The sequence below is a fragment of the Taklimakanibacter lacteus genome, from assembly GCA_003576695.1.
GTDB classification, from domain to species: Bacteria; Pseudomonadota; Alphaproteobacteria; order Rhizobiales; family Aestuariivirgaceae; genus Taklimakanibacter; species Taklimakanibacter lacteus.
Window position 1 is genome coordinate 394594 of sequence record QOZQ01000002.1, and the last position, 57186, is coordinate 451779.

The 57186-nt window shown below is 63.6% G+C and carries 54 protein-coding genes (2 of these 54 cut by a window edge); 32 read left to right on the forward strand and 22 right to left on the reverse strand.

What is annotated here, in order from left to right:
• The 5 genes from DT068_RS04960 to DT068_RS04980 form a co-directional block, all read left to right on the forward strand.
• A protein-coding gene (locus DT068_RS04960) for an aldehyde dehydrogenase family protein (RefSeq protein ID WP_119388666.1) crosses the window boundary here: on the forward strand, window positions 1–1903 show its 3' portion. It extends 476 nt beyond the left edge of the window; the window shows 1903 of its 2379 coding nt (coding positions 477–2379); its start codon lies beyond the left edge, outside the window; it ends in the stop codon at window positions 1901–1903.
• A 15-nt stretch (window positions 1904–1918) separates the two neighbouring features.
• Window positions 1919–2371 (forward strand): RbsD/FucU family protein, encoded by a 453-nt coding sequence (locus DT068_RS04965; RefSeq protein WP_119388667.1) that lies wholly within the window; start codon window positions 1919–1921, stop codon window positions 2369–2371.
• Between the two features lie 15 nt (window positions 2372–2386).
• Entirely contained in the window at window positions 2387–2992 is a 606-nt protein-coding gene (locus DT068_RS04970) for an SCO family protein (protein WP_119388668.1), read from the forward strand.
• A gap of 147 nt (window positions 2993–3139) precedes the next feature.
• Complete coding sequence (locus DT068_RS04975) at window positions 3140–4372, forward strand: polyhydroxyalkanoate depolymerase (protein WP_119388669.1); 1233 nt, start codon at window positions 3140–3142, stop codon at window positions 4370–4372.
• Between the two features lie 168 nt (window positions 4373–4540).
• On the forward strand, window positions 4541–5239 hold the full coding sequence (locus DT068_RS04980; protein ID WP_119388670.1) for a M48 family metallopeptidase: 699 nt from the start codon (window positions 4541–4543) through the stop codon (window positions 5237–5239).
• A 57-nt stretch (window positions 5240–5296) separates the two neighbouring features.
• On the opposite strand, the gene DT068_RS04985 is transcribed toward DT068_RS04980, so the two are convergent.
• Window positions 5297–7447, reverse strand: a complete 2151-nt coding sequence (locus DT068_RS04985; RefSeq protein WP_119388671.1) for a transglycosylase domain-containing protein — start codon at window positions 7445–7447, stop codon at window positions 5297–5299.
• A gap of 256 nt (window positions 7448–7703) precedes the next feature.
• Between DT068_RS04985 and DT068_RS04990 the strand changes: the two genes are divergently transcribed.
• A complete protein-coding gene (locus DT068_RS04990) occupies window positions 7704–8285 on the forward strand; it encodes a MarR family winged helix-turn-helix transcriptional regulator (RefSeq protein WP_368904439.1) in 582 nt (193 codons plus the stop codon).
• A 16-nt stretch (window positions 8286–8301) separates the two neighbouring features.
• Here DT068_RS04990 and DT068_RS04995 read toward each other — a convergent pair whose 3' ends face one another.
• Both DT068_RS04995 and DT068_RS05000 read right to left on the reverse strand, forming a co-directional pair.
• A complete protein-coding gene (locus DT068_RS04995; RefSeq protein WP_119388672.1) occupies window positions 8302–9903 on the reverse strand; it encodes a phosphoenolpyruvate carboxykinase in 1602 nt (533 codons plus the stop codon).
• Window positions 9904–10008: 105 nt separating this feature from the next.
• Window positions 10009–10758, reverse strand: a complete 750-nt coding sequence (locus DT068_RS05000; protein ID WP_119388673.1) for a HugZ family pyridoxamine 5'-phosphate oxidase — start codon at window positions 10756–10758, stop codon at window positions 10009–10011.
• A gap of 114 nt (window positions 10759–10872) precedes the next feature.
• On the opposite strand from DT068_RS05000, the gene DT068_RS05005 reads away from it, so the two are divergent.
• From DT068_RS05005 to trxA, 12 genes are all read left to right on the forward strand, one after another.
• Window positions 10873–11571 carry a response regulator transcription factor gene (locus tag DT068_RS05005; protein WP_119388674.1) on the forward strand — a complete coding sequence of 233 codons (699 nt, stop codon included), beginning with the start codon at window positions 10873–10875 and terminating at the stop codon, window positions 11569–11571.
• A 19-nt stretch (window positions 11572–11590) separates the two neighbouring features.
• Entirely contained in the window at window positions 11591–13399 is a 1809-nt protein-coding gene (locus tag DT068_RS05010; protein ID WP_119388675.1) for a sensor histidine kinase, read from the forward strand.
• Complete coding sequence (locus DT068_RS05015) at window positions 13392–13922, forward strand: HPr kinase/phosphorylase (RefSeq protein ID WP_119388676.1); 531 nt, start codon at window positions 13392–13394, stop codon at window positions 13920–13922. The genes DT068_RS05010 and DT068_RS05015 overlap by 8 nt, the downstream gene beginning before the upstream one ends.
• Window positions 13923–14095: 173 nt before the next feature.
• Window positions 14096–14494: a PTS sugar transporter subunit IIA gene (locus tag DT068_RS05020; protein ID WP_119388677.1), complete on the forward strand. Its 399-nt coding sequence runs from the start codon at window positions 14096–14098 to the stop codon at window positions 14492–14494.
• Entirely contained in the window at window positions 14495–14770 is a 276-nt protein-coding gene (locus tag DT068_RS05025) for an HPr family phosphocarrier protein (RefSeq protein WP_119388678.1), read from the forward strand.
• Window positions 14771–14891: 121 nt separating this feature from the next.
• Window positions 14892–16295 carry an adenosylhomocysteinase gene (gene ahcY, locus DT068_RS05030; protein ID WP_119388679.1) on the forward strand — a complete coding sequence of 468 codons (1404 nt, stop codon included), beginning with the start codon at window positions 14892–14894 and terminating at the stop codon, window positions 16293–16295.
• Between the two features lie 254 nt (window positions 16296–16549).
• Window positions 16550–18988 carry a PAS domain-containing sensor histidine kinase gene (locus DT068_RS05035; protein WP_162914005.1) on the forward strand — a complete coding sequence of 813 codons (2439 nt, stop codon included), beginning with the start codon at window positions 16550–16552 and terminating at the stop codon, window positions 18986–18988.
• 45 nt (window positions 18989–19033) lie between these two features.
• Window positions 19034–20530 carry a tRNA (adenosine(37)-N6)-threonylcarbamoyltransferase complex ATPase subunit type 1 TsaE gene (gene tsaE / locus DT068_RS05040; RefSeq protein ID WP_162914006.1) on the forward strand — a complete coding sequence of 499 codons (1497 nt, stop codon included), beginning with the start codon at window positions 19034–19036 and terminating at the stop codon, window positions 20528–20530.
• A complete protein-coding gene (locus DT068_RS05045) occupies window positions 20527–21258 on the forward strand; it encodes a nucleotidyltransferase family protein (protein ID WP_119388682.1) in 732 nt (243 codons plus the stop codon). The genes tsaE and DT068_RS05045 overlap by 4 nt, the downstream gene beginning before the upstream one ends.
• 3 nt (window positions 21259–21261) lie before the next feature.
• Window positions 21262–24267, forward strand: a complete 3006-nt coding sequence (addB, locus tag DT068_RS05050) for a double-strand break repair protein AddB (protein WP_119388683.1) — start codon at window positions 21262–21264, stop codon at window positions 24265–24267.
• The gene (addA, locus tag DT068_RS05055; RefSeq protein WP_162914007.1) at window positions 24264–27590 is read left to right on the forward strand and encodes a double-strand break repair helicase AddA; all 3327 of its coding nucleotides are present in this window, start codon (window positions 24264–24266) and stop codon (window positions 27588–27590) included. The genes addB and addA overlap by 4 nt, the downstream gene beginning before the upstream one ends.
• 183 nt (window positions 27591–27773) lie before the next feature.
• The gene (gene trxA / locus DT068_RS05060) at window positions 27774–28097 is read left to right on the forward strand and encodes a thioredoxin TrxA (protein WP_119388685.1); all 324 of its coding nucleotides are present in this window, start codon (window positions 27774–27776) and stop codon (window positions 28095–28097) included.
• Between the two features lie 163 nt (window positions 28098–28260).
• On the opposite strand, the gene DT068_RS05065 is transcribed toward trxA, so the two are convergent.
• From DT068_RS05065 to DT068_RS05075, 3 genes are all read right to left on the reverse strand, one after another.
• Entirely contained in the window at window positions 28261–28716 is a 456-nt protein-coding gene (locus DT068_RS05065; protein WP_119388686.1) for an addiction module antidote protein, read from the reverse strand.
• Window positions 28713–29012 (reverse strand): type II toxin-antitoxin system RelE/ParE family toxin, encoded by a 300-nt coding sequence (locus DT068_RS05070; RefSeq protein ID WP_119388687.1) that lies wholly within the window; start codon window positions 29010–29012, stop codon window positions 28713–28715. The genes DT068_RS05065 and DT068_RS05070 overlap by 4 nt, the downstream gene beginning before the upstream one ends.
• A gap of 108 nt (window positions 29013–29120) precedes the next feature.
• Entirely contained in the window at window positions 29121–29927 is an 807-nt protein-coding gene (locus DT068_RS05075) for an IclR family transcriptional regulator (protein WP_119388688.1), read from the reverse strand.
• A gap of 161 nt (window positions 29928–30088) precedes the next feature.
• Between DT068_RS05075 and DT068_RS05080 the strand changes: the two genes are divergently transcribed.
• The 6 genes from DT068_RS05080 to DT068_RS05105 all read left to right on the forward strand — a co-directional run bounded on the left by DT068_RS05080 (window position 30089) and on the right by DT068_RS05105 (window position 35114).
• Window positions 30089–30973 (forward strand): transporter substrate-binding domain-containing protein, encoded by an 885-nt coding sequence (locus DT068_RS05080; protein WP_119388689.1) that lies wholly within the window; start codon window positions 30089–30091, stop codon window positions 30971–30973.
• Window positions 30974–31319: 346 nt separating this feature from the next.
• Window positions 31320–31985 (forward strand): amino acid ABC transporter permease, encoded by a 666-nt coding sequence (locus tag DT068_RS05085; protein ID WP_119388690.1) that lies wholly within the window; start codon window positions 31320–31322, stop codon window positions 31983–31985.
• Between the two features lie 2 nt (window positions 31986–31987).
• Window positions 31988–32638 (forward strand): amino acid ABC transporter permease, encoded by a 651-nt coding sequence (locus tag DT068_RS05090; RefSeq protein WP_119388691.1) that lies wholly within the window; start codon window positions 31988–31990, stop codon window positions 32636–32638.
• Window positions 32639–32645: 7 nt separating this feature from the next.
• Complete coding sequence (locus tag DT068_RS05095; RefSeq protein ID WP_119388692.1) at window positions 32646–33443, forward strand: amino acid ABC transporter ATP-binding protein; 798 nt, start codon at window positions 32646–32648, stop codon at window positions 33441–33443.
• Window positions 33444–33450: 7 nt separating this feature from the next.
• Window positions 33451–33927: a RidA family protein gene (locus DT068_RS05100; RefSeq protein WP_162914008.1), complete on the forward strand. Its 477-nt coding sequence runs from the start codon at window positions 33451–33453 to the stop codon at window positions 33925–33927.
• The gene (locus DT068_RS05105) at window positions 33924–35114 is read left to right on the forward strand and encodes an aminotransferase class V-fold PLP-dependent enzyme (protein WP_119388694.1); all 1191 of its coding nucleotides are present in this window, start codon (window positions 33924–33926) and stop codon (window positions 35112–35114) included. Before DT068_RS05100 ends, DT068_RS05105 begins: the two co-directional genes overlap by 4 nt.
• A gap of 8 nt (window positions 35115–35122) precedes the next feature.
• On the opposite strand, the gene DT068_RS05110 is transcribed toward DT068_RS05105, so the two are convergent.
• From DT068_RS05110 to DT068_RS05130, 5 genes are all read right to left on the reverse strand, one after another.
• The gene (locus DT068_RS05110; RefSeq protein ID WP_119388695.1) at window positions 35123–36175 is read right to left on the reverse strand and encodes an L-idonate 5-dehydrogenase; all 1053 of its coding nucleotides are present in this window, start codon (window positions 36173–36175) and stop codon (window positions 35123–35125) included.
• A 22-nt stretch (window positions 36176–36197) separates the two neighbouring features.
• Window positions 36198–37604, reverse strand: coding sequence for a TRAP transporter large permease (locus DT068_RS05115; protein ID WP_119388696.1), 1407 nt, complete (start codon window positions 37602–37604; stop codon window positions 36198–36200).
• 4 nt (window positions 37605–37608) lie between these two features.
• Window positions 37609–38184, reverse strand: a complete 576-nt coding sequence (locus DT068_RS05120; protein ID WP_119388697.1) for a TRAP transporter small permease — start codon at window positions 38182–38184, stop codon at window positions 37609–37611.
• A gap of 103 nt (window positions 38185–38287) precedes the next feature.
• Window positions 38288–39268 (reverse strand): sialic acid TRAP transporter substrate-binding protein SiaP, encoded by a 981-nt coding sequence (locus tag DT068_RS05125; protein WP_438816411.1) that lies wholly within the window; start codon window positions 39266–39268, stop codon window positions 38288–38290.
• 16 nt (window positions 39269–39284) lie between these two features.
• Complete coding sequence (locus tag DT068_RS05130; protein WP_368904440.1) at window positions 39285–40001, reverse strand: GntR family transcriptional regulator; 717 nt, start codon at window positions 39999–40001, stop codon at window positions 39285–39287.
• Between the two features lie 114 nt (window positions 40002–40115).
• On the opposite strand from DT068_RS05130, the gene DT068_RS05135 reads away from it, so the two are divergent.
• Both DT068_RS05135 and uxuA read left to right on the forward strand, forming a co-directional pair.
• Entirely contained in the window at window positions 40116–41591 is a 1476-nt protein-coding gene (locus DT068_RS05135) for a mannitol dehydrogenase family protein (protein WP_119388699.1), read from the forward strand.
• The gene (gene uxuA, locus DT068_RS05140) at window positions 41588–42775 is read left to right on the forward strand and encodes a mannonate dehydratase (protein WP_119388700.1); all 1188 of its coding nucleotides are present in this window, start codon (window positions 41588–41590) and stop codon (window positions 42773–42775) included. Before DT068_RS05135 ends, uxuA begins: the two co-directional genes overlap by 4 nt.
• A 67-nt stretch (window positions 42776–42842) precedes the next feature.
• On the opposite strand, the gene DT068_RS05145 is transcribed toward uxuA, so the two are convergent.
• The 7 genes from DT068_RS05145 to DT068_RS05175 are packed head-to-tail and all read right to left on the reverse strand — an operon-like array spanning window position 42843 to window position 49238.
• Window positions 42843–44183, reverse strand: a complete 1341-nt coding sequence (locus DT068_RS05145) for a bifunctional folylpolyglutamate synthase/dihydrofolate synthase (RefSeq protein WP_119388701.1) — start codon at window positions 44181–44183, stop codon at window positions 42843–42845.
• Window position 44184: 1 nt separating this feature from the next.
• Complete coding sequence (gene accD, locus DT068_RS05150) at window positions 44185–45102, reverse strand: acetyl-CoA carboxylase, carboxyltransferase subunit beta (RefSeq protein ID WP_119388702.1); 918 nt, start codon at window positions 45100–45102, stop codon at window positions 44185–44187.
• A gap of 3 nt (window positions 45103–45105) precedes the next feature.
• Entirely contained in the window at window positions 45106–45924 is an 819-nt protein-coding gene (trpA, locus tag DT068_RS05155) for a tryptophan synthase subunit alpha (protein ID WP_119388703.1), read from the reverse strand.
• Window positions 45921–47138: a tryptophan synthase subunit beta gene (gene trpB / locus DT068_RS05160; RefSeq protein ID WP_119388704.1), complete on the reverse strand. Its 1218-nt coding sequence runs from the start codon at window positions 47136–47138 to the stop codon at window positions 45921–45923. Before trpB ends, trpA begins: the two co-directional genes overlap by 4 nt.
• Window positions 47139–47150: 12 nt before the next feature.
• Window positions 47151–47801, reverse strand: a complete 651-nt coding sequence (locus DT068_RS05165) for a phosphoribosylanthranilate isomerase (RefSeq protein ID WP_119388705.1) — start codon at window positions 47799–47801, stop codon at window positions 47151–47153.
• A complete protein-coding gene (pyrF, locus tag DT068_RS05170; RefSeq protein ID WP_119388706.1) occupies window positions 47791–48501 on the reverse strand; it encodes an orotidine-5'-phosphate decarboxylase in 711 nt (236 codons plus the stop codon). Before pyrF ends, DT068_RS05165 begins: the two co-directional genes overlap by 11 nt.
• Before the next feature lie 53 nt (window positions 48502–48554).
• Window positions 48555–49238, reverse strand: coding sequence for a FadR/GntR family transcriptional regulator (locus DT068_RS05175; RefSeq protein WP_119388707.1), 684 nt, complete (start codon window positions 49236–49238; stop codon window positions 48555–48557).
• Between the two features lie 198 nt (window positions 49239–49436).
• On the opposite strand from DT068_RS05175, the gene DT068_RS05180 reads away from it, so the two are divergent.
• The 6 genes from DT068_RS05180 to DT068_RS05205 all read left to right on the forward strand — a co-directional run bounded on the left by DT068_RS05180 (window position 49437) and on the right by DT068_RS05205 (window position 55292).
• Window positions 49437–50420 (forward strand): ABC transporter substrate-binding protein, encoded by a 984-nt coding sequence (locus tag DT068_RS05180; protein ID WP_368904441.1) that lies wholly within the window; start codon window positions 49437–49439, stop codon window positions 50418–50420.
• A gap of 93 nt (window positions 50421–50513) precedes the next feature.
• Complete coding sequence (locus DT068_RS05185; protein ID WP_119388708.1) at window positions 50514–51326, forward strand: ABC transporter permease; 813 nt, start codon at window positions 50514–50516, stop codon at window positions 51324–51326.
• Window positions 51323–52117, forward strand: a complete 795-nt coding sequence (locus DT068_RS05190) for an ABC transporter ATP-binding protein (protein WP_119388709.1) — start codon at window positions 51323–51325, stop codon at window positions 52115–52117. The genes DT068_RS05185 and DT068_RS05190 overlap by 4 nt, the downstream gene beginning before the upstream one ends.
• A gap of 11 nt (window positions 52118–52128) precedes the next feature.
• The gene (locus tag DT068_RS05195; protein WP_119388710.1) at window positions 52129–52884 is read left to right on the forward strand and encodes an ABC transporter permease; all 756 of its coding nucleotides are present in this window, start codon (window positions 52129–52131) and stop codon (window positions 52882–52884) included.
• Between the two features lie 30 nt (window positions 52885–52914).
• Window positions 52915–53598 carry a fumarylacetoacetate hydrolase family protein gene (locus DT068_RS05200; RefSeq protein WP_119388711.1) on the forward strand — a complete coding sequence of 228 codons (684 nt, stop codon included), beginning with the start codon at window positions 52915–52917 and terminating at the stop codon, window positions 53596–53598.
• Window positions 53599–53774: 176 nt separating this feature from the next.
• Window positions 53775–55292 (forward strand): N-acetylmuramic acid 6-phosphate etherase family protein, encoded by a 1518-nt coding sequence (locus DT068_RS05205; RefSeq protein WP_162914009.1) that lies wholly within the window; start codon window positions 53775–53777, stop codon window positions 55290–55292.
• Here the strand turns inward: DT068_RS05205 and lhpI are convergent.
• The 4 genes in view from lhpI to sppA are tightly spaced (at most 23 nt apart) and all read right to left on the reverse strand, a layout consistent with a single transcriptional unit that may run on beyond the window.
• Window positions 55281–56201 (reverse strand): bifunctional Delta(1)-pyrroline-2-carboxylate/Delta(1)-piperideine-2-carboxylate reductase, encoded by a 921-nt coding sequence (gene lhpI / locus DT068_RS05210; protein ID WP_119388713.1) that lies wholly within the window; start codon window positions 56199–56201, stop codon window positions 55281–55283. The genes DT068_RS05205 and lhpI overlap by 12 nt on opposite strands.
• Window positions 56198–56536: a lipopolysaccharide assembly protein LapA domain-containing protein gene (locus tag DT068_RS05215; RefSeq protein WP_119388714.1), complete on the reverse strand. Its 339-nt coding sequence runs from the start codon at window positions 56534–56536 to the stop codon at window positions 56198–56200. Before DT068_RS05215 ends, lhpI begins: the two co-directional genes overlap by 4 nt.
• Window positions 56533–56820 carry an integration host factor subunit beta gene (gene ihfB / locus DT068_RS05220; protein ID WP_119388715.1) on the reverse strand — a complete coding sequence of 96 codons (288 nt, stop codon included), beginning with the start codon at window positions 56818–56820 and terminating at the stop codon, window positions 56533–56535. The genes DT068_RS05215 and ihfB overlap by 4 nt, the downstream gene beginning before the upstream one ends.
• A gap of 23 nt (window positions 56821–56843) precedes the next feature.
• Window positions 56844–57186, reverse strand: partial view of a signal peptide peptidase SppA gene (gene sppA / locus DT068_RS05225; RefSeq protein WP_119388716.1) — the final stretch only. 608 nt of this gene lie beyond the right edge of the window; the window shows 343 of its 951 coding nt (coding positions 609–951); its start codon lies beyond the right edge, outside the window; it ends in the stop codon at window positions 56844–56846.

The window sequence follows — 57186 nt, forward strand, 5'->3', positions numbered from 1 at the left end:
CGTCGGCCAGGTCATTCCCTGGAACTTCCCCTTCCTGATGCTGGCCTGGAAAGTGGCGCCGGCTCTGGCCTTCGGCAATACGGTGGTGCTGAAGCCCGCCGAATTCACCTCCCTCTCGGCGCTGCTCTTCGCCGAGCTCGCCGGGCAGGCTGGACTGCCGCCCGGTGTTCTCAACATCGTGACCGGCGATGGCGAGACGGGTGCCGCCCTCGTCAAGCACAAGGATGTCGACAAGATCGCCTTTACCGGCTCGACCGAGGTCGGCCGCATCATCCGCCGCGAAACCGCGGGCACCGGCAAGTCGCTCACTTTGGAGCTCGGCGGCAAATCGCCCTATATCGTCTTTGACGATGCCGATATCGATGGCGCCATCGAGGGCCTCGTCGATGCCATCTGGTTCAATCAGGGCCAGGTCTGCTGCGCGGGCTCGCGCCTCCTCGTCCAGGAAGGCATTGCCGAGAGCTTCTTCGCCCGCCTCAAGGCGCGCATGAGCAAATTGCGCGTCGGCCATCCGCTCGACAAGGCGATGGATATGGGCGCCATCGTCGACAAGGTGCAGCTCGAGCGTATCGAGAGCCTGGTGAAGCAAGGTATCGCCGAAGGCGCCATCTGCCATCAGTCGCCGGGTGCCGCGGGCGACAAGGGCTTCTTCTATCCGCCGACCTTGCTTACCAATGTGCATCCGGCCTCGACGGTCGCGCGCGAGGAGATCTTCGGTCCCGTGCTGGTGGCGATGACCTTCCGCACCCCCGATGAAGCCGTCATGCTCGCCAACAACACACGCTATGGGCTGGCGGCCAGCGTGTGGAGCGAGACCATCGGTCTTGCCCTCGACATCGCGCCCAAATTGCAGGCGGGCGTCGTCTGGGTGAATTCCACTAATCTCTTCGATGCCAGCGCCGGCTTCGGCGGCTACCGCGAATCGGGCTTCGGCCGCGAAGGCGGCCGCGAGGGCGCCTGTGAATATCTGAAGCCCGTTGCCTGGGCGAAGCGCAAGCCGCGTGGCGCCGCAAAACCCCTGCCGGCACTTAAAGCGAAACCCGGTGCGGGAGTGCCGCTGATCGACCGGACGGCGAAGCTCTTCATCGGCGGCAAGCAGGCGCGGCCGGACGGCAATTATTCGAGGCCCGTTCTGTCGCCCAAGGGCGAGCTTCTGGGCGAGGTCGGCGAGGGCAACCGCAAGGACATCCGCAACGCGGTCGCCGCCGCACGCGGTGCCGAGGCCTGGTCGAAGGCGACGGCCCATAATCGCGCGCAGATCCTCTATTACATTGCCGAGAATCTGAGCGGCAGGCGTGATGAATTCGCCACGCGCATCGCCGCGATGACCGGCGCCAGACGTACAGCGGCGCTTGCCGAGGTCGATGCCGCGATCAAGCGGCTCTTCACCTATGGCGCCTGGGCCGACAAGTTCGAAGGCGACATTCATACCCCGCCCTTGCGTGGCCTGGCGCTGGCGTTGAAAGAGCCGATCGGCGTCGTTGGCGTCATCTGTCCCGACGAAGCGCCATTGCTCGGTTTCATCAGCCTGGTGGCGCCGCTCATCGCCATGGGCAATCGCGTCATCGCCGTGCCGAGCGAGCGCCATCCGCTTGCCGCCACCGATTTCTATACGGTGCTCGAGACCTCGGATGTGCCGGCCGGTGTGGTCAATATCGTGACCGGCGACCGCCAGAGCCTGGTCAAGACGCTGGCCGAGCATGATGATGTCGATGCGCTCTGGGTCTTCGGATCCGACAAGGCCTCCGCCGATGCCGAGCGCCTGTCGGCTTCCAATCTCAAGCGCACGCTGGTCGATCATGGTCTCGCCACCGACTGGTTCGATGCGAGCCAGGCCGAGGGTCCTGTCTATCTGCGCCATGCGACGCAAGTGAAGAATGTCTGGATACCTTACGGCGAATGAACCACGGGAATTCTCATGCTGAAATCGATTGATGCGGCCCTCAATGCCGACGTGCTTCATGCCTTGCGCGCCATGGGCCATGGCGATGACGTCATCCTTTGCGACACGAATTTCCCGGCCGACTCGGTGGCGCGCCAGACGGTGCTCGGCAAATTGCTGCGCATCGACAATGTGACGGCCGCGCGGGCTGCGCGAGCGGTTCTCTCCGTCATGCCGCTCGACAGCTTCGTCGAGCATCCGGCCCTTCGGATGGAGATTGTCGGCAAGCCGAAGGAGATTCCGCCGGTCCAGGCCGAGGTGCAGGCCGAGATCGACAAAGCGGAAGGCAAATCCTGGCCCATGGGCTCAATCGAGCGCTTCGCCTTCTACGACATGGCTCGCAAGGCCTATTGCGTGATCCAGACCGGCGAGCGCCGCTTCTATGGCTGCTTTGCCTTCAAGAAGGGTGTCATTCCGCCCGAGGCGTGATAGACGCTCAAGCGCATGCCGTCGCGCCAGAAACTGGTCTTTGCTCTTGTCGTGCTCCTGATCGCCGCGGTCACGGGGCTTGGCGCCCTGTGGCTCACGCGCGGGCCCGGCAGTCCCATCGGTTCGGGCACGGCGCTGGTGGGCGGGCCTTTCACCTTGACCAACCAGGACGGCAAGCGGGTCACCGATCAGGATTTCCGCGGGCGATACATGCTGATCTTCTTCGGCTTCACCTATTGCCCCGATGTCTGTCCGGGCGAGTTGCAGGTGATGTCGGCGGCCATCGACCAGCTGGGCGCCGACGGCGACAGGATCCAGCCCATTTTCGTCACCATCGATCCCGCCCGCGACACGCCGGAAGCGATGAAGCTCTATGTGTCGAACTTCCATCCCCGCATGGCAGGCCTCACCGGCTCCGAGGCCGATATTGCGGCGGTGGCCAAGGCCTATCGCGTCTATTACGCCAAGGCCAAGGGCTCGGAGAACTCACCCGATTATCTGATGGATCATTCGACCATCCTTTACCTGATGGGCCCCGACGGCAAGTTCGTGAGGCATTTCACCTACAGCACCGACGTCAAGGCGCTCGCCGACGGTCTGCGTGAGGTAATAAGTAAGTAATTTCAATTGGTTACAAAGAGGTCTTGCGCGAATCGGGTGTCAGGCTTTTGCATGGCTCTAGGCTGATGGTCGGGTTGTCCGGGGAGCAAGGCCTTGTTACATAAGTAACATGTTGCGGCATGCCCTCACCCACAAGGAATCTGGGAATTGCTCTATTATCTTTATGAGATGAATCACGCTGCCGTGGCGCCCTGGCGCGCGGCGGCCGATGCGGCCCAGGTCTTCTGGAAGAATCCGGTCAATCCCATCGCCCAGACCTATATGGGCCGGTCGGTCGCGGCCTCGCTCGAGATGTTCGAGCGCGTCACCCGGCGCTATGGCAAGCCCGCTTTCGGCATCGGCCACACCGTCGTCGCGGGCACCGAGGTGTCGGTCGCCGAAGAGTGCGTGCTGGACAGGACTTTCTGCTCGCTCCTGCATTTTCCCAAGGCCTGGCCCGCTGGCAGGAAGCCGGTCAAGCAGCCGAAGCTTCTCGTCGTGGCGCCGATGTCGGGTCATTATGCGACGCTGCTGCGCGGCACGGTCGAGGCGCTGCTGCCCCATGCCGATGTCTACATCACCGACTGGGTCGACGCCCGCCAGGTGCCGCAGCATCTGGGCAGCTTCGATCTCGACGACTATATCGACTATGTCATAGAGATGCTCGAGCATCTGGGACCGGATGTCCATGTGATGGCGGTGTGCCAGCCTTCGGTGCCGGTGCTCGCCGCGGTCTCGCTGATGGCGAAGCGCAAGAATGCCAAGCCGCCGAGATCGATGATCCTGATGGGCGGCCCGATCGACACGCGGCGCAACCCCACCGTCGTCAACCGTCTCGCGGTGGCGAAGGGCGTCGACTGGTTCCGCAAGAACGCCATCGTGCAGGTGCCGTTCCCGCATCCGGGTTGCCTGCGCAACGTCTATCCGGGCTTCCTGCAGCTCACCGGCTTCATGACCATGAATCTCGACCGCCACATGGACGCGCATCGCGAATTGTTCTGGCATCTGGTCGAGGGCGATGGCGACGCGGCGGAGAAGCACACCGGCTTCTATGATGAATATATGTCGGTGATGGACTTGACCGCCGAATTCTACCTGCAGACGGTCGAGAAAGTATTCGTCAATCACGAGCTGCCGCGCGGCGTGTTCCGCCATCGCGGCGAGACGATCGATCCGGGCAGCATTACGAAGACGGCGCTGATGACGATCGAAGGTGAGCGCGACGATATTTCAGGTGTCGGCCAGACGGAAGCCGCGCACAGCCTGTGCTCGGCCCTGGCGCCCGACAAGAAGCTGCATCTCCTGCAGAAGGGCGTCGGCCATTACGGCGTCTTCAACGGCTCGCGCTTCCGCGCCGATGCGGTGCCGCGCATCGTGGATTTCATGAAGCAGCAGGGATGAGGTTGCCTTGAGCCGGCTGCCAGATCACGATCACTTCAGGCCGTTTCGGCCTGAAGTGATAAACGTGATCGGAATCTTAATTTTGGCGCGTGATCGGACAGAAAACCGGTGCCCACTTTTCTTGATCACGCGCTAAAAAGGCTCAAGCTCGTCAACCCTCCGAGAATCATGGAGCCTGCCGAACTTGCAGTCGCGGGCCGGCCGATATCCGTCACCTTCCGGCGCAACGCGAAAGCACGGCGCCTTATCCTGCGCCTGTCGCGCGACCGTGCCGGTGTCGTCGTGACATTGCCGCCGCGGATCGGCCGCGCCGAGGCGCTCGATTTCGTGAAGAAATCGGCGAAATGGATCGCCGAGCGCCTGTCGCGCGAGCCGGTGATGAAGCCCATTGTCGCCGGCGGCCAAATCCTCATCCGCGGCGAGTCGCTCGGGATCATGTCGGCGGGAACACGCCGCGGCGCCATCACGATTGCCAACGGCTCCATCATCGTCACGGGCGATCCTGTGCATCTGCAGCGCCGCCTCGTCGACTGGCTGAAGGCGCAAGCCAGGCACGATCTCGTGCAGGCGAGCGAATTCTATGCGCAGGCGATGGAGGTGAAGTTCATCCGGCTTTCGGTGCGCGACCAGAAGAGCCGCTGGGGCTCATGCTCGTCCGACGGCACCTTGTCCTATTCCTGGCGGCTCATCCTGGCGCCGCCCTTCGTGCTCGACTATGTCGCCGCCCATGAGGTGGCGCATCTCAGGCACATGAATCACGGCCGCGGCTTCTGGCGCTTGGTGCTGGCCCATTGCCCCAATGCGTCGCGCGCCAAGGCCTGGCTCAAGCAGCATGGGGCCGAGCTGCACAGCTACGCCAGCGCGTGATCAGAAAAAGTGGACGCCGGTTTTTCGTCCGATCACGCGCCAGACAGAGACTCTTGATTATTTGCTGTTGCCGCGTTCCCTGAGGCGGCTGGCCGACGACCCGTCGCCGCCGCTCTTGCGCCGCCGCGGCACATAGTCCTGGTCGTCCTCGTCGTCGGAGGACGAGCCGAACAGACTTTCGAAGAAGCCGCGGCGCCTGCGCTCGCGCGGCAGATATTCCTCGCCATAGGCATCGTCGGAATAGTCTTCCGAATAGGACGCGACCGCCGCACCCGAGCCGTCATCATAGGGATTGTCGTCGCCGGGCAGAGGCAGGTTGGAGAGCCCGGCATGCGCCGGCTCCATGACATCCTTCCAGATCGCCGCGGGGATCGATCCGCCGGTCATCTTCTTGGTCGGCGAATTGTCGTCATTGCCGGCCCAGACGCCGGCGATGTAGTGCGCCGTATAGCCGATGAACCAGGCGTCGCGATAATCCTGGCTGGTGCCGGTCTTGCCGCCGATATCATAGCCGCCGAACTGGGCGCTGCGGCCGGTTCCTTCCGTCACCACCGCGCGCATCATGTGGTTCATGGCGCCGATGTCGTAGTTCGACACGACCTGGCCCAGCCCGTCGCCGCCGCGCTCATAGAGGACGGCGCCGTCGCGCGTCGTGATGCGCGAGACGATGAAGGGCTGCACCGGAGCGCCGCCATTGGCGAAGGGCGTGAATGCCGAGACCAGCTCGAGCAGCGTCACTTCCGATGTGCCGAGCGCGATCGAGGCGTTGTCGGCGAGATCGGAGGCGATGCCCATGCGATGCGCGGTCGCGATGACGGCGGCCGGCGATACGTTGAAGGTAAGCTTGGCGGCGATCGTGTTGAGCGACAGCGCCAGCGCCTTGGTCAGGGTGACCGGCCCCGCATACTTGTGCCCGTAGTTTTCGGGCTCCCAGTTGCCGAAGCGCACCGGCTCGTCGACCTCGACGGAATTGGGACCATAGCCCTGCTCGACCGCGGCCAGATAGACGAAGGGCTTGAAAGCCGAGCCCGGTTGGCGCTTTGCCTTGGTCGCGCGGTTGAACTGGCTCTTCACATAGGACTTGCCGCCCACCATCGAGATGACGGCGCCGGCGGGGTCCAGCATGACGAAGGAGGCCTGCGAGACATTGAATTTGGGGCCGTCCTGGTTGAGCCGCTTGCGCAGCGAGCGCTCGGCCAGTTGCTGGATCTCGGGGTTGATCGTGGTCTCGACGACGATCGACTGATCGTAATTGCGGATGAGCTGCGGCAGCACCTCGCCGACATAGTCGACGATATATTGCGTCGACGGCACATAGTCGGAAGCCCTGACCGTCGACGGCGCGATCAGCGCCTGCTGCGCTTCGCCCGTGTCGATGAAGCCGGCATCGACCATGTCGTTGAGCACCTCGCGCGCCCGCTTGTTGGCGGCATCGGGATTGTTGATCGGGTTGTAGGTGGTGGGCGCCTTCAGCACGGCGGCGAGAATGGCGGCCTCCGCCAGGGTCACGTCGCGCGCCGATTTCCCGAAATATTTCTGCGCCGCCTTCTCGATGCCGGTTGCGCCGGCGCCGAAATAGACGCGGTTCATATAGAGCTGCAGAATCTCGTCCTTGGTGAATTTCGTCTCGAGCCATATGGCAAGCACCGCCTCCTGCGCCTTGCGGCCCATTGTCCGGTCGGGCTTCAGGAAGAGGTTCTTGGCGAGCTGCTGGGTCAGCGTCGAGCCGCCCTGCACCACGCGACCGGCGCGCAGATTTTCCACCATGGCGCGGATGAGCCCGAAGGGATCGACGCCGAAATGCGAGCGGAAGCGGCGGTCCTCGATGGCGATGATCGCTTGCGGCACATAGGCTGGCAGGTCGGCGATGCGCACATCATCGCCGAAGAAGGCGCCGCGTTCGGCGAGCACGGTTCCGTCGGCGGCGAGCACCATGATGCCGGGCTCGCGCGCCGGCACCTGGAACAGGCCCTTCTGGTCGAGTGTCAGCCACAGATAGCCGAAGCCGAGGCCGCCGGCGAAGATGCCCCAGAAACAGAGCGTGAGGAAAAGTGTTACGAAACGGAAGCCGGAACGGCGCCGGCGGCGTGGCGGGCGTCCGGGCGGGACGCTCCGGTGGCCGCCATTGCTGCGGCCGCCGAAAAGCGAGGGTTCACGGCGCTCCTGCCGTCGGCCGCGTTGGCTTTGACCCCTGCCGGAAAGTCCCATAGTCGAATCGTTGCCTTAAATGGTCCGGGCGACAGGATCAGCCAGGGGAATTAACCCTGTCTAAACACACGCCTCCCGAACCGGATCTGCGTCAGCTCAAGCCGTCTGGACACAGGTGCCGCTCCAAACTGCCGATAGCTTTGACGTTTAATCATGTCGTCATAATGGCCTGATTTTGCTTAACCTATGGGGCGTGTTGCCGGGTTTCGGCGCGCATGTCAGAGTTACGTCGGGCGAGCGGGATCGGGGCAAGGTCATGACGAAGACCGAGGCGGATAGCAGGGCGATCGTTCATGCGCTGGAACGTCTGTCGCGGCTGATGCGCGGGGCGGAATTCGGCGAGGGGATCAATCCGGCGCAGTGGGAAGCCTTGCGCTTTCTGGCGCGCGCCAACCGCTTCTCCAATTCACCCGGTGCCCTCACCCGCTATCTCGGCGCCACCAAGGGCACCATCTCGCAGACGGTGAAGGCGCTCGAGCGCAAGAAGTTCATCGAGAAGACGGAGCGGCCGGGCGAGAAACGCTCCATCGTGCTGACCCTGACGCAGGCCGGGCGCGACGTGATGGCCAGGGATCCATGGAACGCGCTCGCGGCGAGCTGCGACGCGCTTGGCGGCAAGACGCGCCGCCGCATGGACAAGGGCCTGGCCGAGCTTCTCGCCCAGGAGATCGCCCGCCGCAACGACCCGTCCTTCAGCGCATGCCTCACCTGCCGCTTCTGGCGCGCCGAAGGCAGGAGCGAGGATGCCTCAGGTCCGCATCTGTGCATGCTCTTCGATGCGCCACTGTCGGCGCATGAGACGACGCAGATCTGCATCGCCCATGAGCCCAGAGCTTGAGAGAGATTGCGCGTCGCTACGCCGCCGCGCTCATTGCCGGGGCGCAGGCGCGCACCTCATCGCCGACGAAGGTCTCGAATCTGGCGAAGTTCTGGATGAACATCTGCACCAGCTTTTGCGCCTGCGCGTCATAGGCTTTGGCGTCGTCCCAGGTGTCGCGCGGCGTGAGCAGCCTGGCATCGATGCCAGGCACCGCGAGCGGCACGTCGAAGCCGAAATTTTCATCCTTGCGCATCGGCTGCCGGTCGAGCGCGCCCGACAGCGCCGCATCGAGAAGCGCGCGGGTGACGTCGATGGGCATGCGATGGCCGGTGCCATGCGGGCCGCCGGTCCAGCCGGTATTGACCAGCCAGCATGCGCTTGAGTGCTGCGCGATGAGATCGCGCAAAAGCACGCCATAGACGCTCGGATGGCGCGGAATGAAGGGCGCTCCGAAGCAGGCGGAGAAGGTGGCTTGCGGCTCGGTCACGCCGCGCTCGGTGCCGGCGACCTTCGCCGTATAGCCCGAGAGGAAGTGGTAGACCGCCTGCGCCGGGGTCAGGCGCGCGACCGGCGGCATGACGCCGAAGGCGTCCGCCGTCAGCATCACGATGGTCTTCGGGATTGCCGCCCGACCGGTGGCGCTGGCATTGGGAATGTAGTTGAGCGGATAGGCGGCGCGCGTATTCTCGGTGAGCGAGCCGTCGTCGAGATCGAGCTTGCGGCTCTCGGGATCCATCACGACATTCTCGAGGATCGTGCCCCAGCGCTCCGTCGTGGCATGGATATAAGGCTCGGCCTTCCTGGACAGCCTGATCACCTTGGCATAGCAGCCGCCTTCGAAATTGAAGATGCCGTCACTCGACCAGCCATGCTCGTCATCACCGATGAGTGTGCGCGAGGGAACGGCCGACAAGGTCGTCTTGCCGGTGCCGGACAGGCCGAAATACACGGCACTGCGGCCCTCGGCATCGACATTGGCCGAGCAATGCATCGGCATGACGTTCTTGTCGGGCAGCATGTAGTTGAGCGCGGTGAAGACGGATTTCTTCATCTCGCCTGCATACTGGGTGCCGCCGATGAGGACGAGACCGTGGCTGAGATCGCAGGCGATGACCGTCTCGGAACGCACGCCATGACGTTTGGGATCCGCCTTGAAGCTCGGCAGGTCGATGATGGTGAGCTGCGGCACGAAGCCCGCGAGCTCTTCCGCGCCCGGCCTGATCAGGAGATGGCGGATGAACAAGGCATGCCAGGCATATTCGCAGATGACGCGTACCGAAAGCCGATGCGCCGGATCGGCGCCGGCATGGAGGTCCTGCACATAGAGATGCTTGTCCCTGGCCGCGGCCAGGAGATCCTGCTTGAGCACGGCGAAATGCTCAGGCGCGATTGCCTTGTTGTTGTCCCACCAGATGGTCTGCTCGGTCGCCTGGTCGCGCAGGATGAATTTGTCATTGGGCGAGCGGCCGGTATGGCTGCCGGTCGAGACCACGAGCGCACCACCTTCCGAGACGCGACCTTCTCCGCGCCTGAGAGCATCCTCATAGAGCTGGGCCGGGCCTGAATTATAGGCGACCGAGCGCGGCTCTTTCACGATCAGGGGGATTCTCGCGTTGAAACGGCCTGTCTGGTGCACCCGAAACCTCCACTGATTGTGCCAGAAGCTGGCAGGGTAGGAGGTGGGATAGCAACAAACAAGCCAGAAAGATGGTTTCAAATCAGATTCAAGCGGTATCGAGCGTCATTTTTTTGATTTCTTTACATCAATTTCGCGGGCTTTCCGGGCCAAGGCGACAAAGGCCTGGCGCAGCTCGTCGGCGCTCTCGACCGGCCGGTCGAAAGCGAGCCGGAGCGCCTTGCCGTCGAGCTCGAGATGCGCCCCATCGGGATCGATGGCGGTGATCTGCCACTTTCCAGGCCCGGCCCCGAGGAGGCGCTCGGCACAGAGCTCGACCGCGTCGGCATGGTCTGCGTTCATATGGGCGATGGCGCCGGCGGCCCTTCCGGTGACCGACGCCGCTGCGCTTTCTGGCAGGAACACCTCATCGGGCTCCATGGTTTCGATCCGCCCGAAACCCGCCACGGCGTGGATTTTCTGCGGGACCAGGCGCCAGAAGGAGAAATCCGGGAAATCGAGATAACCGCGCGCCGCGGGATGATGATGGGCATAGCGCTCCGCGATGTCGGCCGCCGCCAATGTCTCGAAACGCCCCATGATGGTGATGCGCGGGCCCGTCAGGGCATCGCCTTCTTGGGGGATCTCGCTCACCATCAGGCTGCCTTCTGCATGGGCCAGTATGTTGCGCGTGTGCCAGGCGAGTTTCGAGATGAAGATGACGGGCCAGCCCCGGGCGTCGGTGGCGATATTGGCGAGCGACACATAGGGTCCCCGAGGGTCGGGATTGAGGGTGCCGAGGGCGGCGGTTCTGGCCCGGCGCAGGAGCATGCGGGCTTCGATGCCGGTGAAGCTCCGGCTGCGAGGAGTTGTCATGGAGAGGCTATTTCCCTAAAGAGAGAAGCTCGGGGCTAGGAACCGGCATGCCACATTTTGCGCCAGTTCCACGGCTAGAGCCCCAGTATTGTTAACCAGGACGAATAGGGCCACATGCCGACGATCGCTCTTGTCGATGACGACCGCAACATTCTGACTTCCGTCGGAATCACTCTGGAGGCCGAGGGCTACCAGGTCCAGAAATATTCGGATGGGGCCGCCGCTTTGCAGGGCCTGCAGGACCAGCCGCCCGATATGGCCATCTTCGATATCAAGATGCCGCGCATGGACGGCATGGAGCTGCTGCGCCGCATCCGCCAGAAATCCGATCTGCCGATCATCTTCCTCACCTCCAAGGACGACGAGATCGACGAGCTCTTCGGTCTCAAGATGGGCGCCGACGACTTCATCAAGAAGCCTTTCTCGCAGCGTCTTCTGGTCGAGCGCGTCAAGGCGGTGCTGCGCCGTGCCACGCCGCGCGACGGCTCGGCGCCGGCGCAGGAAGCTGCCAAGACGATCGATCGCGGCAAGCTGTCGATGGATCCGGACCGCCATTCCTGCACCTGGGATGCGAAGCCGGTCACCCTGACGGTCACCGAGTTCCTCATCCTGCAGTCGCTCGCCCAGCGCCCCGGCATCGTCAAGAGCCGCGATGCCCTGATGGATGCCGCTTACGACGATCAGGTCTATGTCGATGACCGCACCATCGACAGCCACATCAAGCGGCTGCGCAAGAAGTTCAAACTCGTCGACGATGATTTCGATGGCATCGAGACGCTCTATGGCGTCGGCTATCGATTCAAGGAGGCGTGACCTTTAGGCTGGGTACGATATGGTGACGGGCGTCGAAACACCCGACCGGGTCGAGATCGAGGACGCAACCGCATCGGATACGGTCGTCGAGCGCGAGCGCAGTCTTGCCTGGTGGGTTCATCGCCTGGCGCCGGCGAGCCTGACCAGCCGCATCGTCCTGCTCAATATCGCAGGTCTGATCGTCCTCGTCCTCGGCATCCTCTATTTCAATCAGTTCCGCCAAGGCCTGATCGACGCGCGCGTGCAGAGCCTGATGCCACAGGCCAATATCATCGCCGCCGCGGTGGCGGGTTCGGCCACGGTCGATACCGGCTCGATCGTCATCGATCCCGACGCGCTGATCAATTCGCAGGACGACACCACCGCCGATGCCGAGCAGCTGCGCGATCTCGATTTCCCGATCAATCCCGAGAATGCCGGCCCGATCCTGCGCCGTCTTCTCGCCTCGACCTCGATCCGCGCCCGCATCATCGATCCCGACGGCAATCTGGTGGTCGACAGCCGTTATCTCTATGGCAGGGGCGAGATCACCCAGCGCGAATTGCCGCCTTTCGACTTGAAGCCGGACAGTTTCTGGATGCGCTGGTGGAAGCAGGTCAATGACTGGCTGTTCACCAATGATTATCCGCATCAGAAGGACTATGGCGTCGACAACGGCAAGGAGTTTCCGGAAGTGCTCGCCGCGCTGAACGGCGCCTCGGTTTCGATCGTGCGCGTCAACGACCAGAACGAGATCATCGTCTCGGTCGCGGTGCCCATCCAGCGTTTCCGCGCCGTGCTGGGCGTGCTGGTGCTCTCGACCTCGGGTGGCGAGATCGACAATGTGCTCCTGGCCGAGCGCAAGATCGTGCTGTTCACTTTCGGCTTCGTCGCGCTCGTCACCATCCTGCTCTCGGTGTTCCTCGCCGGCACCATTGCCGAACCGATACGCAGGCTGGCCGGGGCTGCCGAGCGGGTCAGGCGCGGCGTCCACAAGCGCGTCGAGATTCCGGATTTCACGCAGAGGCGCGACGAGATCGGCCATCTCTCGGGCGCTTTGCGCGACATGACGACGGCGCTCTACAACCGCATCGACACGATCGAGGCCTTTGCCGCCGACGTCTCGCATGAGCTCAAGAACCCGCTCACCTCCCTGCGCAGCGCCGTCGAGACGCTGCCCTTCGCCAAGACCGACGATCAGAGGAACCGTCTCGTCGAGGTGGTGAAGGACGATGTCCGCCGTCTCGATCGCCTGATCACCGATATTGCCGGGGCGTCCAGGCTCGATGCGGAATTGGCGCGCTCGGAAGCCAACCCCATCGATGTCGCCGAGGTGCTCGACACGCTGGTCTCCTTCGCCAATGAGACTCGCAAGGACAACCAGGCCGCCATCACGCTCGATGTGCAGTCGCCGCCCTTGTCCATCGAGCGCGACAAGGCCTTCGTCATTTTGGGGCATGATACGCGGCTCGGCCAGGTGGTGCGCAATCTCATCGACAATGCGCGTTCCTTCACGCCCGCCGAGTCGGCGATCCGCGTCAGGGTGCGGCGCGTGCCCGACTATGTCGAGTTCCGGGTGGAAGACGAAGGGCCGGGCATTCCGCCCGAAAACCTCGAACGCATCTTCGAGCGTTTCTATACCGACCGCCCGGAAGGCTCCTTCGGCAAGAATTCGGGTCTGGGCCTCTCGATCTCGCGCCAGATCGTCGAGGCCCATAAGGGCCGCATCTGGGCCGAGAACCGCTATGGCAAGGCACCGGCGGGCGGCGAGCGTCCGATCCTGGGTGCGCGCTTCATCGTCCGCATTCCGGCGCTGCCGGCGGATTGGGAGGCGAGCCGCGATGGCTGAGCCCGTTCCCCTCAAGCTCACGCTGCATGCGAGCTGCGTGGCGCTGGGCGACGAGGGGGTGCTGATCCTGGGCGCCTCGGGATCGGGCAAATCCGATCTGGTGCTCGCCCTCATCGACCAGCCGGGCTATGGCACCGGCGATCAGTTGATCCGCGGCAGGCTCGTCGCCGACGACCAGACTTTGATCGAGCGGCGCGGTGATGCGCTCTTTGCCACCAGCCCCATACCGATTGCCGGCCTCATGGAAATCCGGGGTCAGGGGGTCGTCGCGATCGGCCATGTCGCCGAGGCGCGCCTCTCGCTGGTCGTCCGGCTCATGCCAGCAGCCGGGATCGAGCGCATGCCCGAGGAAAAGGACAGGTTCACCTCGATCGCGGGCGTGAGCCTCAACCAGATCCATGTCGATCCAGGCCAGGCGACGGCGCCGGCCCGCATCCGCGCTGCCCTGACCGCGCCGCTTCACCAGGAAGTGCGGCATATTAAGCCGGCCCGATCACGATCACCTCAGAACGGTTCGTTCTGAGGTGATAAACGTGATCGGATTCAAAAATTTAGCGCGTGATCGGACGGAAAACCGGTGCCCACTTTTCCTGATCACGCGCTTAGGCTTGATATTGCATATGCGAGCACTTCCCGGCACATTCGCGCCCCTGAAAGAACGAGACATAGGTTTGTTCCGGTGGAGCATTTGATTTCATGATCGGACTTGTTCTGGTCACCCATGGGCGGCTGGCGGAGGAATTCCGGTCTGCGTTGGAGCATGTCGTAGGTCCGCAGGAGCACCTGGTCACGGTGTCGATCGGACCCGATGACGAGCTGGAGAAGCGCCGTGCCGATATCATGGCGGCCATCCAGGCGGCAGATGCCGGGCAGGGCGTCATCGTGCTCACCGACATGTTCGGCGGCACGCCCTGCAATCTTGCGATCTCGCTCCTCGAGAACGGTCGCGTCGAGGTGCTGGCCGGCGTCAATTTGCCGATGCTGGTGAAGCTCGCCCGCATCCGGGCCGATTCCACTCTCGAAACGGCCGTCGTCAAGGCGCAGGAGGCCGGGCGCAAATACATCAATATCGCGAGTCAGATCTTGAGCGGATAGATGGCCGAACCTCATACGCGTCATTTCATGATCATCAACAGCCGCGGTCTGCATGCGAGGGCCTCGGCCAAATTCGTGAAATGCGCCGAGCAGTTCGATGCCGATATCCAGGTCAGCCGCGACAGTCAGACGGTTCCCGGAACCTCCATCATGGGTCTCATGATGCTGGCCGCCACCCCAGGCTCCTCGATCCAGGTGACCGCCATGGGCCCCCAGGCGCTCGCCGCCCTGGAAGCCCTGGAGACCCTGATCGCCGGCAAATTCGGCGAAGAGTAAAGATATAAAGGTATCTTTATATCCTTATGGACAGGCCTCGGCTTGCCTGCTATAGGGCGCACGTCCTCCGAAGCTTCAGCGTAGGAGGACCATCCAATTTCAAACAGAGCAGGGATTTGTCATGGCGAGCTCCAAGGATTTTCACGTTGCCGATATCGGCCTGGCCGACTGGGGCCGCAAAGAGATCGAGATGGCTGAGGTCGAGATGCCGGGCCTCATGGCGACCCGCGCCGAACTGGGGCCCAAGAAGCCCCTGAAGGGCGCCCGCATCTCGGGGTCCCTCCACATGACCATCCAGACGGCGGTCCTCATCGAGACGCTGGTCGCTCTTGGCGCCGAAGTGCGCTGGGCCTCCTGCAACATCTACTCCACCCAGGACCATGCCGCCGCCGCCATCGCCAAGGCCGGCGTGCCGGTCTTCGCCTTCAAGGGCGAGAGCCTCAAGGAATATTGGGAATTCACCGGCCGCATCTTCGACTGGCCGGGCGAGCCCGCCAATATGATCCTCGATGACGGCGGCGACGCCACCTTGTTCATCCTTCTGGGCTCGAAGGCGGAGAAGGATCCCTCCCTCATCGCAAATCCCAAGAACGAGGAAGAGGAATGCCTCTTCGCCGAGATCAAGAAGCGCCTCGCTTCGAGCCCCGGCTGGTTCTCCAAGATCAGGGCCTCGATCAAGGGTGTCTCGGAAGAAACGACGACGGGTGTGCATCGCCTCTACGATCTGCAGAAGAAGGGCGAGCTTCCCTTCCCGGCGATCAATGTCAATGACAGCGTCACCAAGTCGAAATTCGACAACAAATATGGCTGCCGTGAATCGCTGGTCGACGCGATCCGCCGCGGCACCGACGTCATGATGGCGGGCAAAGTCGCCGTCGTCTGCGGCTATGGCGATGTCGGCAAGGGCTCGGCCCAGTCGCTGAAAGGTGCCGGCGCCCGCGTCATCGTCACCGAGATCGATCCGATCTGCGCGCTGCAGGCCGCCATGGATGGCTTCGCCGTCGCCACCATCGAGGATGCGCTGCCGACCGCCGATATCTTCGTCACCGCCACCGGCAACAAGGACGTCATCACCGTCGATCACATGCGCCAGATGAAGGACATGGCGATCGTCTGCAATATCGGCCATTTCGACAACGAGATTCAGGTCTCCGATCTCAAGAACTACCAGTGGACGAACATCAAGCCGCAGGTCGACATGGTCCATTTCCCCAAAGGGAACCGTATCATCCTTCTGTCGCAGGGGCGCCTCGTCAATCTCGGCAACGCCACCGGCCATCCGAGCTTCGTGATGTCGGCCTCCTTCACCAATCAGACGCTGGCGCAGGTCGAGCTCTTCGCCAACGCCGGCAATGGCAAATACAAGAACGAGGTCTATGTCCTGCCCAAGTCGCTCGACGAGAAGGTGGCGCGCCTCCATCTCGCCAAGCTCGGCGTCAAGCTCACCGAGCTCAAGGACGAGCAGGCCGCTTATATCGGCGTGACCCGCCAGGGACCCTACAAGCCGGACTATTATCGCTACTGATGAGCACCTTCGCCGGGATCCGGTGCTGCTAAAAAAGCGGCTCAGGATTCCGGTGCCCCGATTTTGCTTGTATATCTTCTGTCGGACGGATGGCCGGTGATTCGGTATCCGGCGTGTGTGGGCATGCGTCACAGGCGGGGTTGAACGCGGGACGCGCTGTCCCCGGAAGGATATTCAGGATCGCGATGCGCAGAGAGGGTGCCTTTATATGCAGGGCCGTCCGATCATGGACGAAGAGGCTCGGCGTATCCTCCTTGCTCATCGCCGCCTGGGCCTTGCCGGCCCGGGCGCAGGAATTTCTCAGCGGCAGCGTCATGGGCAAATTCGCCGATGACCCGCTGATCTTCTCGGCCCTGTTCGCGGCCGGCGTCGTGTTCTTCTGGGCCTATTTCGTCATCCGCAATCTGACCCGCCAGGAGCAGGCGGCCGAGCGCCATGCGCGCGAGCTGGAAACGGCGCTCAATGAGAGCGAGGCGATACTGACCGCCGAGCCGACCATCCTCGTCATCTGGCATGGACGGGAGGGGCAGCCCAATCGCGTCACCGGCGACATGAAGGGTGTCGTCAGGATTCCCGCCGACCAGGAAACGCTTCTCGACTTTTCCACCTGGCTCGATCCCGAATCGGCGGACGCGCTCAGCTCGGCGGTCGCCCATATGCGCGATCAGGGAACCCCATTCAATATCGGCATCCGCACCCTGGGCGATGAGCTGCTCGAGGCGGATGGGCGCACCGCCGGCGGCTTCACCACCTTGCGCCTGCGCCCGCTCGCTGGCGAGCGCCGGCAGGTCACCGAATTCGCCTATGATGCGCGTCGTCTTGGCAAGCAGGTCGAGCGCCTGAGCGCGGTGCTCGATGCGGCGCCTTTCCCGATCTGGCTCAAGGATGCGGGCGGCGAGACGATCTGGGTCAATGACCGCTATATCAAGGCGGTCGAGGCCCGGGATGTCGATGCCGTCATCGCCGGCCGGATCGAGATCGTCGATGACGCCCGCATCGAGCCGCCGCAGGGCGAGAAGGCGGCAAGCCTCAAGGGCCGCGCTCATGCCGTGATCGGCGGGCGCAAATGCGCGCTCGACGTGCATGAGATTCCGCTCACCGACGGCTCCGCCCGTTTCGCCATCGATGTCAGCGAGATCGAGGATGCGCGCAAGGAGCTGAAGCGCCACATCCAGGGCCACGCCAACACGCTCGACAAGCTCGACACCGCCATCGCCATTTTCGGCCCCGATCAGCGGCTGCGCTTCCACAATTCGGCCTATGCCGAGTTGTGGGGCCTCGATCCCGACTGGTTGCTGCTGGCGCCGACCGACGGCGAGATACTCGATCGCCTGCGCGAGCTGCGCCGCCTGCCGGAGCAGGCCAATTACCGCGACTGGAAGGCCAAGCAATTGCAGGCCTATACCACGCTCGAGACGCGCGAGAACTGGTGGTATTTGCCCGACGGGCGGTCGCTGCGCGTCATCTGCGAGCAGCATCCCTTCGGCGGCACCACCTATCTCTATGAGAATGTGACCAAGGAGATCCAGCTCGAGAGCCGCTACAACGAGTTGATCGGCGTGCAGCGCGAGACCCTCGACAACCTGCATGAAGGGGTGGCGCTGTTCGGCACCGACGGGCGCCTCAAGCTGCACAACCCGGCTTTCGCCCGCTTCTGGTCGCTCGATCCCGCCTTCCTCGACAGCCAGCCGCATATCGACACCGTCGTCGATCAATGCCGCAAGCTGTTCGCCGACGACATCGTCTGGGACGAGCTCAAATATGGCATGACCAGCCTCGATACCGGCCGCAAGCCGCAAAAGGGCCGGCTCAACCGGCCCGACGGTCTGGCGCTCGAATATGCCTTCGTGCCGTTGCCCGACGGCAACACGCTGCTCACCTATGTCGACGTCACCGATTCATCGCGCATCGAGAATGCGTTGCGCGAGCGCGCCGAGGCGCTGGAGGCCGCCGACCGGCTGAAGACGGGCTTCATGTCGAATGTCTCCTATGAGTTGCGCACGCCGCTCACCAACATACTGGGCTTCGCCGAGAGCCTGTCGCTGGGCATAGCCGGCGAGCTCAAGCCCAAGCAGCAGGAATATCTGGGCGACATCCAGGAATCGTCGCAGGACCTCCTCGTCATCATCGACGCCATTCTCGATCTGACCACGATCGATGCCGGCGCCATGGAGCTGAAGCTCGCCGAGATCGATGTCGTCGCCATCATGCAGGAAGCGGGCGAGGGGCTCGGCCAGTGGATGACCAAGCGCGACCTCACCCTCAACATCGAGGTGGCCGACGACGCCCAGCGCTTTGTCGGCGATCCCAAGCGGGTCCAGCAGATCCTGCACAATCTCCTCGCCAATGCCATCGGCTTCTCCGCCGAGGGCGGCGTCATCCGCATGGGCGCGGCGCATGACGGCGACGACATCCTGCTCTGGGTGGCCGATACCGGGCGCGGCATCGACCCCGAGTTCCAGAAGCGGGTCTTCGACCGCTTCCAGTCGAAACCCATGCCGGGCGGCCATCGGGGCCCCGGTCTCGGCCTCGCCATCGTCAAGAGCTTCGTCGAATTGCACGGTGGCAGAGTCTCCTTGCGTTCCCAGGTCAATAAGGGCACGACGGTCATATGCCGCTTCCCGATGCGTGGCCCCCATGCCCAGGACCGCGGCTCGCTTCAGGACCACCGGCGCGGCTCGGTTGCCGCGTGATAGATCTGGATTAGCCCGCACAGAATGACGTCCCTGCAAAGACAGTTGAAAGACACGGAGGCGACCCAGGCCCTGGGCGCCGAGCTCGCGCTGATGGCGAAGGCCGGCAGCATCATTTGCCTGAAGGGTGACCTGGGGGCCGGCAAGACGACGCTGGCCCGCAGCTTCATTCAGGCGCTGGCGGGGGACGAGATCGAGGTGCCGTCGCCCACCTTCACTCTGGTTCAGACCTATGACACGACCCGCGTGCCCGTCGCCCATGTCGATCTCTATCGCCTGACCTCGCCGGCCGAGCTCGATGAGCTGGGGCTCGATGATCTCCTGGCCACCCATCAGGTCATTGTCGAATGGCCGGAGCGGCTGGGCCGCGACTTGCCCGCCGACAGGCTCGACATCAAGCTCGTGGCCAATGGCAAGGGGCGGGTGGCCGATCTCGGCGGCCAGGGTTCCTGGTCCCTCGCCTTGAAGCGGCTTTCGGTCATTGCCGATTTCCTCGCCCGCACCGATTGGGCCAAGGCGACCCGCGTGTTCCTCGAGGGCGACGCCTCTTTCCGCCGCTATGAGCGCCTGGTGATGGGCGGGAAGACCGCCGTCCTCATGGACATGGCGGAGCGTCCGGACGGACCGATCGTCAAGCACGGCAAGCCCTACAGCGCCATCGCGCATCTGGCCGAGAACATCAATGCCGTGCTCGCCGTGAACAAATGCCTGGTCGAGCGCGGCTATAGCGCCCCCGGCATCCTGGCGAGTCATGCCAAGGACGGCCTCGCCGTCATCGAGGACCTGGGGTCCGACGTCTATGGCAAGAAGATGCTGCGCGGCGACGACATGTCGGAACCGTTGGAAGAGGCGGTGCGCCTCCTGGTCGACATGGCGCGCCAGTCCTGGCCGTCCAGGGCCGAGATCCCCGGCAATGGCTGGCACCATGTCTCGGTCTATGATCGCGAGGCGATGACCATCGAGGTCGAGCTGGTGCTGGACTGGTTCTGGCCTTTCGCCAAGGCCTCGGTGCCTTCCGACAAGGAGAGAGCTGAGTTCCTCGACATCTGGCAGGATCTCTTCCCGCTTGCCGATCACGCTGAGCCCGTCTGGATCATGCGCGACTATCATTCGCCCAACCTGATGTGGCTGCCCGAGCGTGCGGGCTTCAAGCGCGTCGGCCTCATCGACACGCAGGACTGTGTCCTCGGCCACCCGGCCTTCGACATGGCATCGCTGCTCCAGGATGCCCGCGTCGATGTCGACTTCGCGCTCGCCGATCGTTTGCTCGATCTCTATTGCACGCTGCGCAAGAACGACAAGGGCTTCGACGAGGTGGACTTCCGCTCCGCCTTCGCTTTTTTCGGCGCCCAGCGCGCCTCGAAGATACTTGGCATCTTCGCGCGCCTCGCCAAGCGCGACGGCAAGCGCGGCTATTTGCGCCACATGCCGCGCGTGTCGCGCTATCTCGAGCGCAACCTCAATCATCCGAGGCTGGCGCAACTGCGCCAGTGGTATGACCGTCATCTGCCGCAGAGCTTGCGGGAATCGCTGCCGCAATGACGGGACTGGGGAAATGCGCCATGGTGCTCGCGGCCGGCCTCGGCCAGCGCATGCGGCCCCTGACCAATGTCACGCCAAAGCCGCTCGTGCCGGTCTTGGGCAAGCCGCTCATCGATTACGGTTTTGAACGCCTCAGCGAAGCGGGCTGCACCACCATCGTGGTCAATGTCCATTATCTGGCGAATCAGGTCGAAGCCTGGGCCAGGCGGCATGCCTCGCCCCGCATCGTCATATCCGATGAGCGTGCGGAATTGCTCGATACCGGTGGCGGCCTCGTCAAGGCCTTGCCGTTGTTGGGCAGCGATCCCTTCTTCGTCGTCAACAGCGATTCGATCTGGATCGACAGGGGCCGCCCCGCTTTGCAGCGGCTCCTCGCCGCCTGGGACGAAGCCCGCATGGATTGCCTGCTTTTGCTCTGTCCACCTGAGCGCACTGTCGGCTATGATGGCCCAGGTGACTTTCTCAAGGATGCGCAGGGCCGGATCACTGGCAGACTCAAGGGTGGCGGGAAAGGTTTCGCCTATATTGGCGCCTATCTCGTCCATCCCAGGCTCCTCGCCCAAGAGCGCGCGTCGAAATTCTCCATGAACCTCCTGTGGGACAGGGCCATTGCGCAAGGACGTCTATTCGGGATCGAGCATGAGGGGCAGTGGCTGCATGTCGGCACGCCCGAAGCGATCCCCTTGGCGGAGCGGGCGCTTCAGGAAGCACTTGCGCTTTCGAGGTGAGGCGTGAGCCTCCGGCTGTTCAATATCCCGTCCGATGTCGCCTTTCTGCCGGCTCTGACGCGCGCGATTCTGTCACAAGGTTTTCCAGGCACGGCCCCGCCGGCGCTCGATGAGCTGCCGCGCTGGACCATCCTCCTGCCCACCCGCCGCGCCGTCAGGAGCCTGCAGCGGAGCTTTCTGGCCAGTGCCGGGCGTGATGCGATGCTGCTGCCGCGTATCCGGCCGATCGGCGACGTCGAGGAGGATCTGCTGGCGCCCGAGACAGGCATGGGCACGCCGGAAGACGATCTCCTGCCGTCGGCGATTTCGAGCCTCGAGCGCGAAGCCTTGCTGATCCGGCTGATCGATGAATGGACGCAGGCACACCCGGAGGAGAGCCTGGCCTATGAGATTTCGGGCTCGCCCTCGCAGGCGATCCTGCTGGCCCGCAGCCTCGCCGAGCTGATCGACACATTCGAGACCGAAGAAGTCGATCTCGCGCGGCTGCCCGATCTCTTCGATGCCGACCTGGCCGAACACCGCAATTCGATCCTGGGCTTCCTCGCCATCATCCGCGAGAAGCTCCCGGTCGAGCTTTTCCAGCTCGGCCTCCTCGGACCGATGGAAAGGCGCAGCCGCCTCTTGCGCCTGGAAGCCCGCCGTCTTCTCGAGACGGAGCCTCAGGGGCCGATCATCGCCGCGGGCTCCACCGGCTCGATCCCGGCGGCGGCCGAGCTTCTGAAGGCGATCGCATCCCTTCCCCGTGGCGCTGTCGTGCTGCCCGGCCTCGACCAGGTGATGGACGCGGAAAGCTGGCAGCATGTCTCGCCCCAGCATCCGCAATTCGGCCTGAAGCGCCTCCTCGACTCCTGGCATCAGGACCGCAAGGATGTTGCCCTGCTGCCCGGGATCGAGGACAGCCGCCGCAATCCTTCCCGCGCCTGGCTTGCGTCCGAGATCATGCGGCCGACGCCTGCGGCCGGCAGCTGGCGCGCGGCGCTCATGGCAGGGCGCCGGAAGATCGCCGGCGGCATGGACAAGGTGGCGCTGGTCGAGACGCGCGATCATCACCAGGAAGCTCAGGTCATCGCTCTCAAATTGCGCGAGACGCTGGCGACGCCCGGCAGGACCGCGGCCCTGGTGACGCCCGATCGCGATCTGGCGCGCCGCGTCATCAGCGCGCTCAAGCGTTGGGACGTCGCGATCGATGATTCCGCCGGCGAGCCGTTGATCCGCCGGCCGCTCGGATCGCTGCTCGCCTCCCTCATCGATTATCGCCTGTCGGGCTTCGCCATCCATGAGTTTGCCAAGCTCCTGCATCACCCGCTCGCTTGTTTCGGGGCGGAGCCGCAAGCGGCGCTCAAGGCCGCCGGCATCCTCGATCTGGCGCTGCTGCGCGATGGCCGCGACCGGCTCGAGCCGCAGATGATCTCCGAGGTGTTGCTCAAGGCGCGCGCCGAAGCGGCGGCGAATGTCCATGCCCATCTGGCGCTGAAGCGTCTCGCTGAAGCGGATTGGGACGCAGCGCGCCTCCATGGCGAAAGAGTGAGCGCCGTCTTGTCGCCGCTCGGGGAGGAGCCGGGCGGCGAGACGCTGACCCGGCATGTCGATCGCCTGATCGGCTGTCTTGCCGGCATTGTCGATGCGGATGCCGATCCCGCCGCTTCTGAAGCGCTCGATCAACTCGTCCAGTCGATGGCGATGACGGAACGATTCCTGCCGCGCTGCGATCTCGAACGGTCACTGCTGTTTCTGTCCGGCTGGTTGCGCCGCCTGCCGGTGCGCCTGGCGCTGCACCATCCGCGCCTTGCCATATTGGGTCTTCTCGAGGCGCGCCTCATCAGCCCCGATGTCGTCATCATGGGAGGCCTGACGGAGGGAAGCTGGCCGGCGCAGCCCGATCCCGGCCCGTGGATCAACCGGCCGATGCGCGAAACGCTGGGCCTCACCCCGCCCGAGCGCAGCATTGGCCTCACCGCCCATGATTTTGCGCAAGGATTTGGCGCGCCAGAGCTCATGCTCACCTTTTCGAAGCGGGTGAAGGACCAGCCCGCGGTCGCCTCGCGCTGGATATTGCGGCTCAGGATGATCCTCGAAGCGACCAGGACCTCCCATGATGAGGGCGCGCAATGGCGCCAATGGGCCGCGGCCTTCGATGCGGCGCAGGGCGACCGCCGGGTCGCGATGCCCAGGCCGAAGCCGCCGGCTGCCGCACGCCCGAAGACCCTCTCGATCACGCAGGTCGAGAAGCTGATGCGTGATCCCTATCGCATCTATGCCGAGAAGGTCCTGCGCCTGTCGCCCTTGCCGCCCATCGGTGCGGCCGCCGATCTGGGACTGAGGGGCAATCTCGTGCATGACGCGCTCAACCGTTTCTCGCAAGCCTATCCGCTTGCTTTGCCGGAAGATGCCGAAGGCGAGCTGCGCCGCATCGGCCAGGGCGTCTTTGCGCCGCATATGGCGGATGCCGACGTGTCGGGCTTCTGGTGGCCGCGCTTCCTGCGCATCGTGCCTTGGTTCATCGAAGAGGAACGCGCGCTGCGCAAAGGCCTTCTTCACATTCATGCCGAGGTCGCCGCCGCTTATTCCTTCGACGGCTTCACCCTGACCGGCCGGGCCGACCGCATCGACATACTGGCATCCGGCAAGGCGCGGCTCATCGACTACAAGACGGGACGCATCCCGACCAGCCCCCAGGTCAAGAGCGGCCTCGCGCCGCAACTGACTCTTGAAGCCGCACTTCTGGCTTTGGGCGGGTTTGCGGATGTCGACCCCATAGAAACGGATGAGCTTCTCTATATCAAGCTCTCGGGCGGCGCCCCGCCCGGCCTGATGCAGCCCGTCACCGACATCGAGGTGATGGACAAGGCGCGCGAGCATCTGGAGAAGTTCAAGGCGCTGATCAAGGCCTATGACGACGTCACTCATGGCTATTTGCCGCGCGCCGCGATGGAGAAGGAGCAGGACACCTCGCCCTTCGATCATCTCTCGCGCTGGCGCGAATGGTCGCTTGCCGAGGACGGCCGATGAAACTGCCGCAGGCAAGCTATGACCAGCGCCTTGCTTCCGACCCGCATCAATCGGTCTGGGTGGCGGCCAATGCCGGATCCGGCAAGACGCATGTCCTGGTCGATCGTGTCATCAGGCTGATGCTCTCGGGCACGCCGCCCGACAAGATCCTGTGCATCACCTTCACCAAGGCGGCCGCCGCCGAAATGGCGAGCCGCCTGCATGGCCGGCTCGGCAAATGGGTGGTGCTCGAGGATGCCGACCTCGTCCAGCATATCCGCGCCATGGGTCACCAGGATGTGACCGCCGACACGCTGAAGCGCGCGCGCGAGCTCTTCACTTTGGCGCTCGAGACGCCGGGCGGCCTCAAGATCCAGACCATCCATGCCTTCTGCGAAAGGCTGTTGCAGCTCTTTCCGGTGGAAGCGGGGGTAGTGCCGGGCTTCGAGGTGATGGATGAGCGAAGCTCGGCCGAGCTTCTCGACCAGGCGCGCCGGCGCATCATCGCCGATGCCGAAAGGGCGGACGATCCGGCGCTGAAGCGCGTCGTGGCGCGCGCCCAGGCCGAGGCCTTCGACGAGCTGCTGCGCACCATCCTCATCAAGCGCTCCGATCTGTCGGTCGATCTCGATTATCTGCGCGCCGAGCTGGGGCTCGGACCCAAGGACACCGCGGACAGCATCACCGGGCGGCTGCTCGCCATCGATGTTGCGCTCTATGACCGGATGATCGCTTCTCTCGCGCGCTTGCCCGGCAGCACCGATCAGAAGTCGGCCCGCGCGCTCGCGCGCATCAGGGCGGGCGATGGTGAGACCTTCAAGGAATTGTTCCTCAAGAAGGACCTCAAGCCTAGGGCGCTCTCTTCCGTCGTCAGCAAGAAGGCGCAGGCGGCCGAACCCTGGCTCGCCGAGGTCATGGAAGGAGAGATGGCGCGCTGCCTTGCACTCCTCGGCAAGGCGCACACTGTCGAGATGATGGACGCGACCGAGGCGCTCGTCACACTGGCGGCCCGCATCATCGCCGATTATGAGCGGCTGAAGCGCCTCTATGGCCGGTATGATTTCGAGGATCTCATCCTGCGCACCAGGCGGCTTCTGGTCGAGCAGGTATCGTCCGCCTGGGTGCTGTTCAAGCTCGATGGCGGCATCGACCACATATTGGTCGACGAGGCGCAGGATACGAGCCCGGCGCAATGGCAGATCGTCAAGGCGCTGGCCGAGGAGTTTTTCGCCGGCACAGGTGCGCGCGGCGGCATCACCCGCACGCTCTTCGTCGTCGGCGATCGCAAGCAGTCGATCTTCTCCTTCCAGGGCGCCGATCCTTTGGCCTTCGAGGAGACGCGGCATTATTTCGCGACCCGCCTCAGCGAGGCCGCGGGCCTTGCCAATGTGTCGCTCAGCATCTCCTATCGCTCGACCGCGACCGTGCTCGATGCGGTGGACAAGGTTTTCGCCAATGCGCAGGCCAGGCGCGGCGTCAATGCCGGCGATCATGACGACATCGTCCACGAGGCGGTGCGCAAGGGCCAGGCCGGGCTCATCGAATTGTGGCCGGTCACGCTCAAGGACGACAAGCCCGACTACGATCCCTGGCTCGTCCCGGTCGACCGCATCGACCGCAACCATCCCGCCCGCAAGCTGGCGCAGCAGATCGCCCAGACCATTGCGGGTTGGCTCGCTGCGAAACGCTGGATCGCCTCGCTTGGCCGGCCGGTGGAGCCGGGCGATATCCTGATCCTGGTCAGGAGCCGCAATGATTTCTTCTCCAGCATGCTGCGCGAGCTCAACCGCCACAGCGTGCCGGTGGCGGGCGCCGACCGCGTGACGCTCAATGATCACATTGCCGTCCAGGATCTTCTGGCGCTCGGCCAGTTCATCGTGCTGCCCGAGGATGATCACGCGCTTGCCTGCCTGCTCAAATCGCCGCTCGTCTCGCATCCGCAAAAGCGTGCCTTCAATGACGATGATCTTTTCGCGCTGGCGCAGGCGAGGGGCCGGGCCGGCTTGTGGCAGCGTCTTCAGGCGAGCGACACGTTAACGCCCATTGCCGCGAAGCTGCGCCGGTGGATGACGATCGCCGCCCAGGAGTCGCCCTTCGGTTTCTATAGCCGCGTGCTGGGCGAGGACATGCCGAGCGTTCGGCAGAACATATTGTCGAGGCTCGGCCCGGAGGCGGTCGACCTCATCGATGCCTTCCTCAATCTGGCGCTCGATTACGAGCAGCGCGAGACGCCGAGCCTGCAGGGCTTCCTGCACTGGTTCACCTCGGCCGATACGGAAATCCGCCGCGACATGGATCAGAGCGGCGATGTAGTGCGCATCATGACGGTGCATGGCGCCAAGGGGCTCGAGGCCAACATCGTCTTCCTGCCGGATACCTGCCAGCCGCCGGACGACCGCAATGAAGTGCAGCCGCTTCTGCTGCCCGCACCCGAAGGCAAGCTCGTGCCGCTGTGGCGCTTCGGGGGCGGTGTCGAGGCGCCGGAAGTGGCGCGCAAGCGCGATCTCCTGCGCGACCAGCGCATGGATGAATATCGCCGCCAGCTCTATGTGGCGCTGACCCGGGCGCGTGATGAGCTCTATATTTGCGGCTATACCAGCGACGACGCGCCCAAGGCCTCGAGCTGGTATGCACTGATCGAGGCGAGCCTGGAGGAATACCGCCGCGGCGATGGCGTGATCCGCAATGAGGGCTTCCAGACCGCCGAATTGCCGCCATCCGCGAAACCGGAGCAGCGAGCCGAGGCGCCTCCTTCAGTCCCGCCCTGGGTCGCCGCAAAGCCCCCGCGCGAGGTCACGGGCGGCGACTGGATCAACCCGTCGCGGCTGGTGCGCAAGAAGGCGGCCCACTCCTCGCCTGCCGCCCTGGAGCAGGGCCGGGCTTTGCACCGGCTGTTCCAGCTCCTGCCCGATCTGCCGTCGGCCAGGCGGGTCGAGGCCGCCCGCCAGCTTCTCGAAAGGCGCGGCATCACCGGCGACAAGGCGCGAAAGCTTTGGGAGCAGGTGATCGCCATTATCGAGCATCCCGATTTTGCCCCCTGGTTCGAGGGGCAGGGACTGGCTGAAACCGCTCTGATGGCTGAACTGGGCGACCGGGGCCTGCTGGCCGGCCAAGTCGACCGGATCGTGGTCAGGGAGGAGGACGTCCTGATCCTCGATTACAAGAGCGACCGCTCTCCCCCGCGCGAGCCTGGCGCCGTGCCCGTGGCCTATAGTGCCCAGCTCGCCGCCTATCGCGCCGCCCTCGTCCGGATGTTCCCTCACAAGGCGGTGACGGCGGCCCTTCTGTGGACCGAAACCCCGCATCTGATGGTTCTTCCCCCGGAGCTGCTGGACAAGGCATGATCCGGAAAATGCGGCTCCTCGACTTCCCAAAAGATCACACGCAAACAAAGGGATAGAATGTGAGGGCGGGATCCATGCGCTTCGGCGTCATGCCAGCCATGTAAAGGAACCGGCCTTGACCCTGAGGGCCCCGGTCCCTACCTTTCCATCAACCGATTCCTATCTTTCCCCCACGAGGTTCCCATGACAACGAAACCGGTCTCCGACTCCTCCTTTGACGCCGATGTCCTGAAAGCGGACGGCCCGGTGGTCGTCGATTTCTGGGCCGAATGGTGCGGTCCCTGCAAGATGATCGCCCCGGCGCTCGAAGAGATCGCCAAGGAGCTCGGGACCAAGGTCAAGGTCGTGAAGATCAATATCGACGACAATCCGAAGACGCCGTCGCAATATGGCGTGCGCGGCATCCCGACCCTCATGCTGTTCAAGGGCGGCAAGGTCGCCTCGACCAAGGTCGGTGCCGCCCCCAAGGGCCAGCTCCAGTCCTGGATCGAACAGTCGATCGCCTGATCTCTGATCAATCTGAATATCAAAGCGCGGTCCGATGATCCGGGCCGCGCTTTAATTTTGTCGCTGCTAATCGCAGGATCCCTGGATTGCCGTGGGGGGCTGGGCCTTACCACCCTCGCAGCCGGCCCCTTGGGGGAGTGGCGTCATTCGCAACCTTGCAGCTCTACGCTCGCTTGCGGCCTTGCTGGGCGCCGCGGCTGCCCATGGCGATAAATTCGCCAGTATCAGATTTGCGCCCCAAGAGCCGTGCGCCTCGGCTTTTGAGGCCCTTGGATTTCGCCGGCGAGCTCTCTTGCCGCGCGGCCTTGGGCCGGAGCTCGACGCCAACGGCACGCATTACCTTGAGGACTGTGTCAAAGCTCGGATTGCCCTTGCCGGAAAACGCCTGGTATAGGCCCTCCCGGTTGAGGCCGGTCTCGCGGGCGATTTTCTGCATGCCCTGGGCCCGAGCAACATCGCCCAAAGCCTTGGCGACCACCCGCGCATTATCCCCATAGTCTTCAAAGATTGCCTCCAGATAGGCGGCAATCTCTTCAGGGGTGCGGAGAAACTCTGCCGCATCATAGGGAGCGGCGACCTTGCCGGGATCGATGCCGGCTTTGCTGGGTACCCTGCTCATAGGTTTTGTCCTTTCCAATACTCAGCGTATTGCTTGGCCTTGCGGATATCCCGACTCTGGCTCGACTTATCACCGCCAAGCAGTACGACCGTCTTGGCGAGCATAGTATAATAGACGCGATAGCCTGGGCCGAAAGCGAACCGCATTTCCATCACGCCGCCGCTCACTGACTTGACGTCGCCCGCATGGCCGGTCACCTCGAAAGCCGACATGCGCGCAGTGATCCGGGCGCGAGCCTTCTCGTCCAAGCTGTTCAGCCAGTCTGCATAGGCTTGCGTCCTGATGAAATCAGCCATCGTGGACAATGTAGGTTATTTCTGACAGTTGTCAAGTTTAACCGACATATGCATTTCTGCTGAAGTGGCAAACCATCGCTGTGCGACACACTTCGGTCACCTCGGTGCTCACTCCCGCTTGGCAACCGGCGCCAGTGACAGGGACTGCCCGCTGGCGACCAGCATGTCGCGCAAGCTGGCGATCCGTTCGGGCGGCGTGTTGACCAGCACGACGAAGCACAGGGTCGCGGTCACCCGGCCGGCCTGGTCCCTGATCGGGGCGGCGATGCAATGGGTGTAGGGGTCGATCAATCCAGAGGTGATGCAGGAGCCTTCCTGGCGCGCGGCCGCAACAGCCGCCAGGAACTCCTCGATCGTCATGGCGGCGCTGCGCGGCGGATGCAGGTCGCCCGGCGCGATCATCGCGCGGATCTCCGCATCCGGGAAATCGGCGAGCAGCAGCCGGCCTGAGGCCGTCCAGGGGAGCGGGATGCCCACGCCGACCTCGGAGCTCACGCGGAAGGGCCGCTGGCCTGAGCTCATATGGGCGACGGTATATTTGCCTTCATGCAGCACGCAGAACTGCGTCGTCTCGCCGGTCTCGCGCGCCAGCCTGTCGACCTCGGCGCGGGCGCGCTCGAACAAATCATGGGCGCGCAGATAATCCATCCCGTAGAAATACATGCTCTTGCCGAAGAAGACCTCGCCATTGGGGCCGACGGTTTCGAGCAGCGATGCATCGGTGAGGCTCTTGACCAGCGAATAGACGGTCGAGCGCGGCGCCGAGAGGGCGCGCGCCAGGTCGCCGACGCGCACTGGCCGGCCGACCCGATGCAGATGCGCCAGCAGCGCAATCACCCGGTCGAGGCCGCGTTCCCGGCTCGAGCCGGTCTGTTGTGCCGCCGGGCGGTCACTGGACGGGGGAGTCTGGTCCAAAGCGCGTTCCCTTTCGAAACTTGGCCTTGTCTGAGGCAGGTTCTGTGATAGTATGTACAGAATACAAGATAGATGTCCAGTATATTGGACAAAAGGGGCCGCTCAGCCATCCCGGCATCGGGTTCAGCGGCCGAAAAACAAAGGTGCCAAGGAGGGAAGCGATGGACCAGGATCTCGAACGTCGTCATTTTCTGAGGCTGGGCTCGGCCGGTGCGGCCTTGGCGGGGGCGGCCGTGCTCGCGAGCACGGCGCTCAAGCCCGAGCAGGCCTATGCGCAGGCGGCGGCAACCAGCCAGCTGCGCACCATACTCGATCGCGGCAAGCTCATCGTCGGCACCGGCAGCACCAATGCCCCGTGGCATTTCGAGAATGACAAGGGCGAGCTTGTCGGCATGGACATCACCATGGGCAAGCTCCTCGCCAAGGGTTTGTTCGACGACGAGACCAAGGTCGAGTTCGTGGATGAGGCGCCGGACCAGCGCATCCCCAACATCACCACTGGCAAGGTCGACATCGTCATCCAGTTCATGACGATCTCGGCGGCGCGCGCCCAGCTCATCAATTTCTCGCGCCCCTATTATGTCGAGGGCATAGCGCTCCTCACCCGTCCCGACGCGACCAACAAGGATTTCGATTCGCTGCTCAAGGGCGGCAAGGACACCAAGGTGTCGGTGCTGCAGAATGTCGATGCCGAAGGCACGGTGCATCAGGTGCTGCCCGAAGCTCAGGTCCTGCAGGTAGACACGCAGGCCAATGTCGTCCAGGCGCTCGATTCGAAGCGCGTCGATGCCGCGGCGGTCGATCTCTCGACGGTGCGCTGGATGGTGGCGCGCACGCCCGACCGCTATGCCGATAGCGGCAAGGCCTGGCAGAACCAGCTCTATGGCGCGGGCGTGAAGCAGGGCGATCTCGACTGGCTGACCTTCGTCAACACCTGCTTCGATGTGGCGATGCATGGCAACAACTCGGCCATCTATGACCAGGCCTTCAAGGAATATTTCGGCGTCGACCTGCCGGCGCGCGCGACGGGCTTCCCGTCCATCTGAGTGTGAAGGTGAGAGGCTACTCCCCTTCTCCCGTCCGAAGGATGGGAGAAGGTGCCCGACCTTGCTTCGCCGAAGAGGAAGTTATCTGCTCTGTCAGAGCGAAACCTCGGCTTCGCGAAGGCAAGAGGGCGGATGAGGGCTCTTCCTCGTAGCGTGCAAGGATTTAGAAGGCACTGCGTGTTGAGGGCGAAGAGCCCTCACCCGGCCTTCGGCCACCCTCTCCCATTGCTTCGCAACGGGCGAGGGGGAAAATAGAGAGATGGCTCGCCTGCTTCGGGAAATCCCATGTGCGATTGCTTTATGGGTGCTTCTTGAGTGGATGCGACCTTCGAATTCGAGACACTAGATGGGCTATGATCTCAACTTCACGCTGATCTGGCGGCATTTCGACAAGCTGTGGTCGGGGCTGATCCTCAGCCTCGAGCTTGCCATCCTGTCGATCGGCATCGGCATCGTCATCGGGCTCATCCTTGCCGTCATCTATGTATCGGGAGGACGCATCGCGCGCGCGCTGATCGCGGCCTATGTCGAATTGATCCGCAACGTCCCCCTCATTCTCCTCGTCTATCTCGTCTTCTACGGCATCCCGACCGTCTTCGATTTCGCCTACGACAACACGACCTCCTTCGTCATGACCTTGTCGGTCTATGCCGGCGCCTATCTGGTCGAGGTCTTTCGCGCCGGCCTCGATGCCGTGCCAAAGGGCCTCATCGATGCCGGCAAGGCGATCGGCCTCACGCCCTGGCAGCGCTTGGTTCATGTCCGCCTGCCGACGATGCTGCGCATGACGCTTCCCGCGCTCTCGAACACTTTCGTGTCGCTGTTCAAGGATACCTCCGTCGCCTCGGTGATAGCTGTTCCTGAGCTTACCTATGGCGCGCAGTGGATCAACTTCAACACCTTCCGCATCATGGAAGTCTATCTGGTGGTGACGGGCCTCTATCTCGTCACCGGCTACGCCATCCTCCTCGGCCTGCGCGCGCTCGAGCGCCGCTATTCCATCGGCCGCTGATCATGCTCGACCAGGTCCTCTATGCCATTCCCTTCCTCCTGCCGGGCCTCCTGGTGACCATCGAAGTGTCGCTGATCACCGTCGCGATCTCGACGGTGATCGGCGTCGCGCTGGGCGTCGGCCTCGTCTACGGGCAATGGCCGCTGCGCTGGGCGATCCGCGGCTTCAGCGACATCATTCGCGGCATTCCCATCCTGGTGCTGCTGTTCTTCGTCTATTACGGCCTGCCGCTGACCGGGATCAATCTCAACAACTTCGCCGCCGCCGTGCTCGGTCTCACCATCTTCAAGATCGCCCAGGTGATCGAATATGTGCGCGGCGCCATCGAATCCGTGCCGCGCGGCCAGATGGATGCGGCCAAGTCGATCGGCCTGCCGTTTCACGAGAGGCTTGCCTATGTGATCGCTCCGCAGGCTTTGCGCCGCTTCCTGCCGCCCTGGCTCAATGGCGTCACCGATGCGGTCAAGGGCTCGGCCTTGATCTCGCTCCTGGGCGTCGGCGATCTCCTGTTCGGTATCCAGAAGGTGGTCGGAAGGACCTACGAGCCGCTGGCGCTCTATTGCTTCGGGGCTCTTGTATATTTTGCGCTGAACTATGCGTTGTCGCTCGCCAGCCGCGCGCTCGAGCGCCGCTTCAGCTATATCCGGGAGTGAGGTGTTGATGTCGGGAAAACCAACTGGCGCCACGCCGCTGCTGCGCATCAAGGGCGTGCAGAAATCCTTCGGATCGACCCATGTCCTGCGCGGCATCGATCTCGACGTCGCCCGCGGCGAAGTGGTGACCATCATCGGTCCCTCGGGCGGCGGCAAGACGACATTGCTGCGCTGTGTCAATTTCCTCGAAACCTATGATCGGGGATCGATCACTATCGACGGTGCCGAGGTTGGCTACCGCGATGGCGAAGCGCGCAAGCGCCGGACCGAAACCGACCTGGCCCGCATGCGCGCCGAGACCGGCATGGTGTTCCAGCTCTTCAATCTCTTTCCACATCTGACTGCCGCGCAGAACATCACTTTGGGGCTGACGCGGGTGAGGGGCCTTGGCCGCGCCGAGGCCGGGGACAAGGCTATGCATTGGCTGAAGCGCGTCGGGCTTGCCGACAAGGCCGGGCACCTGCCCTCCGAGCTCTCCGGCGGGCAGCAGCAGCGTGTCGGCATTGCGCGCGCGGTCGCGATGGAGCCCAAGATCCTTCTCCTCGACGAGATCACCTCGGCGCTCGATCCCGAGCTCATCGGCGAGGTGCTCGATGTCGTCCTGTCGCTGGCGGCCGACGGCATGACGATGCTGATCGTGACGCACGAGATCGGCTTCGCCCGCGATGCGTCGCATCGCATCGTCTTCATGGCCGAGGGCACCGTCGGCGCCGAGGCGCCGCCCGCCGAGATCTTCTCGCCCAACCAGCCGAATGAGCGGTTGCGCAGCTTCCTGGGCCGGTTCAGCGCCGCGCACCGCCTGTGAGATGCCGATGACGAAATCTCCTTACGAGCGGCTGCGGGCTCTGGGCCTGCCCCTGCTGGAGCCGGCAGCGCCGGTCGGAACCTATGTCCCCTTCAAGCTGTCCGGCAACATGCTCTATCTTTCCGGTCAGGGACCCAGGCAGGCCGATGGCCGGCTCATGACCGGCAAGGTCGGACGCGACCTCGATGTCGCGCAAGCCTATGAACATGCGCGTCTCACCGGCCTCAATCTTCTGGGTGTAGCCCACAAGGCCCTGGGCGATCTCGGCCGCGTGGTGCAGGTCGTCAAGCTGTTCGGCATGGTCAATGCCACGGCCGACTTCCGCGATCATCCCGCCGTGATCAATGGCTGCTCCGATTTGCTGGCGACGATATTCGGCGAGACCGGCCAGCATGCCCGCTCGGCCGTCGGCATGGGGTCCTTGCCCGGCAATATCTCGGTCGAGATCGAGGCCATATTCGAAATCACAAAGGCAGGCACATGAGCAACAAGAGCCACGATATCCGTCCAAGCCTGGGCCTCAGGCCCGTCATCAATGTCTCGGGGACCATGACGGCGCTCGGCGCCTCGATCATCGTGCCGGAAGCGATCGCTGCCATGACGGCGATCGCGCCGCAATTCGTCGAGATCGATCAGCTGCACCGAAAGGCCAGCGCCATTATTGCGCGATTGACAGGCGGCGAGGCAGGGTTCGTCACCGCGAGCTGCGCCAGCGGCATTTCGCTGGCCATTGCCGGCGCCATGACGCGCAACGATCTGCTGGCGATCGAGCGCCTGCCGGACGACACAACAGGCCTCAGGAACGAGGTGCCGATCCAGATCGGCCATATCGTCAATTACGGCGCACCGGTCGATCAGTCGATCCGTCTGGCCGGGGCGAAGGTGGTGCCGGTTGGGACCGTCAGCAGCGCCTATGGCTATCAGCTCGAGAATGCGATCAACGAGCGCACCGCGGCCGCCCTCTATGTCGTGTCGCACCACACCGTGCAGTATGGCATGATCCCCCTGAAGCAGTTCGCGGCCATCTGCCGGGCGAAGAACGTCCCCGTCATTGTCGATGCCGCGTCCGAATATGATCTCAAAGGCTTCCTGGCTCAGGGTGCCGATGTCGTCATCTATTCAGGCCACAAATTCCTGGGGGGCCCGACGACCGGCATCGTCGCCGGACGGAAAGACCTGGTGCGCGCCGCCTATTTGCAGAATCGCGGCATCGGCCGCGGCATGAAAGTGGGCAAGGAGAGCATTGCCGGCGTGATGGCGGCGCTCGAAGCCTGGGAGAAGCGCGACCATGCGGGCATCCGCAAGCGCGAGCGCCAGGCGCTTGATCTGTGGCTCGCCACTTTGCAGGCCATCCCCGGCATCGCCGCCGAGATCGAGCCCGATCCGACCAATAACCCGCTCGACCGGCTCAAGGTGTCGGTCCTTCCCGACAGCGGCTTCTCGGCCGCGAGCCTCGCCGCGGCGCTGGCGGCCGGCGATCCGCCCGTCATCGTCCGCGACCATGAGACGGAGCGCGGCCATTTCTATCTCGACCCGTGCAACCTGCATCCGGGCGAGGCCGAGATCGTCGCCGGGAAGCTTGCGAGCACGCTGCGCTCGTCGAACGCCGCGCGCTTCGCCGAGGCCGGCAAGGAGAAGAGCTTCAGATCGCTGCTCTCCTGGCCCGATTAGGGCGGAATTCAGCTCGACGCCTCCAGCACGACTTTGATGCTTTGGCTGCGGTCGAGTGCCAGGCGCATCGCCGCAGGCGTATCGGCCAGTGGCCGACGCGCCGTGATGAGTTGCTGCACATCGATCCCGCCCTGGACGATCAGATCCACCGCCCGCGCGAACTCCTTGTCGAAGCGGAAAGAACCCCGGAAATCTATCTCCTTGGCCATGATCGCATTGGCCGGCACGGGGATTTCGCCGCCCGGCAGATTTCCGATCTGCACCAGGACGCCGCCGCGGCACACCGTGCGGATAGCCATCGCGAGCGCTGACGGCGCGCCTGTCACCTCGAAAACGACGTCGAATGGCTGCTCCTGTGCCGCTGCAACGAGCTTGTCGTTGCCTTCGGAAATGTCGAAGGTTGCATTCGCACCGAGCTTCCTGGCGAAGGCAAGCGGCTGTCCCGCGATGTCGATCATCGTGAGATCCCCGGCGCCGGCGAGTTTGGCGGAAAGCATGGTCAGCAGCCCAATCGGTCCGGCGCCGAACAGCGCGACACGCCTGCCCTTGAGGTCGCCCGCGCGCGAGGCGGCGTGCAGGCAGACCGCCAACGGCTCGGCCAGCGCGACTGAGGCAAACGGCAAGTCTTTCGGCACGACGATGCACTGCGCCGGAACGACATCGAAGAAGGTCGCGAAGCCGCCCTGCATGTGCGGCGTCTTGGAGGCCGAGCCCATGAAATAGATGTTCTCGCACAGATTTGCGCGGCCTTCGCGGCAGCGCGCGCAGTGCCCGCACCAGCGCGATGGATTGATCGCCACATGGTCGCCGACCTTGAGGTGGGTGCCCTGTAGGCCGACCTCCGCCACAGTGCCGGCGATCTCATGGCCAAGTACCAGCGGCGAGGTGACGACGAAATTGCCGGTGCGGGCATGGCGGAAATAGTGCATGTCGGAGCCGCAGATGCCGGCGGCGCCGAACTTGATGCGCACCATACCCTTAGCCAGGGGGTCGAGCGGCTGCGCCACCATGCGCAGGTCCTCGGGCCCGAACAGCGTGGCCGCCAGTGCAACTTCACTCATGTCTGTCTCCCGCGCATGAAGCCTACTGTATCAATCCGGCCTGCCGGGGAAGCCACAGCGTGATCGCCGGCACGAAGGTGATGATCAGCAAGGCCACCAGGAGCGGCACCAGCCAGGGAAGAATGGCCATGGTGGTGCGCTCGACCGAGAGCTTTGCCACACGCGACAGGACGAAAAGCACCATGCCCAGCGGTGGATGAAGGAGGCCGATCATCAGGTTGAGCGTCATGACGAGGCCGAAATGCACGGGATCCACGCCATATCTCGCCGCGACGGGAAGCAAGATCGGCACCAGGATGGTGATCGCCGCGATCGTGTCGAGGAAACAGCCGACCACCAGCATCAGGATATTGACCAGGATGAGGAACGCCCATTTGTTGTCGGTCAGCGCGAAGATCGCATCGGAGAAGACGGTGGCCGCCTGGCTCACCGTCAGCAGCCAGGCGAAGATCGACGCCGCGGTGACGATGAACAGGACTGAAGCCGTCGTCTCGATCGTGTCGAAGCTCGCTTTGACGAGCGTCGGAATGGTCATGGTGCGATAGCGCACGAGGCCCAGGAACAATGACCAGATGACGGCGGCCATCGCCGCTTCCGTCGGCGTGAACCAACCCATGGTCATGCCGCCGATCAGGATGATGGGAGTCATCAGCGCCATCACGGCGGAGAAGTCGAAATACCAGTCGAGCACCACCAGCACGACGAGTGAGGCCAGAACCGCGACATTGATCGACAAGCCAGCCAGCACCAGCAGATAGACGGCAAGCGGAAACAGTGCGACCACGAGTATTTCGAGACTCGCCTCGCCGAGCTTGGCAAGAGAGAACGGCGTATCGGAGCCCCAGCCACGCCTGTAGGCGAAGACGGCCACGGTGACCATCATCAGCAGCGTCATCACGACGCCCGGCACGATACCCGCCATGAACAGCGCGCCGATCGAGACATTGGCCATCATGCCGTAGATGACGAAGGGCAATGAGGGCGGGAAGATCGGCCCGAGTGTCGCCGAAGCGGCGGTCACGCCCACGGCGGCATCTACCGGATAGCCGTGGTCCTTCATGGCCTTGATCTCGATCGTGCCGATGCCGGCGGCATCAGCCAGCGCCGTCCCGGACATGCCGGAAAAGATGACCGAACCGATGATGTTGACCTGCGCCAGGCCGCCTTTCATCCAGCCGACCAGCGCCAGCGCGAAGGTATAGATGCGGCCGGTGACTCCGGCGATATTCATCAGATTGCCGGCGAGGATGAAGAACGGCACAGCCAGCAGCGGAAAGCTTTCGACGCCGGCGATCATGCGCTGGGCGGCGATGAGGTCGGGCGCCACGTTATAGATCAGGAGGTAGGCGACCGACGCGACCGCCATGGACACGGCGACCGGCACGCCAAGCAGCATCAGAATGAGAAAACCACCAACGAGCAGCAGCATGGACTCAGGCTCCCGGAGTGTCGAATTTTTCAGGGTGTTCGAGGACGGAATAGCCACGGCGATAGTTCTGGACAAGCACCTGCGCGGAACGCACGAGCATCAGGACGAAGCCGACAAAGACGAGATAGAAGAACCAGCTGCGCGGCAGATTGACGGTCGTCATGCGTTCATCCGCGACGATCGCCACGTAGCGCCACATGAGCCACGACGCATAGGCGAAGAACAGGACACGGATGGTGTCGACCGCGAGCGAGAGATACCTGCCCGCGCCGGCCGGCAGATAATGGTAGAGCACGTCGACATGGATGTGCCGCGATGTGCGCACGCACATGGCGGCCCCGAGAAAGACGACGACCACCAGCGTGTTGATGGCGATCTCCTCGGTCCAGGCCAGGCTGTTGTTCAACGCGTAGCGGGTGAAAAATTGCAGGAAGACGCAGGTGACCATCACCCAGAACAAGGCAAGGGTCAGCCAGTCTTCCCAGCCGTGATGCGACAGATGGACGGGGGCAGCCTCCTCTTCGAAAGCATGCGCCAGTTCTTCGGCGGTCACCTGCGTGTGATGCTCGTGCTGAGCCATGGACGGCCCTCCCCGCTATCCAGTGGTTATCCCTTGGGATCCCTCTCCCATGTTTCGCACGGGAGAGGGAGAATGTCGGCGCGGATACGCTGTCGCGTCTCGGCTATTGGATCGCCTTGATCGCTTCCCAGTCGGCCTTGTCGTAGCCGAAGTCCTCGAACTTCGTTTTCTCCAGCACGGTCTTCTCGAAGTCGGACTTGTCGATGTCGGTGACGGTGAGGCCCTTGTCCTTGAACACCTGCACCAGTTCCTTCTCGCGGGCGACGATCTTCTGGGTGGCGCGGGCAGCCGCCTCCTGCATCACTTCGGTGAAGATCTTCTTGTCCTCATCCGAGAGGCTGGCCCAGCGGGTCTTGGAGACGATCGTGTTGAGATGGTCGACGATATGGCCGGTGAGCACGATGTTCTTCTGCACTTCGAAGAACTTCTTGGCTTCGATCGTCGTCAGTGGGTTTTCCTGCGCCTCGACGGTGCCGTTCTGCAAGGCGAGATAGACCTCGGCAAAGGCGATGGGCGTTGTGTTGGCCCCGCAGGCGCGCGGCATGGCGAGATAGGCCGGCACGTCAGGCACGCGGATCTTAAGCCCTTGCATGTCGGCGCACTTGGCGATCGCCCGATTCGAGGTCGTCTGGCGCGTTCCGTAGTAGGTGGTCGCGACAATCTGATTTCCGGTCTTGTCGGCATAACCGGCCGTCAGCTTCCTGTAGGTGTCGGTCTTGGCGTATTTCAGCAGATGATCGGCGTCGCGGAAGATATAGGGGAAGTACGTCACGCCAATGGGCGCATATTCCTTGGCCGCGAAGCTTGAGCCTGAGATGATGATATCGACGGTGCCGAGCTTCAGGCCCTGATTGATGTCGGCCTCCTTGCCGAGCTGCGAGGCCGGGAAGACTTCGACTTTGTAGCGGCCATTGGTACGCTTGGCGATCTCCTCGCCCGCCCATACCGATTCAGTATGGAAAGGCTCGGTCACCTCATAGACATGCGCCCATTTGAGCACCTCCTGGGCGTGTGCCGTGCCTGCCATGAGAAAGCCGGCGGCGGCTGCCAGAAGGGTCGTTCCGATCGTGCGGCGTGAAATCATGTTTTCCTCCCATTGTTCACGTTGCGTTGGATTGGAAGTCGAGGCTATCGAAGTAGTTCGGCCGGAGCTCGGCCATCACCGGCAGATCTGACAGGATCTGGCGCAGATGCGCGCGCATCGCTGCATCGGCGCCCTGCGCGTCGCCTTTGGCGATCGCCTCGACGATGGCGTGATGCTGGTCGACGGCGCGCTCGGCGGCTGAGCTCATGATGAAGCTCAGCTGGCGCAGGCGGTCCATTTGGGCCTTCACATTGTTGACGATGCTCCACACATGCGCTTTGTCGGCGGCAGCCGCGAGTGTGCGGTGGAAGGTCTCGTCGAGCTGCAGGAAGTCGCCGGCTTTCTGGTGCGCGACATTGCGCTGCGCCTCGATTTGTGCGTTCAGGCTGGCAACGACGTGCGGGTCGCGTCTTTCGGCGACAATCCTGACGATATCGGCTTCGACCGCCTCGCGCACGAAGCGGGCATCCATGACGGAAGCGATATTGATCTTGCGCACCAGCGTGCCGCGCTGCGGGCGGATCTCGACCAAGCCCTCCTCGGCCAGCTTGATGAAAGCTTCGCGAACCGGCTGACGGCTGATGGAGAAGGCACGCGCGATCTCGGCCTCGGAGATCAGTCCGCCGGGCTCGAGGTCCCCACGAATGATCCGCTCGCGCAGCGACCGGTAGACCTGAGGTCCGACGGGCTCGCTTTGCTCGACGGCCCAGCTGATACCAGTGTGAACTCCCAACCGTTCCTCCTCCGGTTGAAGCCAGGTTATATCAACTACCATACTAGTCAACAGGCAAATGTGGGGCTACACATCAAGGAGCACATGACGACGAAAAGCCCGGTGGGGAGGAGCATGCACCAGAGACTTTGCGAGAAGACACTGAGCTCCCTTCCGGCGTTCGTCGCCGTCCCTACCTATCAGCGGGACGCCATTCGCAACGGCATTGTGCATTTGGGTGTCGGCGCCTTCCACCGTTGTCACCAGGCGGCCTATGTCGATGACTGCCTGAATGCGGGGGCCAGGGACTGGGGGATCATCGGCGCTTCCCTGCGCCGAAGCGATACCCGCGATGCGCTCGAAAGTCAGGACGGCCTCTACACGCTGGCCGTGCGCGAAGGCGGCGGCGAGGCCTTGCGGGTGATCGGGTCGCTCACATCCGTGCTGGTGGCGCCCGAGAATCCAGGGGCCTTGCTCGGCGCACTCAGCGATCCCGCGACACGCATCGTCACCTTGACCGTGACCGAAAAGGCCTATTTGCGTGGCCCCGACGGCCGGCTGGATGCCGAGGATCCCGACATCGTGCATGATCTCGCACATCCTGACACGCCGAAGACGGTGCATGGCTTCATCGCCGCGGCTCTCGAACGGCGACGAACCAATGGCAGCAGGCCTTTCACCGTCCTTTGCTGTGACAATCTTCCGGCCAATGGGGCGACGGTGCGCAATGTGATGCTCGATTTCGCTTCCCTGCGCAGCGCCGCGCTGGCGGAGCATATCGCCCGCGATGTGGCTTTTCCATCAAGCATGGTCGATCGGATCGTGCCCGCCACGAGGCCTGAGGATCGCCGGCGGATCCGCGAAACCCTGGGCGTCGATGACGCCTGGCCGGTCATGACTGAGCCCTTCTCGCAGTGGGTGGTGGAGGAAAATTTTTCGACCGGACGCCCCGACTGGGAACAGTTCGGCGTCACGATGGTCAATGACGTCACGCCGTTCGAAGAAATGAAGCTCAGGCTTCTCAACGGCTCGCACTCAGCCCTGGCTTATCTGGGTCTGCTTTCAGGCCATGTCACCGTCGATCAGGCTTTTGCCGCCCCGCGCCTTCGCCGCTTCATCGATCGATTATGGGCCGAAGCGGCCGCAACCCTGCCGGCGGATGTCAGCCGCATGTCCGAGGATTATACAAGGCAGCTGTCCCAGCGCTTTGCCAACGATGCTCTTGCTCATCAGCTCAAGCAGATCGCGATGGATGGAAGCCAGAAACTGCCGCAACGGATCATAGGCACGGCGATCGCTCGTCTGAAGGTTGGCCTCGATGCCGATCATCCGGCCATGGTGGTGGCCGCGTGGATTGTGGCCTGCGGTGCCCGCGGCACGGCGCTGCCGCTTCAGCATTTCTCCGATCCGCTTGATGTGCCGATCCAGACTCTCCTGGCGCGCAGACTGTCGCCTGAGCAAACCGTGAGTGGGATATTCGACCTCACCGGCTTCGCCCATGGCGAAGCGCTGCGCAACAAGCTCATCCAGCTCGTCGCAACGCACGTGACGCGACTGTGGGAGAACGGTGTCGTTCAGGCCCTCGACCATCTGCAGGGAGCTTCCTCATGAAACAGACCTGGCGCTGGTTCGGCCCCGACGATCCCGTGACCCTCGCCCATGCACGTCAGGCCGGCGCCACGGGCATTGTCACGGCGCTTCATCATCTCAATGACGGCCGGGCCTGGCCGCTGGACGAAGTGATGCGGCGCAAAAGCGAGATCGAGGCTGCCGGCCTTACCTGGGATGTCGTCGAAAGCATCATCGTCCATGAAGACATCAAGACGCGCAGCGGCCGTTGGCGCGAGCTTGTCGCCAACTATAAATCGTCGATCCGGGCCGTCGCCGCCGCAGGGGTGAAGACCATCTGCTACAATTTCATGGCGATCACCGACTGGACGCGTACCGATCTCGACTATCCGATGGCGCATGGCGGAACGGCGCTGCGTTTCGATGTCGTGGAATTCTGCGCCTATGATGTCCTTGTCCTGAAGCGGCAAGGCGCCGAAAAGGACCATCCGCCGTCCCGCCTTGCCGCGGCGCGAGAACGACTGGCCGCGATGAGCGAAACCGGGCTCGCGCGTCTGGAAGCAAACCTGATCGGCTGGGTGCCGGCGCGGGAGTTCATCTTTGATCGCGAGAGTTTTCGCCGAGCGCTGGACCGCTATCGCGATCTCACCACAGGCGGTCTGCGCGAGAATCTCCTCGACTTTCTGCGTGACATCGTTCCCGTGGCGGAAGAGGCCGGGGTGGGGATGGCCATCCATCCGGACGATCCTTCCTTTCCGATCTTCGGCCTGCCGCGCGTCGTCTCGACTGCCGCAGATGCGCGCGCCATCATTGCCGGCTGCCATTCGCCCGCCAATGGCCTGACATTATGCTCGGGCTCCTACGGCGCCAATGGCGCCAATGACCTCGTCGCCATGGCAAGGGAATTCGGACCGGACATCCATTTCGCGCATCTGCGCAATGTCACCAGGGAACCCGATGGTTCATTCCACGAAGCCGAACATCTCGAAGGCGACACCGATATGGTTTCCCTCGTTCGCGCCCTGATGCAGGAGGAAGCCCGGCGGCGTGATGCCGGGCGATCGGACCATGAAATTCCTATGCGGCCCGATCATGGCCATGCCATTGTCGACGACATCGGCAAGAAGGTGAATCCGGGCTATTCCTGCATAGGCCGCCTCAAGGGGCTGGCGGAATTGCGCGGGATCATGCGGACGCTGTCTGCGCTGGAGAAGGCCGGTTCGTGACGGAAGTCAACCTTGCTGCGCATGGTGCGATTTCGAGCTTTTCGCGTAAGGCCCGGCCTGTCGCTCGTCAGCGCCGCCCCGCGCCCGTCACTTGCGACATGGCCTCGCCCGAATGCTGGGCGAGCACGCGGCCGGCGAGATAGAGCGATCCGGCGATCAGGATGCGTGGCGCCGGAGTGATCTGCGCCGCCTGCCGCAAGGCGTCTTCGAGACTGTCGGCCGTCTCGGCGCTCATGCCATGGCGGCGCGCCGCTTCCGCCAGCTCGCGCGCCGGCAGGGCATTCTCTTCTTCGGGAATGGTCAGCGTGACGACGCGATGGGTGAGGCCGGCGAAAGGTGCGATGAAATCATCGGTCGCCTTGGTGTTGAGCATGCCCCAGATGAGGACGAGAGGCCGCGACACTCGGTCATTGAGCTCGCTGAAGGCCCGGGCCAGCGCGCGTCCGGCGGAAGGATTATGCCCGCCATCGAGCCACAATTCCGCATCCTTGGGGACGAAGGACCACAGATTGCCGGGACCGAGCCGCTGCATCCGCGCCGGCCATGTGGCGATCTTGAGTCCTTGCGCGATCTGGGCCTCGCCGATGCGCTTATCATTGAGCTGACGCAAGGCGGCGATGGCGGTGCCGGCATTGTCGATCTGGTGGCGTCCCGGCAGTTGTGGCAGCGGCAGGTCGAGGAGGCCGCTCTCATCCTGGTAGACGAGCCTGCCATGCTGCTCATAGGCCTGCCAGTCCTGGTTGGCGATGAGGAGCGGCGCGCGCTCGGCCTCGGCGCAACGCTCGATCTCGGCGCGCGCCTCGTCGGGCTGCGGCGCGATGACGGCCGGCACCATGGGCTTCAATATGCCGGCCTTCTCGCGTGCGATCTCGGTGAGCGTCGTGCCCAGATATTGCTGATGGTCGTAATCGATGGTGGTGATGATGCTGAGCCTGGGCCTGGCCACAACATTGGTGGCGTCGAGCCTGCCGCCGAGGCCCACTTCCAGCACCAGATAATCGGCCGGATGGCGCGTGAAAGCGAGGAAGGCCGCCGCCGTGGTGATCTCGAAGAAGGTGATGGGCTCGCCACCATTCACCGCCGCGCATTCCGCGAGCAGGTCTGAAAGCTCGGCTTCGCTGATGAGCTCGCCGCCGCCCTCTCTGCCGAGCCTGATGCGCTCGTGGAACTTCACCAGATGCGGCGAGGTATAGCAGTGGACGGAAAGCCCTGCTGCTTCCATGGCCGAGCGCAGATAGGCGACGGTCGAGCCCTTGCCATTGGTGCCCGCGACATGCAGCACCGGCGGCAGCTCGCTTTGCGGATTGCCGAGGCGCTCGAGGATCCGCCACATGCGGTCGAGCTTGAGGTCGATGATCTTGGGATGAAGCGACAGCAGCCGCTTCAGGATGGCATCGCTGACGGCCATATCAGCTTTCGGCCGGGACGAGGGCCGTGCCGTTGCCGTTACCGTTGATGCTGTTCTTGAGGATGGGTGGCGCCTTGGTCAGGATGCGCACCACGCGGCTCACCGTGTCGCGCATCTGGTGGCGGTGCACCACCATGTCGACCATGCCGTGCTCCTGCAGATATTCGGCGCGCTGGAAGCCTTCCGGCAGCTTCTCGCGGATTGTCTGCTCGATGACGCGCGGCCCCGCGAAGCCCACGAGAGCGCCCGGCTCGGCAATATGCACATCGCCCAGCATGGCATAGGAGGCTGTGACCCCGCCAGTCGTCGGGTTGGTCAGCACCACGACATAAGGGAGCTTCGCCTCGCGCAATTCGCGCACCGCGACCGTCGTGCGCGGCAATTGCATGAGCGAAAGGATGCCTTCCTGCATGCGCGCGCCGCCCGACGAGGCGAAGAGCACATAAGGCGCTTTCTTGTCGACCGCCGCGCGCATCGAGGTGATAAGGCCTTCGCCCGCCGCCATGCCCAGAGATCCGCCCATGAAGGAGAAATCCTGGACGGTGATGACGATCGGAAGTCCGTCGAGCGTGCCGGACCCGGCGAGGATCGCGTCTTCGGCGCCGGTCTTCTGCTTCGCCTCCTTGAGGCGGTCGGTATAGCGCCGCTCATCGCGGAATTTGAGCGGATCGAGCGTCGCCTGCGGCAAGGCGATCGTCTCGTAGCTCGCATCGTCGAACATCGACTTGAGCCGCACATCGGGCGCCATGCGCATGTGGTAGCCCGAGCCCGGAATGACGAACTGGTTGTTTTCCAGATCGCGGTAGAACACCATTTGTCCCGTCTCGGGACATTTGACCCACATATTCTCGGGCGTCTCGCGCTTGGCGCCGAGCAGGCCGCGGATCTTCGGGCGAACGAAATTCTTGATCCAGTTCATCTACTAACTCCGCACGCCCTGGGCGATCTCGCTCACCAGCGCATGCACGGCTTTCACGGTCTCGGGCGTCGGCTTGCCCGCGGGCGTGAGGTTGTTCTTGACGGCATTGACCAGCGCCGTTCCCACCACCACGCCATCGGCGCTCTTGGCGATGATGCGCGCCTGCTCCGCGGTCTTGACGCCGAAGCCGACGGCGATCGGCAGCTTGGTGTGGCCCTTCAGGCGAATGACATTCTGCTCGACGCTTTTGAGGTCGGGCGTCTTGGTGCCGGTGATGCCGAGCACCGAGACATAGTAGACGAAGCCCGATGTGTTGCGCAGCACCGTGGGGGCGCGCTTGTCGTCGGTGGTGGGCGTGGCGAGGCGGATGAAATTGAGGCCTGCCTTGATGGTCGGCAGGCACAGTTCCTCATCCTCTTCCGGCGGCAGGTCGACGATGATGAGGCCGTCCACGCCGGCCGCCTTGGCGTCCGCGAGGAACCGTTCCACGCCATAGAGATAGATCGGATTGTAATAGCCCATGAGGACGACGGGTGTAGCCTGGTCGCTTTCACGGAAGCTCTTCACCATGGCGAGCGTCTTGACCAGCGTCTGGCCGGCTTTGAGCGCGCGCAGGCCCGCTTCCTGGATCGCCGGGCCATCGGCCATCGGGTCGGTGAAGGGCATGCCGAATTCGATGATGTCGGCGCCGGCCTTGGGCAGGCCCTTGATGATCTCGAGCGAGGTGGCGTAATCGGGATCGCCAGCGGTCACGAAAGTGACGAGGGCGGCGCGGCCTTCCTTCTTCAGGTCGGCGAAGCGTTTGTCGATGCGGGTCGTCACAGTTTCACCCCGAGATGATCGGCGACGGTGAAGATGTCCTTGTCGCCGCGGCCCGACATGCAGATGACCATCAGATGGTCCTTGGGCTTTTTCGGTGCCACCTTCATCGCATGGGCGAGCGCATGCGAGGGCTCGAGCGCCGGGATGATGCCTTCGAGCTGGCAGCACAGCTGGAAGGCTTCGAGCGCCTCCTTGTCGGTCGCCGACACATAGGTGACGCGCTTGGTGTCGTTGAGCCAGGCATGTTCGGGCCCGATGCCCGGATAATCGAGGCCGGCCGAGATCGAATGCGCTTCGGTGATCTGCCCGTCATCGTCCATGAGGATATAGGTGCGGTTGCCATGCAGCACGCCCGGCTTGCCGCCGGTGATCGAGGCTGCATGCTTGCCGCTGTCGAGGCCGCTGCCCGCCGCCTCGACGCCGATGATCTCGACGTCCTTGTCGTCGAGGAAGGGATGGAACAGGCCCATGGCATTGGAGCCGCCGCCGATCGCGGCGATGAGGGATGAGGGCAGGCGGCCTTCACGCTGAAGCATCTGCTTCTTCGTCTCATTGCCGATGACGCATTGGAAGTCGCGGACCATTTCCGGATAGGGATGTGGGCCCGCCACCGTGCCGATGCAATAGAAGGTGTCCTCGACATTGGCGACCCAGTCGCGCAAGGCTTCGTTGAGCGCGTCCTTCAGCGTGCGCGAGCCCGAAAGGGCCGGCACCACTTCGGCGCCCAGCAGCTTCATGCGGAACACATTGGGCTTCTGCCGCTCGATATCGACCTCGCCCATATAGACGATGCATTTGAGCCCGAAGCGGGCGCAGGCGGTAGCGGTGGCGACGCCATGCTGGCCAGCCCCCGTCTCGGCGATGATGCGCGTCTTGCCCATGCGCCGCGCCAGCAGGATCTGGCCCATCACATTGTTGATCTTGTGTGCGCCGGTATGGTTGAGCTCTTCGCGCTTGAAATAGATCTTGGCGCCGCCGAGATGCTCGGTCAGCCGCTCGGCATAGTAGAGCGGGCTCGGCCGCCCGACATAATGCTCGAGGAACCCATCGAGCTCGGCCTGGAAGGAGGGGTCGGCTTTGGCATCCTCATAGGCCTTTTCGAGGTCGAGGATGAGCGGCATCAGGGTCTCGGCGACGAAGCGGCCGCCATAGATGCCGAACAGGCCCTTTTCATCGGGGCCGGTGCGGTAGGAATTGGGCTCGATCATGTTCATAATGATACTTATCTAGCGACCCCCCTTGGCCGCCGCAATGAATTCCCGGATCAAGGTTATATCTTTGATTCCAGGGGATATTTCGACACCGGAGGAAACATCCACAATGGGTGCGCCAGTGACCCTTATCGCTTCCGCCACATTGCCGGGATTGAGGCCGCCCGCCAGAAGGAAGCTTCGGGCGGCATTGCCTTGCCCCAAGAGTTTCCAGTCGAAGGCAATGCCGTTGCCGCCGGGAAGCGCCCCTTTCAGGGTTTCCGGCGCTTTGGCGTCATAGAGGATGAGGGCGGCTATCCCGTCATAGGCGCGGGTCTGCGCCACATCGTCCAGGCTCCTGACCTTGATCACTTTGATCACCGGCTTGCCCGTCCGCTTGCCGATCTCGGCGATGCGCTCAGGGCCCTCGCTGCCTTGCGCCTGGAAAAAATCGGGATCGACAATGCGCGCGATTTCGTCGATCACGCTGTCCTCGGCATCGACGATGAGCGCCACGATGCGGGCACGGCCCCGGGCGAGCTTTGCCAGCTCCCCGGCCTTCGGCGCAGACACATAGCGCGGGCTTGGGGGATAGAAGTTGAAGCCGACGAGATCGGCGCCGGCCTCGAGCGCCGCCGTCACCGTCTCGGGCGTCGAGAGCCCGCAGATTTTGACGTCAGCTGGCATGGCTCAATTCGAGTGACGCCGCGATGGCGCGCGCGGCTTCTGCCGGATCGGCGGCGCCGGTGATCGGGCGCCCGATCACCAGCATGTCGGCGCCCTCATCGAGGGCGGCGCGGGGTGTGGCGATCCGTTTCTGGTCCTGGGTCGCGGCATCGGCAGGGCGGATGCCGGGCACCACGGTGAGGAAGTCGCGGGCTGTCGCCGATTTGACGGCCCGCACATCGGGCGCGCTGCAGACGACCCCGTCGAGGCCGCAATCGCGCGCCAGTGCCGCCAAAGCGGATGCATGCTCTCTGCCGCTCAGGTTCTCGGCAAAACCCGCCTGGTGGATATCGGCATCGGCAAGGCTGGTCAGGATGGTCACGCCGATCAGCAGCGCCCGGCCGTCGATCGCTTCCGCGGCGGCGCGCATCATGTCGGCGCCGCCGGTCGCATGGATATTGATGATCGCCGGCCGGGGCTCGAGCCGCATCAGCGAGCGCAAGCCGAAGGCGACGGTATTGGGAATGTCATGCAGCTTGAGATCGAGGAAGATCGGCAAGCCTTCCCTGGCGACGGCCTCGTAGCCTTGCGGGCCTGCCGCATAGAAGAATTCCATGCCGAGCTTGCCATAGCCCACATGGGGCCTGAGGCTGCGGGCGAGCGCTGTGGCCCGCGCCACATCGGGCGTGTCGAGAGCGACGCAAATGGGGTTCTTGATCATGGCGCGGCCCCCTTACTCCGAAACAGCAAAGGGTGCAAATCCGCTCTGTCGGTTTACTCCGCGGCCTGGCGCAGGCGCAGGAGATGGGCCTCGACGGAATGAAGATGCCGGTCCATGGCGGTGGCCGCCGCATCTAGGTCGCGCTCGGTTATCGCGTCCACCAGCACCTCGTGCTCGCCGAAACTGTGGTGATCGGGCGGTGGACGCAGGCTGTTGCTGCGCAGCCTGCCCCAGACGACCGTGCGCCGCACCGCGTTCAGCGTGTCGAAAAGCGCCACGAGGACGGTGTTGTGCGATGCCTCGGCCACCAGCCGGTGCAGGCGGTTGTCGCAATTCTCGTACTGACGCCAGGTTGCGGCGAGGCGGGAAGCTTTAAGGCACTGGCCCATCTCGGCGATGTCGGCGGCCGTGGCATGGAGGGCGGCTTCGCGGGCCAGAATGGGCTCGATCGCCCGCCTGGCCTGCATGACCTCGCGGGGATTGCTGCCGGCCGCTATGTCGGCGACGGTCCTGAACTCCTCGACCGGGCGCGAGCCGATGAAGGTGCCTTTGCCGACATGACGCCAGAGTTCGCCATTTCCCTCGAGCACTGCCAGGGCTTTGCGCAATTCGCCGCGCGAAACGCCGAGAAGATCACAAAGCTCACGCTCCGGTGGCAGTTGAGAGTTGGCCGGCAGGTCATGCTGGGCGAGCCAGGCCCGCAATTGCGTCAAAGCGCCCCCAACCTCATCGCTCATGTCTCAAGGGTCCCAACCATTCGCCATATGAAGGAAGCCGCTTTAGAGGCTTGACCTTTTGCCGTCAATAAACTCAACCAATTTACATAACTTGTCAAACCAATCAAGAATTGGTTAAGGTGGGCCGGGAGCCGGAAGACGCGGAATGCGCAAGCGGCCGTCCTGCAATTGGTTGAGAAGCACATGGGAGGTCTTCAGATGAAACCAATACCGAAATTGCTGTCCGGCCTCGCCGCGGCAGGCCTCATGCTCACCGTGGCCTTCACTGCGCAAGCCGCCGAGAAGGTGCGCGTAGCGCTGGGCGATGTCGTCTCGGTAGAGACGCTCGCCTTCGTCGTGGCGATGGAGCGCGCCAAGGACCGTGGCGTCGACTACGAACTCACGTCCTTCGCCAAGGAGGAGCTTGCCATCCAGTCGATGATCAACGGCCAGTCGGACCTCGGCGTCGGCACGCCCTACGCGGTCGTCCAGAAGTCGAAGCTGCCGCTCAAGAACATCTATCAGATGTCACGGCTCATCTTCTTTCCTGTCGCCTCCAAGGAATACAAGACATGGAAGGACATGAACGGCCAACCGATCACTTTCCATGCCCGTGGTACCGGCACGGAGGCGATCGGCAACATCATCGCCAAGCGCGAAGGCATCCAGTTCGGCGATCGCAGCTACGTCCCGGGCTCGGAGAACCGCATCATTGCGATGATGAACGGGCAGATCAAGGCGACGATCGTCGATCTCGCCAACAAGAATACGCTCATGGCGAAAGCCGGCGACCGCTTCCACGTGCTGCCCGGCCTCGATGAGCCGGCGAGCGACGAACTCGTCTTCGCCAGCGACGCCTGGCTTAAGGACAATCGCGAGACGGCGAATATCATCGTCGAGGAACTGCACAAACTGTGGCGCGAGATGAAATCCAATCCGGGCATCATCGAAACCGAGCGGGCCAAGCGCAATCTGATCGCCGACCAGCCCAAGGAAGTGCTGGCCGAAGTCGTTCCCTTCTACATCGAGGCGACCAAGGAGGGCGTCTATGCGCCGCTCGAGGATGCGGTCGAGGCTGCCAGGATCGATTTCCTCTTCTACACCGAAGCGGGAATGATGGAGGGCGCAGCCGACACGCTGAAGGTCGAGGATTATTGGGATCTGGGCCCGCTCGACGCTGCCAAGAAGGCGCTCGGGGGCTGACTGTTCGATGTTGGACACGGCTGGATTTTTCCCCTTCTCCCTTGCGAGAGAGAAGGGGAGATCTGGCGGAGCAGCGCAAGACGAAGGAGCCGCATGACTCTCATCGCCGAGACAAAGGCCTATGCGCATAGGGGCTCCGCCTGGGGGGATATCCTTCGCCATCCGGCGACCCTGTGGCTCATCTCGGCGGTGATCGTCGCCGGCGCCTGGGAGATCGCCGGGCGCTGGCCGATCAGCCCCGCCTTTCCGCCATTTTCCGACACCATGTCGGCGCTTGCCGGCCTCATCGCCGACGGCACGCTCGGCAAGGCGCTGATCATCACGCTCAAGCCTCTCGCCATCGGCCTTATCGCCTCGGTCGTCATGGGCGTGGGCCTCGGCGTGCTCATGGGCCTCAACCGCTTCGCCGAGTGGCTGGGCTCGCCGATCTTTGTCATCGCGCAATCGGCGCCGCTCGCCGCGCTCATCCCCATTCTCACTTTCGCCTATGGCATCGGCCTCACCGCGAAAATCCTGACCGTCTGCATCATGGCGATGCCGGTCATCGTGCTCAACTCGCTCAATGCGGTGCGCCACACACCGGCGACATTGCTCGACATGGGGCATTCCTTTCTCGCCACGCGCCGGCAGATCATCTTCAAGATCATCCTGCCGGCCGCGAGCCCGGTGATTTTCGCCGGCCTCAGGCTCGGTTGTGCCGCGGGCTTCATCGGCGTCATCCTCGCCGAGCTCCTCATCACGCCCACCGGCATCGGCGACATCATCACCTACAACCAGTCGGTTGCCGAGTATGAGAAGATGTATGCGGCGATCTTCGCCATCATGGCTCTCTCCGTGCTGCTCATTTCCTTGCTCGAGATGATCGAGACCGCCCTGTTCCACCCCGAAAAGCGAGCCCAATCATGAGCCCAGCCGCCGCCCGCAAGATCGAAGCCCGACACCGCCCGATGGTCGAGGTGCGCCACCTGTCCAAGATCTATGCGGGAGGTGTGGAGGCGCTGAACGCCATCTCGGTTGATTTCCCCGAAGGCCAGCTCACCTCGCTGCTTGGTCCTTCGGGCTGCGGCAAGACCACGCTCCTCAAGATCATTGCCGGCCTCATTCCCGCGACGTCGGGCGAGGTCATGGTCGACGGCCGGCCGGTGACGGGGCCCGGGCCCGAACGCGCCTTCGTCTTCCAGGATTTCGCTCTGATGCCCTGGGCCAATGTGCTGCGCAATGTCGCTTTCGGTCTCGAGCTCAAGGGTGTCGCCCAGAGCGAGCGGGAGGCGGTGGCGGAGAAACATATCGCCAGCGTCGGCCTCGGGGGCTTCGAGCACGCCTTCCCGCATGAGCTTTCAGGCGGCATGCGCCAGCGCGTCGGCCTCGCCCGCGCCCTTGCCGTCAATGCCAAGGTGCTGCTGATGGACGAGCCTTTCTCGGCCGTCGATGAGCAGACGCGGCGCAAATTCCAGGAAGACCTGCTCGAGCTCATCGCGCGCGAGCACAAGACCTTCCTTTTCGTGACCCACTCGATCGAGGAGGCGGTCTATGTGTCCGACCGCATCGTCATCCTGTCCAAGCGGCCGAGCCAGGTTTCCGCCATCGTCGAGCCGGAGATCGGGCGCGGCCGCGATCCCGACCAGATTCGCCGCGATTCCGCCTATCTCGATACCGTCGAGACGATCTGGCAAAGCCTCAAGCGCTACCTCGATTGAAGGAGAGGCTCATGACCATAGGCAATATCCGTCTTCCGATCATGACCTCGCTCATCATCTGGGCCATCCTGTGGGAAATCGTCGGGCGCTCGGGCGCGAGCTTCGTCATTCCGCCGCTTTCCGGCATCTTCGCCCGCATAGTCGAGATCGTGCCCACACCCTCTTTCGGCGAAGCTCTGTGGATCACCGGCAAGGCCTTCGTCATCGGCAATGTCATCGCGGTCCTGTTCGGCATACCGCTCGGCGTGCTGATGGGGCGATCGCACATCGCCGACCGCATCTTCCTTCCCTGGGTGAACCTGTTCCTGTCGGCGCCGCTTTCGGCTCTGGTGCCCATCATCATGGTGATCTTCGGCGCCGGACAGACCACCATCATCTTCACCGTCGTCCTCTTCGCCATCTGGATCATCGTGCTCGATGCCCGCGCCGGCGTGCGCAGCATCACGCCCTCGCTCGTCGAAATGGCGCTGAGCTTCGGTGCGACGCCCTGGCAGGCCTTTTCCAGGATCTATGTGTGGGCGGCGCTGCCTGAGATCCTCTCAGGCATCAGGCTCGGCCTCATCCGCGCCGTCAAGGGTGTCGTCATCGGCCAGATGCTGGTGTCGATCATCGGCTTCGGCCGCCTTTTCGAGCTCTATTCCTCCCGGTTTCTGATGGAGCATTTCTGGGCGTTGCTCTTCGTGCTCTTCGCTTTCGCCTTCGCGATCAACGAAGCGCTGACCTGGCTCGAACGGCGTTTCGAGTATTTCGCTTCCTCACGCAATTGAACTTCCACCCCAGCAAGGAGCAGACGTCCCATGGATTTCGTGATTGCCCAACCGAAACAGGCAAGCCTCAAGGTGAGAGGCTCCAAGGCCTCCTTTCCGGTGCATCGCATCTATTGCGTGGGACGCAACTATGCCGCCCATGCGATCGAGATGGGCGGCGATCCCAATCGCGAGCCGCCCTTCTTCTTCCAGAAGAATCCCGACAATCTGGTGCAGGACGGCATCTTCCCCTATCCGCCGGCCTCGAACGACGTGCATCACGAAATCGAGCTCGTGGTGGCGCTGAAGGAGGGCGGCAAGGACATCTCGCTCGCCCATGCGATGGACTGTGTCTATGGCTATGGCGTCGGGCTCGATATGACGCGCCGGGATCTGCAGGGCAAGGCCAAGGATGCGGGCCGGCCGTGGGAAGTCGGCAAGGCCTTCGAATCATCGGCGCCGGCATCGGCCCTGGTGCAGGCGAGCGAGATCGGTCATCCGTCTGCGGGGGCGATCTGGCTCGATGTCAATGATGAGCGCCGCCAGACCGGTGATCTCAATCAGATGATCTGGAAAGTGCCGGAAATGATCAGCTACCTGTCCGGCCTGTTCGTGCTTCAGCCCGGCGACGTCATTTTCTCGGGAACACCGTCGGGGGTAGGTCCGGTGCGGCGGGGCGACCGGCTTCTCGGCCATATTGATGGCGTCGGCGATCTCGCGGTCAGCGTCGCATGATCCGACCCATATCCACGTAACCTCGTCTTTTGACAGCCGCATTGCCATTGGCCGGTCTGGCGCTGTCTTCGCTGCGCAGGGCTTGGCGGGCCGGTTCAGGGCCAGCACGCGCGGCTTCCGGCTGATGCAAGCATATGGGGTGCAAATCCCGCCGGGGCGCGCCATATGCTATGGTCATGACCACGGCGGACGAGTTCCTGAGCCAGAAGGAAAGGTTCCAGCTCGGCGACTTGCCGACCGAATGTCCGCACCCCAAGACCTCGGGCCTCTGCGATTGGGCCAAACGGGATGTGGCGTTCGGCCTTGACGTCTTGCGCGAGGTCGATCTCGATGCTCTGCGCCGCGTCCTCGGGTTCCGCCAGAGCTTGTATGGTTTCTTCCATGCCGTGGCCTCGGCGCTCGAGCGCGGTGACCGGATATTTCTGGTCGGCTGCGGCGCCACCGGCCGGCTTTCCTTGTCGCTTGAATATCTGTGGCGAAGAAAATTTCCGGCCTCGCTGCAGGTTGCCTCGCTCATGGCCGGAGGCGACGTCGCCTTGGTCCATTCGCTGGAAGGTTTCGAGGACTTCCCCGAATACGGCGCCCGTCATCTGCGCCAGCTCGGCTTCGGCGCCAATGACCTGCTGATCGCTTCGACGGAAGGCGGCGAAACACCCTATGTGATCGGCGCCGTCGAAGCGGCGGCGGAGATGTCCCGGGCCTCGCCGCAGTTCCTCTATTGCAACCCGCGGCAGATCTTGCTGGATCGGGTAGAACGCTCGCGGCGCATCCTGACCGATCCGCGCATCCGGTCCTATTGTCTCGATACCGGCCCCATGGCCTTGACGGGCAGCACCCGCATGCAGGCGTCGACCGTGCTGATGCTGGTGATCGGGCTTGCCCTGGAGTTCGGTCGTGATGTGGAGGGCGCCTTCACGGCGCTTGAACGGTGGATCGAATACCTGGCCGCGCAGGATGTGGCGCCCTTGGCGCCCTTTGTCGTCAGCGAGGCCGGCGCCTATCTCGAGAATCGACACACGATCTATTCCAGCGACGACTATGCGATCACGGTATTCACCGACACGACCGAGCGGGCGCCGACCTTCAACCTGGCCCCGTTCGACAACCCGGAGCATCCGACAGGCCGCCATTCTCTGACCTATCTGACGATCCCTGGGGCGGCGACGGCGAGCGAAAGCTGGCGCCATCTGTTGGCCCGCGACCCGCGGCCGCTCGAATGGCCCGCGATCCATCCCAAGACGACGAAAGACTATCTGCTGAGCTTCGATTTCAGCCGCCGGGCGTTGGATTTCCGCTGCCGGATACTGGGCCCCCCTCAGGTCTTCCATATCGGCACGGCCGGGGGCCAGCTGTGGTTGAGTTTCAGGGGCGTCGAGCAGCATTTTGGCCTGCCGGGTTCTCCGCTTCTCGATCATCTCACGCTGAAGCTGCTGCTCAACATGCATTCGACATTGCTGATGGGCCGGCTCGGACGGTTCGAGGGCAATCTGATGACCTGGGTCTATCCCTCCAACGGCAAGCTGGTTGACCGCGCGGCACGCTACACGCAGATGCTTCTGCACCAGCGCGGCCAGGATGATTTCACCTATGACGAGATCGTCCGCGCCCAGTTCCTGTGCAAGGCGGAACTCAGCCCGCAGGACTCGATTGTCCACAAGACCATCGAGAAACTGACCGGCGGCCTAGCTTCTTGAGTAAACCAACGCTGCGGCGGCAAGGTCTTCGATGGCGGTGCCGCAGGACTTGAAGAGCGTGATCTCTTCCCGGTTGCGCCGTCCGCCGGTCTTGCCGCGGCAGAGATCGAAGAGATCGCCCTGGATGGCCTCCATGCGGAACTTGCCTTCCTTCTCCGCCTGCAGGAGATCGCCGGCTTCCGTCTCGGCCCCCTCGCGCGTATCGACATAGACCCGCGCCCGGGCGACCGCTTCGCCATCCGTCTCGCGCATCTGCGGCTTGAAGGCGCCGGCGAGGTCGACATGGGTGCCGGGCTTCAGCCACGCGCCCCGCACGATGGGCTCGTTCGATGTGGTGGCGCAGGAGATGATATCGGCCGCGCCAACCGCCTTTTCGAGGTCGCGCACCACGCTCGTCTCGAAGCCGTCCCGCGCAAGCTCGGCGGCGAGGTCCCGGGCCTTGTCGGGTGAGCGATTGTAAAGGAGCACGTGCTTGATCGGGCGCGTGGCGGCATGGGCGCGCACGAAATGCGCCCCCAGCGCCCCGGTGCCGACCATCATCAGGGTGGACGCATCCTGGCGCGCCAGATAGTCCGCGGCGAGCGCGCTCGCCGCGGCCGTGCGCCGGCGGGTCAGCTCGGTGCCGTCCATCATGGCGACCGTCGCCCCGGTGCGGTTGTCGATGAGAAGGTAGTTCGCGGTTATCGTGGGCAGGCCTTGCGCCGGATTGTCGCTCTTGAACACCACGGTCTTGAGCCCGGTGAAGGCCTTCGACCAGGCCGGCATCAGAAGCAGGATCGCCGCATCGGATGTCTGATGCTGGTGGCGCACCGGCGTGGTGATGTCCTCGCGAAAGCCCTGGCGCAGGGCCTCGACGATGTCGCGATAGGGGGCTGCTTTCGCCACCTGGTCGGCGGAAATGATCTTCATGATGTCTGGATCGGGAGATTGCTTCGATCTTGCTGCTCGCGCCGCAGGCGTTGGGCTTCATCCTGGACGCGCTGCAGGTCGCTGCGCGCCTCCCTTGTGGCCCTGCGCCATTTTCCCTGGGCAAACCAGCAGGCGATCCAGCCGGCGATCATGCCGAAGAAGATGCCGACGAAGACCAGGGCCCATAGCGGCATGTACATGGTGGCGAAGGGGGCCTGGCTCGAAAACGGATCGAAGGAGACTTCGATCCATTGCCGGTTGGCCACGCAGAAGGCGATGACGATCACGGCGATCGGCAGGCCGACCGCCCAATTGATGATTCGGCGAAAGGTCACGGCTCAGTTCGGTTGAGCTGCTCGCGCAATTCCTTGCCGGTCTTGAAAAAGGGCACGTGCTTGGCTTCCACCGTCACGGGCTCGCCCGTGCGCGGGTTGCGACCCTGGCGGCCCTGGCGCGATTTGACCGAAAACGCCCCGAAACCCCGCAATTCGACCCGGTCGCCGCCACGCATGGCATTGATGATCTGGTCGAATATCGTGTTGATGATGCGCTCCACATCCCGGTGATAGAGATGAGGGTTCTTTTCGGCGATCTTCTGGATCAGTTCCGATTTTATCATGTGAGGCCCCGCTCGCCTTCCTGTTACTGGAGCGAAGGGTGCCAAACCGAGACGAGACCGTCAAGTTTCTGCAATTGCGCCTGTTGGGCGAGGTCCGGCAGGCCCATGGCCTTGAGCGCGCCCGAGGTGATTTTGAGGCCAAGGCCGAGGAGGCCTGAGTCTTCCGGCGGCACCGCCCAGTCCTTGACCGCAATGTCGGCCGGAAGCTTCTTTTCCTTTTTGATCCAGTCCACCGCCTTGTCCTCGCCGCCCAATTCGTCGATGAGCTTTTCGGCGACCGCCTGCCGGCCGGTATAGACGCGCCCGTCCGACAGCACCTTGACCTTGTCGATCGGCAGCTTGCGGCGCTCGGCGACGAGCCCGGTG

Excerpts from the sequence above, each read along its gene's own strand:
- DT068_RS04965 (WP_119388667.1), top strand. The coding sequence starts at position 1,919 with ATGCTGAAATCGATTGATGCGGCCCTCAATGCCGACGTGCTTCATGCC.
- DT068_RS04970 (WP_119388668.1), top strand. The coding sequence starts at position 2,387 with ATGCCGTCGCGCCAGAAACTGGTCTTTGCTCTTGTCGTGCTCCTGATC.
- DT068_RS04980 (WP_119388670.1), top strand. The coding sequence starts at position 4,541 with ATGGAGCCTGCCGAACTTGCAGTCGCGGGCCGGCCGATATCCGTCACC.
- DT068_RS04985 (WP_119388671.1), bottom strand. The coding sequence starts at position 7,447 with ATGGGACTTTCCGGCAGGGGTCAAAGCCAACGCGGCCGACGGCAGGAG.
- DT068_RS04990 (WP_368904439.1), top strand. The coding sequence starts at position 7,704 with ATGACGAAGACCGAGGCGGATAGCAGGGCGATCGTTCATGCGCTGGAA.
- DT068_RS05000 (WP_119388673.1), bottom strand. The coding sequence starts at position 10,758 with ATGACAACTCCTCGCAGCCGGAGCTTCACCGGCATCGAAGCCCGCATG.
- DT068_RS05005 (WP_119388674.1), top strand. The coding sequence starts at position 10,873 with ATGCCGACGATCGCTCTTGTCGATGACGACCGCAACATTCTGACTTCC.
- DT068_RS05010 (WP_119388675.1), top strand. The coding sequence starts at position 11,591 with ATGGTGACGGGCGTCGAAACACCCGACCGGGTCGAGATCGAGGACGCA.
- DT068_RS05015 (WP_119388676.1), top strand. The coding sequence starts at position 13,392 with ATGGCTGAGCCCGTTCCCCTCAAGCTCACGCTGCATGCGAGCTGCGTG.
- DT068_RS05020 (WP_119388677.1), top strand. The coding sequence starts at position 14,096 with ATGATCGGACTTGTTCTGGTCACCCATGGGCGGCTGGCGGAGGAATTC.
- DT068_RS05025 (WP_119388678.1), top strand. The coding sequence starts at position 14,495 with ATGGCCGAACCTCATACGCGTCATTTCATGATCATCAACAGCCGCGGT.
- ahcY (WP_119388679.1), top strand. The coding sequence starts at position 14,892 with ATGGCGAGCTCCAAGGATTTTCACGTTGCCGATATCGGCCTGGCCGAC.
- DT068_RS05045 (WP_119388682.1), top strand. The coding sequence starts at position 20,527 with ATGACGGGACTGGGGAAATGCGCCATGGTGCTCGCGGCCGGCCTCGGC.
- addA (WP_162914007.1), top strand. The coding sequence starts at position 24,264 with ATGAAACTGCCGCAGGCAAGCTATGACCAGCGCCTTGCTTCCGACCCG.
- trxA (WP_119388685.1), top strand. The coding sequence starts at position 27,774 with ATGACAACGAAACCGGTCTCCGACTCCTCCTTTGACGCCGATGTCCTG.
- DT068_RS05065 (WP_119388686.1), bottom strand. The coding sequence starts at position 28,716 with ATGAGCAGGGTACCCAGCAAAGCCGGCATCGATCCCGGCAAGGTCGCC.
- DT068_RS05070 (WP_119388687.1), bottom strand. The coding sequence starts at position 29,012 with ATGGCTGATTTCATCAGGACGCAAGCCTATGCAGACTGGCTGAACAGC.
- DT068_RS05080 (WP_119388689.1), top strand. The coding sequence starts at position 30,089 with ATGGACCAGGATCTCGAACGTCGTCATTTTCTGAGGCTGGGCTCGGCC.
- DT068_RS05085 (WP_119388690.1), top strand. The coding sequence starts at position 31,320 with ATGGGCTATGATCTCAACTTCACGCTGATCTGGCGGCATTTCGACAAG.
- DT068_RS05090 (WP_119388691.1), top strand. The coding sequence starts at position 31,988 with ATGCTCGACCAGGTCCTCTATGCCATTCCCTTCCTCCTGCCGGGCCTC.
- DT068_RS05095 (WP_119388692.1), top strand. The coding sequence starts at position 32,646 with ATGTCGGGAAAACCAACTGGCGCCACGCCGCTGCTGCGCATCAAGGGC.
- DT068_RS05100 (WP_162914008.1), top strand. The coding sequence starts at position 33,451 with ATGACGAAATCTCCTTACGAGCGGCTGCGGGCTCTGGGCCTGCCCCTG.
- DT068_RS05105 (WP_119388694.1), top strand. The coding sequence starts at position 33,924 with ATGAGCAACAAGAGCCACGATATCCGTCCAAGCCTGGGCCTCAGGCCC.
- DT068_RS05110 (WP_119388695.1), bottom strand. The coding sequence starts at position 36,175 with ATGAGTGAAGTTGCACTGGCGGCCACGCTGTTCGGGCCCGAGGACCTG.
- DT068_RS05115 (WP_119388696.1), bottom strand. The coding sequence starts at position 37,604 with ATGCTGCTGCTCGTTGGTGGTTTTCTCATTCTGATGCTGCTTGGCGTG.
- DT068_RS05120 (WP_119388697.1), bottom strand. The coding sequence starts at position 38,184 with ATGGCTCAGCACGAGCATCACACGCAGGTGACCGCCGAAGAACTGGCG.
- DT068_RS05125 (WP_438816411.1), bottom strand. The coding sequence starts at position 39,268 with ATGATTTCACGCCGCACGATCGGAACGACCCTTCTGGCAGCCGCCGCC.
- DT068_RS05135 (WP_119388699.1), top strand. The coding sequence starts at position 40,116 with ATGCACCAGAGACTTTGCGAGAAGACACTGAGCTCCCTTCCGGCGTTC.
- uxuA (WP_119388700.1), top strand. The coding sequence starts at position 41,588 with ATGAAACAGACCTGGCGCTGGTTCGGCCCCGACGATCCCGTGACCCTC.
- DT068_RS05145 (WP_119388701.1), bottom strand. The coding sequence starts at position 44,183 with ATGGCCGTCAGCGATGCCATCCTGAAGCGGCTGCTGTCGCTTCATCCC.
- accD (WP_119388702.1), bottom strand. The coding sequence starts at position 45,102 with ATGAACTGGATCAAGAATTTCGTTCGCCCGAAGATCCGCGGCCTGCTC.
- trpB (WP_119388704.1), bottom strand. The coding sequence starts at position 47,138 with ATGAACATGATCGAGCCCAATTCCTACCGCACCGGCCCCGATGAAAAG.
- DT068_RS05165 (WP_119388705.1), bottom strand. The coding sequence starts at position 47,801 with ATGCCAGCTGACGTCAAAATCTGCGGGCTCTCGACGCCCGAGACGGTG.
- pyrF (WP_119388706.1), bottom strand. The coding sequence starts at position 48,501 with ATGATCAAGAACCCCATTTGCGTCGCTCTCGACACGCCCGATGTGGCG.
- DT068_RS05175 (WP_119388707.1), bottom strand. The coding sequence starts at position 49,238 with ATGAGCGATGAGGTTGGGGGCGCTTTGACGCAATTGCGGGCCTGGCTC.
- DT068_RS05180 (WP_368904441.1), top strand. The coding sequence starts at position 49,437 with ATGAAACCAATACCGAAATTGCTGTCCGGCCTCGCCGCGGCAGGCCTC.
- DT068_RS05185 (WP_119388708.1), top strand. The coding sequence starts at position 50,514 with ATGACTCTCATCGCCGAGACAAAGGCCTATGCGCATAGGGGCTCCGCC.
- DT068_RS05190 (WP_119388709.1), top strand. The coding sequence starts at position 51,323 with ATGAGCCCAGCCGCCGCCCGCAAGATCGAAGCCCGACACCGCCCGATG.
- DT068_RS05195 (WP_119388710.1), top strand. The coding sequence starts at position 52,129 with ATGACCATAGGCAATATCCGTCTTCCGATCATGACCTCGCTCATCATC.
- DT068_RS05200 (WP_119388711.1), top strand. The coding sequence starts at position 52,915 with ATGGATTTCGTGATTGCCCAACCGAAACAGGCAAGCCTCAAGGTGAGA.
- DT068_RS05205 (WP_162914009.1), top strand. The coding sequence starts at position 53,775 with ATGACCACGGCGGACGAGTTCCTGAGCCAGAAGGAAAGGTTCCAGCTC.
- lhpI (WP_119388713.1), bottom strand. The coding sequence starts at position 56,201 with ATGAAGATCATTTCCGCCGACCAGGTGGCGAAAGCAGCCCCCTATCGC.
- ihfB (WP_119388715.1), bottom strand. The coding sequence starts at position 56,820 with ATGATAAAATCGGAACTGATCCAGAAGATCGCCGAAAAGAACCCTCAT.